This window comes from Salinicola sp. MIT1003, assembly GCF_001858555.1.
GTDB classification, from domain to species: Bacteria; Pseudomonadota; Gammaproteobacteria; order Pseudomonadales; family Halomonadaceae; genus Salinicola; species Salinicola salarius.
The window spans coordinates 57,672-115,342 of record NZ_MCAP01000059.1; the positions used below are offsets into that span (position 1 = coordinate 57,672).

A 57,671-nucleotide genomic window follows, 5' to 3' on the forward strand; every position below is an offset into this window, starting at 1 on the left:
GCGTCAACGCCTGCTGCTCGGAAGCGATGCGCTTGGCCTGGTTGTCGACGATCGGTGCCAGCTCGGCGTTGTAGCTCTCGAGCCGGTCGGCCTGCTGACTGGCCTGGCGCAGGCGCTGCAGCGCTTCCCGCGTGGCGTCGTCGGCATTGTCGATACGGCTTTGAAGTTCGGCCTGGGTCTGCTGGGCCTGGATGCTGGCCTGGCTGAGCGAGTCCTGGGCCGGCGCCGTGCTGGCAACGCCCAGGCTCATGGCGGCGAGAAAGGACGCCAACAGGCGTGCCCTTCCTCGTTTCCGCGGGGAATCATGCACCACGCTATCTCCTTGCGTATGAGCCGTGACAACAAGCTGGTGACAAGCACCGCTAACCAGCGGTGTAACGAAGCTGAATTCGACGCGATACGCTAATACAAACAAGAACAATTATCAATCCGTATAACTTGGCGCGCCAGTGACAGCCCGCGACATCCGCTGAACGGCGAGGCACAAAAAAACCGGCACCCGCAGGTACCGGCTTTCTGGATCGGGAATCGCGTAGGCGAGTCGTCTACAGCTTCTGCTCCAGCTCGGGCAGAATCTCGAACAGGTCCCCGACGAGGCCGTAATCGGCCACCTGGAAGATCGGCGCTTCGTCGTCCTTGTTGATCGCCACGATCACCTTGGAGTCCTTCATGCCCGCCAGGTGCTGGATCGCGCCGCTGATACCGACGGCAATATAAAGCTCGGGAGCGACGATCTTGCCGGTCTGCCCGACCTGCATGTCGTTGGGCACGAAGCCAGCGTCAACCGCGGCGCGGGAGGCACCGATGGCGGCGCCGAGCTTGTCGGCAATGCCTTCGAGCAGCTTGAAGTTGTCGCCGTTGCCCATGCCACGGCCACCGGAAATGACAACGCGGGCGCCACCCAGCTCCGGGCGCTCGTTTTGCGCGAGCTCTTCGCCGATGAAGCGCGACAGCGCGTTGGAGACGACGGCATCCACGGGCTCGATGGTCGCGGCCCCGCCTTCGCTCACCGGGTCGAACGCCGTCGTGCGCACGGTGATCACCTTGAGCGGATCGCTGGACTGCACCGTGGCGATGGCGTTGCCGGCATAGATCGGACGCTTGAAGGTATCGGCGCTCTCGACGCTCAGGATCTCGGAGATCTGGGAGACGTCCTTGAGTGCCGCGACCCGCGGCAGCACGTTCTTGCCATCGGTCGATGCCGCGGCGAGCACGTGGCTGTAGTCGCCGGCCAGCTGGACCAGCAGATCCGCCAGCGGCTCGGCCAGCTGATGCGCGTACGCCGCGTTATCGGCTACCCGCACGCGGGAAACGCCATCGAGTTTGGCGGCCGCTTCGGCAATGGCCGCCACATTCTCGCCGGCGACCAGGATGTCGATATCGCCACCAATGGCTCGGGCGGCGCCGACGACATGAGCCGTGCCGGCGGAGAGACGCCCCTCATGGTGTTCGGCCAGAACCAGAATACTCATGCGATCAGCTCCTTTCACAGCACTTTGGCTTCGTTCTTGAGTTTGTCGATCAGCTCGTCCACGGAGCCTACCTTGACCCCGCCCTTGCGCTCGGCCGGCGTCTCGACCTTGAGCAGCTCAAGCCCGCTGGAGACGGTTACGCCGAGTGCTTCCGGCGTCCGGCTGTCCAGCGGCTTCTTCTTGGCTTTCATGATGTCCGGCAGCTTGGCGTAGCGCGGTTCGTTCAGGCGCAGGTCGGTGGTCACCACCGCAGGCAGCTTGAGCGCGACGCTCTGCAGACCGCCATCGATCTCGCGGGTGACGCGCACGTAGCCGTCCTCGACGCCATCGCCGAAGGCGACCTCCGAGGCGAAGGTGCCCTGGCCCATACCGCTCAGCGCCGCCAGCATCTGGCCGGTCTGGTTGTTGTCGGTATCGATCGCCTGCTTGCCGAGAATGACCAGGTCGGGCTTCTCTTCATCGACCACGGCCTTGAGCAGCTTGGCGACCGCCAGCGACTCGACGCGTTCGTCGGTCTCGACGTGAATGGCGCGGTCCGCACCCAGCGCTAGCGCCGTGCGCAGCTGTTCCTGGGCGGCCTTGGGGCCGACCGAGACGGCGACGATCTCCGTGGCGACGCCCTTCTCCTTGAGACGAACGGCCTCTTCCACCGCAATTTCACAGAAGGGGTTCATGGCCATCTTGACGTTGGTCAGATCCACGTCGGAGTGATCCGGCTTGACCCGGATCTTGACGTTGTAATCGATGACGCGTTTGACCGCGACGAGTACTTTCATGGGTGTCCTCGCAGACTAGTGACAAACCGACCCCCGCAGGCGTTGGTCGGCATCGACGATCGAACTACGGCGATCGTCAGCGTGACGGAAATGCCGGGCAACAAAAACGTCGGCGGAGACAGAATCACGCCGACGCCAGCTCGGGTCAACTCGGCGCTCCCTCCTGCCCCAGCTTGGTGCGCCATCGGGACAGGAACGAGCGAAAAATGCGATGATAGCGCATCAAAGGGGTGCTGCCGAAGCAGCACCTTCGCATAAGAAAAGCGCCTGTTGGCATAACATCAGGCAGCTGACTCACGTTAGGCTATAAAAAATGGCGGCCATCAGTCGTCGACGAACGGACCGGGCAGGCATGGCGGCACGCATCCTGCCAGCAAGCGAGGAGATCGGGTTTGGAACGTGAATCCATGGATTTCGACGTAGTGATCGTGGGGGCAGGCCCCAGCGGCCTGTCGGCGGCGTGTCGTTTGATGCAGCAGGCGAACGAGGCCGAACGGGAGCTCTCCGTCTGCGTGGTCGAGAAGGGTTCGGAGGTCGGCGCGCACATCCTCTCCGGGGCCGTGTTCGAACCGCGCGCGCTGTCGGAACTGTTCCCGGACTGGGCCGAGCGCGGCGCGCCGTTGAACACGCCGGTACTGCGCGACGAGCTCTATCTGCTGAAGGATGCCGACAAGGTCCAGAAGCTGCCCAACGCGCTGGTACCCAAGTCGATGCACAATGCTGGCCACGCCAGCTCGAACGGCACCGACAATCCGAACTATGTCATCAGCGCCGGCAACCTCTGTCGCTGGCTGGCCGAGCAGGCCGAAGGGCTGGGGGTCGAAATCTTTCCCGGCTTCGCCGCCCAGGAAGCGATCGTCGACGACGAAGGCATCGTGCGGGGCATCATCACCGGCGACATGGGCGTCGCCGCCGACGGCAGCGAGACCGCCAACTACATGCCCGGCATGGAACTGCGTGCCAAGTACACCCTGTTCTGCGAAGGCGCACGGGGCCATATCGGCAAGCAGCTGATCTCGCGCTTCGATCTCGATGCGAACCGCGACCCGCAACATTACGCCATCGGCTTCAAGGAGCTGTGGGACGTGCCCGCCGAGCAGCATGAACCCGGCCTGGTGCTGCACGGCTCCGGCTGGCCCCTGAATGACAAGAACCATGGCGGCGACAGCCATGGCGGCTGGTTTCTCTATCACGGCGACAACCAGCAGGTGATGGTGGGGCTGATCGTCGACCTGGCGTACCGCAACCCTTATCTGTCGCCGTTCGACGAATTCCAGCGCATGAAGCATCACCCGCTGCTGAAACGCCATCTCGAAGGCGGCAAACGTGTTGCCTATGGTGCCCGCGCGATCACCAAGGGGGGCGCCAACTGTCTGCCCAGGATGACGATGCCCGGCGCCCTGCTGCTGGGCTGCGACGCCGGCACGCTCAATTTCGCCAAGATCAAGGGCATTCACACCGCGATGAAATCGGGGCTGGTCGCGGCGGAGAGCGTGTTCGAGGCCATCGCTTCCGGCGACGAGGGCGGTCAGGAGCTTACCGCCTTCACCCAGGCCTGGGAGTCGAGCTGGGCGTGGCAGGAGCTGCAGGCCAGTCGCAGCTTCGGTCCGGCCATCCATCGGTTCGGCACCGTGGGCGGCGGCGCCTTCAATTTCGTCGACCAGCTGCTGGGCGGCAAGCTACCGGTGCAGCATGACACCACGCCGGACCATCAATTGAAGAAGGCGGCGGAGTCGACGCCGATCGATTACCCCAAACCCGATGGCAAGCTATCGTTCGACAAGCCGTCTTCGGTGTTCCTGTCGAACACCAACCACGACGAGAACCAGCCCTGCCATCTGAAGCTGAGCGATCCGGACATTCCCATCGCCAGAAATCTGCCGGAATACGCCGAGCCCGCGCAGCGCTATTGCCCGGTCGGCGTCTACGAAGTGGTCGAGGAAGGAGGAGAACCGCAGTTCCGGATCAACTTCCAGAACTGCATCCACTGCAAGACCTGCGACATCAAGGACCCGTCCCAGAACATCACCTGGGTAGCTCCCGAGGGTGGCGGCGGACCCAACTACCCCAACATGTAAGCTCGAAGCTCGAAGACAACATAAGCAAACCGCCCCACGGCAAGCACCTGGGGCGGTTTTTTTCCAGCTCAAAGCTTATGACTTGCAGCTCCCGAGCGAAGCCCGGGCTTACTCGCCGGTCGCGATCGGCCTCGATGGGTCACGAATCCAGTCGCTCCAGGATCCCGCGTAAAGTCGCGGCAGCGGCAGACCCGCCACGGCATAGGCCAGGATATCGTGGCAAGCGGTCACGCCCGAGCCACAGTACGCTGTCAAGACTTCGCTTCTGGGAAGCTCATCGGCCAACTGGCGCGCGCTCTTGAATCGTCCCGATGGTTCGAGATTTTCCACGCACGGCCGGGATATCGCTCCAGGAATATGTCCGGCAACGGGATCGAGGGGCTCTTCAATGCCCCGAAAGCGTGCAAGGGCTCGGGCGTCGATCAGTTGCCCTCCTTTCTCGTCAAGCTCGTCCACCGCAACCAGCGCATCATCATTGAACGATGGCGACCAATGGCTCCATCCCTCGATCTCGCCAGCCGTCGCGACGAGTTCCCCTTCGGCGGCTTCCCAGGCGGCAACGCCACCATCGAGTACCCGCACATCGGGATGCCCGGCCCAACAAGCGATCATCCACCAAGCCCGCGCAGCCGCCAATTGACCACCATTGTCGTCATAGACCACGACCGAGCACTCCGGCGTTACACCCCTCGCTTGAAGCGTTGCCGTAAAATTTTCCCGAGAAGGCAGCGGATGTCGACCGCCCTGCCCCGGCGTGGCAGACATATCTCGTTCAAGATCCAGAGAAAGGCTCCCTGGAAGGTAGCGACGGTCGCAGGGTTCCCCGCCGCCCCGGAAAACACGACAATCCAGCACCAGCGGCGGTCGATCGCCAGCCAGGCTTTGCCGCAGCTCCTCTGCCGTTACGAGCACGGATTCGTTCATCATTGCCTCCTTGGTGCTTTATCAGCCGAAACGGGTGTCGGTCGAGAAAGGTCGTCGATCGAGCAAAGTCGCTGTTGGCCGAATAAAATCGTGGCCGAGAAAGATCGTCGGTCGAAAGAGTCTGGCCGATCAATGCCGTTTCGTCAGGGGCGCCCGCGCCGCGATCAGGCGACGTCGGCCGGCCGACTCGAAACGCACGTCGATGACCGGATTGGCTTCGTTGCCTTCGACCACCAGTACCTCGCCGTCGCCGAAGCTGGCATGCCGCACTCGATCACCGACCTGCCAGCTCGCTCCGGATCTCGCCCCGCGTTCCGCGACGGGCGCTTCCGTCTCTCTGGCTCGCGGCACGAGGCCCCGTCCGACGTGCTCCAGCCCGACACGCTGCAGGTAGGCGCCGACCATGTCCGGCTCGCGAACCGCCACGGCGGCCTCGCTGCGCGCCTGAATCGCTTGGTCGATCCGACGGCAATCCTCCACCGCCGTCTCGTCGAGAAAGCGGCTCGGCCGGTGATCGCCGCCATCCTGAACCAGCAGCAGCCGTTCTCGCGCCCGCGTGATGGCGACGTAGTACAGCCGCCGCTCTTCTTCCAGGCGATCCGGCGACAGCGGATTGTCGCGGCTGTAATGGGGAAAATCCTCCTCATTGAGCCCCCATACCGCCACCAGCGGCCACTCGAGCCCCTTGGCGCCGTGCACCGTGCTGATCAAGACGCCATCGGGCCGGTTCTCCACCGGGTTGCGCAACAGCTCGATGAAAGCCTCGGGATCGTTGGCCAGCTCGCCGGCCTGCTCGATCAGCACGTCGAGCAGACGCACGTCATCGTCCCCCTTCTCCCGCCGCGCTGCCGAGCGGCGCAGGACTTTCTCCGCATCGATGGCATCGACGACATGCTCGAGCAGCTTCGCCGGCGGCCAGGCGGATAGCTTGGGCAGTTCGCAGAGGAGCTGCCAGCGCCGCTTGAGATGGCGGCGCTGCCCCGGCTTGAGCCCCGCCAGGACCGGGGCCTCGCGCGCCGGCCATTGCTGCGTGCGTGCGAGCTCCTCGACCAGCCGACGCACGCGCTCCTGGGCGACGAATGTCGTCGGCTGCGAGAACAGCAGGACGAGATGGCCGGGATCGTGCAGCCGCTGCGGCTCACGGGCCAGCTGAAGATAGCCCGCCAAGGCCTGCACCAGCGGCAGCCGAAACACGAAGCGCTCTTCCTGTGCCAGCCGAAACGGTACGCCGGCCCGCAATAGCTGGAGCTGTACCGAGACCGACAGCGACCAGCTACGCACCAGGACACAGGCTTCGTCGCTGCGCCGGCCATCGGCGTGCCAGCGCTGCAGCATCTCCAGCAACGCGCCAGCACCGACGCCCGTCCGCAGCCGTGTCAGTGGGTTGCCGGGCGCCGCCAGGCAGAGCTGATCCCAGCGTTGGCGATTGTTGCGAATCGCGTGGTTGGCGGCCAATGCCAGGGCGTGGCCGTGGCGGAAGGTGAAGGAGAGCGGATACTCGCTTGCCTGGCCGAACAGGCCGTCGAAGCGCGCCAACATCGCGTCGGGCCGAGCGCCCCGCCACTCGTAGATACACTGGTTGGCATCACCGACGGCCATGACCTGCGCCTGATGACCGGCTAGGATCTTGAGCAGTCGCAGCTGGGCTTCGTTGATGTCCTGATATTCATCGACGATGACATGGCCCAGAAAGCCCTCGACCCGGCGCCGCGCCTCCGCATGGCGTTCCAGGCACTGCAGCGGCCGATAGAGCAGGTCCGCGTAGGTCATCGAAGCCGAGGCATCGAGCAGCGATTCCGCCACGTCGAAGGCCTCGATGAAGTGGCGCTCGCTGTCGGTATAGCCGAGCCGTTCGAAGAGCTCGGCGGGTGCCACCACTTCGGCCTTGACCAGATCGCAGAACTGGCCGAATGCCTCGAGCCGGTCCGCGTTCAGCGCTGCCTCGCGGGTCTCGCCATCGGCGGATTCCAGGCTCTGCATCACTGCCTGACGCAGCAGCCGCTCACGCTGCCAGTCGGCCTGCAGCAATTGGCGCGGCGGCAGATAGCCCCAGCGGGTCAGGCTCTGGGTCAGGCGGTGACCAATCGAATGGAAGGTACGCACCTCGGGCAAGACGACCTCGGCGGGCGCTTCTCGCACCAGCTTGGCCCGGAAGTCGTCCCGCGCCGCGCGGTTGAACATCAACACCAGGATGCGGCGCGGGTTTTCGCCATTGGCGAGCAGATGCAGCACCCGTCTGACCAGGGTCGTGGTCTTGCCGGCCCCGGCTACCGCCGCGACCCGCGCATGCCCTTCGCGATGACCGACCACGGCGCGCTGCTCGTCGGTCAGGCTGTCGGCGGTAGTATCCAAGGGCAGCGCCGCGTTCAACAGCTCGCTCATCTCGCACCGTCGTCGAGGCGGCCCAGCGGGTGCCATGCCCCGCCACTGTACAGCCCGAGCTCGTTGCCCTGCTGCTCGGCGAGCTCGATCCAGCGGTAGTACAGATTACGATGCAGGCGCGCCTGCAAACCGTGACGAACGGGCAGCGCCGGCAAGAGATCGCCATCCGGCGTCGCCAACAGGGACAGCCGGTGTGACACGTCCAGCGGTACGCGGTCACCGCAGGCAGTCACCGCGACCCAGTCGGCACCGGCCTGATCGGCATCCGTGACCCATAGCGGTAGATCCTCGACGCCGATACGCAGCTTCTCTCCCGGCGTCACCAGGTAATAGTCGCCGTCGGCCTCCCGCCGTAGCACGCGGCTGAGCAAGTTGACCAGCGCCGGCCGCCGGATCGGCGTGCCTTCGTGGACCCACTCGCCGTTGGCCGCGATACGCAGATCCATTTCGCCGCAGAAAGGCGGATCCCACCGTTCGAGCGGCGGAATGGCTTGCGCATCGAGCTGTTGAAACAACGTGTCGAGTTTCATCGTGCCCCCGTATGACGATGCCCTCTCGCAGAGGGGCATCCATGCAGTGAACGTGCCTACACGAATGGATTGTCGGACTGGCCGCCGGGCGCGCAACCGGGAAACAGCTGATAGAAGTTGGCCCGCGTCTGCATCGCCACCTCGTCGACGGTAATGCCTCGCTCGCTCGCGATACATTCGGCGACTTCGACGACCCACTGCGGCTCGTTGGGCTTGCCGCGATGGGGAACGGGGGCGAGAAACGGGCTGTCGGTCTCGATCAGCAACCGGTCCAGCGGCACCTGCCGGGCGACCTCGCGCAGGGCGCCGGCGCTGGCGAAGGTGACGATCCCGGACAACGAAATGTAGAAGCCTGACCTGACCGCCTCCCGCGCCATGGCGAGATCCTCGGTAAAGCAGTGAAGCACGCCGCCCACCTTGGGGTCGACGTGTTCGCGAATCAGGTTCAGCGTTTCGTCGCGCGCCTCACGGGTATGGATCACCACCGGCAGCTCGAGTTCGCGAGCGGCGCGAAGGTGCGCAACGAAACGTTGCCGCTGGATGTCCCGCGGCACGCTGTCGTAGTGAAAATCGAGGCCGGTTTCGCCGATGGCGACCGCCCCGTAACGATCGGCACACGCCTGGATCGCTTCGCTGTCCGGCTCCGCCGACACCTCATGCAAGGGATGCAAGCCGACACTGATATCGACATCGTCATGCTGCCGCGCGATCTCCGCCAGGTTCGGAACCCCTTCCAACGATGTCGCAATCGCCAGGAAACGATGGACACCACGGCCGCGTGCAGCCTCCAGGGCCAGGTTGAGGTCGCCTTCGTAGGGCGACAGGTCGAGGCGATCGAGATGACAGTGAGAATCGACGAACATGCGAATTCCAGGTAGAGAATGACAAACATGGCGCCCGGCATGGCACGAGCATGGCGAGCAGACCACTCATGCCGACAAACCGAAAGCGCCGTCACAGGGTATGACTGAGCGACTCCCCTCGTCCGGGAGAAGATGCCAGCCGCGCCTCGATACGTTCACGCAGCGCCTGATCCTCGGCACTGAAATGAACCCCGATGCCGGCAACGCGTTGCCCGGCGCCGGTCGGCGTCAGCCATACGACCTCTCCGGCGACGGGGAAGCGCTCGCTCTCGCCGGGCAATGTCACCAGCAGATAGACGGACTGGCCAATCCGATAGTCCTGCTCGGTCGGCACGAACAACCCGCCATGCTTGAGCCACGACATATAGGCGCTACGCAGAGTCTCATCGTCGCGGATGGTCAACGACAGGGCCTTCTGGGCATTCATCAGCTTTCACCTTTACCGTTAGTCGCCGCATCAGCGTTCGACTCGTTGCCGGCTCAAGAGCGCAACAGGGCCGCCCAGCGGACCAGCCAGGCCTCGAGCACCAGTTGCGGGTTGGGATTCCCCCCCGCCGCCAGCAACCGTCGCTGTTCGCGAGCGTAGTCGAGCAAGCGGAACCAGTCGCGGACCCGGGCATTCTTGACGGCCTGGCGATACAGCGGCAGCAGGTCGCTGTTGCGCACCCGCTGGGGGTCCCCCGACAAGCCGAGCCGGATCAGATCCTCGAGCCAGGCGATGCCATACCACAGTATGCGATCGAGCGCCTGGGCATCGAGTCTTGCCGCTTCTCCCACGGGTTCGCCGCCGCGCACCAGCGCGTCGAAAAGCTCGCGCAGGTCCTGACGCAGATTCCGGGCATCGGCACCCGCCAGCTCTTCGGCCAGCAGCGGCAGGCCACCGGCGACACGCAGCCAGAATCGCGCCTCTTCTCCTTCTCCCAGACGCTCGCGCAACCACGGCTCGGCTGCCTCCAGCGGCGGCACGGCGAGGTTCCAGTGCTGACAGCGCGAACGAATCGTCGCCAGCAGCCGCGAGGGAACATCGGAAACCAGGATGAACAGGGTGCGCTCGCCCGGCTCTTCCAGGCTCTTCAGCAACGCGTTGGAGGCCGCGACGTTCATCGCCTCGGCCGGTTCGATACGGATGACTCGATAACCGCCCTGCTGCGCGGTCTGGGAGACGAAGCCGTTGACCTGACGAATCGCATCGACACGAATCTGGCGCGACTTTTCGGCCGGCGTCACACTGAGCAGATCGGGATGATAGCCCGACGCCAGCATTCGGCAGCCGTGGCATTCGCCACAGGCGGTGTCTGCCGGCGTGCGACACAGCGTCCGCGCGATCAGCGCATCGGCCAACGGCTGCTTGCCGATCCCGCGCGGGCCGGACAGCAGCAAGGCGTGCGGGAGACGGCCGCCGTCCTGCAGCTCGACCAGCTTGCGCCAGCGATCGAGTTGCCATGGCAACGGGGTCATAACCATGCGGCCAACCTTTCCGTCAGGCACTGCTCGATGGATTTCTGGACCGCTTCCAGCCCGGGCGAGGCGTCGATGACCGCGAATCTGGCTTCCTCGGCGGCACGTGCCAGGTAAGCCTCGCGCACGGCTTCGAAGAACGTTTCACGCTCACGCTCGAATCGATCGAGCTGGGCACCTCGCTGGGTGACGCGCTGCGCAGCCACGCTCACCGGCACGTCGAGCAGCACGGTCAGATCGGGCTGCAGGTCGCCCTGGACCAAGGTCTCCAGCGTGCGAATGCGCTGGAAATCCAGTCCTCGCCCGCCGCCCTGATAGGCAAACGTGGCATCGGTGAAGCGATCGCAGACCACCCAGGCGCCGCGAGCCAGTGCCGGACGAATGCGTTCGGCCAGATGCTGGGCACGCGCAGCGAAGACCAGCAGCAGCTCGGCGTCGTCGCTCCACGCCTCTTCACGGGTCGGGTCCAGCAACAGCTCGCGGATGGCTTCGGCGCCAGGCGTGCCCCCCGGTTCCCGGGTGCGTACGACCTCGACGCCCCGTGACGTGAGCCAGTCGCAGACGAAGCCGACATTGGTCGTCTTGCCCACGCCCTCGCCGCCTTCCAACGTGATGAAGCGGCCGGTCCGCTGTTCCATATCGCCTGCGCGCATGCGGTGTCGTCTCGTCGGTATGGTCGGTTTTGCGGGTGCAAGCCCGCGATTTCAATCGCGATTCAGGATATAGCGGCGGACGGCCGCATTATGCTCTTGCAGCGTTCGTGAAAACTGGTGCGAACCATCGCCCTTGGCGACGAAATAGAGCGTATCGCCATCGGCGGGATGTACCGCAGCCTCGAGCGCGCCCCGGCCAGGCATGGCGATCGGTGTCGGCGGCAATCCCTCGATGACGTAGGTATTGTAGGCGGTCTGCCGCTGGAGATCGGCGCGCGTGATATTGCCGACGTAGCTGTCTCCCATGCCATAGATGACGGTGGGGTCGGTCTGCAGGCGCATGCCCTTCTCCAGGCGTCGCGTGAAGACGCCGGCGATCTCCTTGCGCTCCGCCGGGACGCCGGTCTCCCGCTCGATCAGCGATGCCAGAATCAGCGCCTGGTAGGGCGAGTCGATGGGGAGATCGTCATCGCGCTCGTTCCATACCGCGTTCAGCGTCTGCTGCATGCGATCGAACGCGCGCTGCAGGAGTTCGAGATCGGCAACCCCCTTGTGATAGCGGTAGGTGTCGGGGAAGAACTGCCCCTCGGGATGCGTTCCCTCATGGCCCAGCGCCGTCATGATCTCCTCGTCGCTCATCTCGCTAGTGCGATGCTCGAGCTTCGGTGCCTGATCCAGCAGTCGGCGCATCTGCTTGAAGGTCCACCCCTCCGGCACCGTCAGGCGGTAGGTCACGACCTGGTCGCTCGAGAGATGCGCGATCAGTTGACGGCCGTTCATGCCCGGTTCGATCTCGAACTCCCCGGCCCGAATCCCCTGCGTGGCCTTGGGAGCGACGCGCGCCAGAATCCGGTAGGGCCATGCCGCCTCGATGATGCCCCGACTTTCGAGGTCGTGAACGACCTGGGTGAAAGCCGCACCGGGCGGCACCTCGTAGATCGTCGTCTCGTCGAGCGCGATCGGTGCATCGAGCTGTTTCTGCCAGTAGTGGAAACCGCCGAACACCACGATCGTGGCGACCAGCAACAGCAGGATCAGAATCTTGAGGACACGCATGTTTATCCTTAGTCCCGGAAATCAGTCCCGGATGTCGCTTCATGGCGCATCCGGGCAAAAATACTGAAGTCAGTCATTCGGGTTCAGCGGGTAACCCAGACGCCGGTGAGCCACTTGCTGAAGAGAGGAAGCGAACGTCGCCGGCCATCGTTTGAGGCATTTCCCGGCGGCATCGTCGAGCCGACGAATGGGCCAGACCCCCTGGACGCTGTTGAGCAGCCAGGCAGCATCGGCCTGGCACAACGAATCCAGCCCCGCTCGCACCCAGTGCAGCTCGATATCGTCATTCACGGCGTTCAACAACGTGCCCTTGACGCCGCAGCGATCCAGCAACGGCGTCTCGAGCCGTCCCTGCCGATACCAGATCAGATTCATCGCCGTGGCTTCGACCAGATGGCCCTCGCTATCGCAGAGCAGCCCTTCGACAATGGCGTCGTCCCGCCACTCCTGACGCGCCAGCACGTTCTCCAGCCGCGCCAGATGCTTGACCCCGGCCAGACGCGGCTGAATGCCCAGACGCAGTTCGCAGCACCGCACATCGACACCCTCGAACCAGCGCCGGGACGCAGGCTGGAAAGCCGACGCGGTCCAGCGCCAGCGCAGCTCGGCGGAGTCGGGAGGCCGATAACCGCGTCCACCGCTGCCACGAGTCACCATCAGCTTGAGTACGCGAAGCCCCGGGCCGCATTGTGCCGGCAACCGATCGAATGCCTCGAAGTCCGGCGACGGCAGCGAAAGCCGCTCGACGCCTTGTCGCAACCGCGCCATGTGGTATTCCCACAGCAACGGCTGCCCGTCCCGAACCAGAACGGTTTCGAATAGACCGTCGCCGTAGGCCAGTCCGCGGTCGTCGAACGGGAGCGCCGTGTCGCGCATCTCGATCAGACCTGGGTGAAGATCAGTGAACCATTGGTGCCGCCGAACCCGAAGGAATTGGACAGCGCGGTGCGGATCGGCATGTCCCGTGCCGTGTGAGGCACGTAATCCAGCACGCAATTCTCGTCGGGGTTATCCAGATTGATCGTCGGCGGCGCAACCTGATCCCGGATCGCCAGAACACAGAAGATGGCCTCGACGGCGCCGGCCGCGCCCAGCAGATGGCCGATCATCGATTTGGTCGAGCTGACCGCGACGCGACGAGCCGCATCCCCCATGACCCGCTCGACGGCACGGCTTTCCGCCACGTCCCCGGCCGACGTCGACGTACCGTGGGCGTTGATGTACTGGATATCGGAAGGATCGATGCCGGCATCACGAATCGCATTGGCCATCGAGGCCGCCGCACCACTGCCATCTTCGGGTGGCGAGGTCATGTGGAAGGCATCATCGCTCATGCCGAAACCGGTCAGCTCCGCGTAGATGGTCGCGCCACGGCGCTTGGCATGCTCGTACTCCTCGAGCACCATGACACCGGCGCCGTCGGATAGCACGAAGCCGTCGCGGTCGCGATCCCACGGGCGACTGGCGGCCTGCGGATCGTCATTGCGCGTCGACAGTGCTCTGGCAGCGGAGAACCCGCCGAGCCCCAGCGGCGTGGTCGCCATCTCGGCCCCACCGCAAAACATCACGTCGGCATCACCATAGGCGATCGTGCGGGCACTGTAGCCGATATTGTGCGTGCCCGTGGTGCAGGCAGTGGTAATGGCGATATTCGGGCCTTTGAAACCATGCTGGATCGCCAGGCTGCCGGAGATCATGTTGATGATCGAACCCGGCACGAAGAACGGCGAAATACGACGTGGCCCGCCCTTCTTGAGCGAGTCGTGATTACGCTCGATCATCGGCAACCCGCCGATGCCCGACCCGATCGCGACGCCAATGCGATGCGCGTTCTCTTCGGTACATTCGATGCCCGAATTGCGCATCGCTTGCGTCGCGGCGGCGACACCGTACTGGATGAACAAGTCCATCTTGCGAGCATCCTTCGGATTGAGATACTCGCCGATATCGAAATCCTTGATCGCACCACCGAAGCGCGTGTTGAAACCCGCGATATCGAAACTGTCGATCGGCGCGATGCCACTCTTCCCTGAGAGGAGATTCTTCCAGCTCTCCTCGACCGTGTTACCCACTGGCGTTACCAACCCCAGCCCGGTCACCACCACTCTTCTGCGCGGCATCGAATCTCCTCCGAACTTCCTGATGACCATGGAAGGCATTCCCCGTGAATGTCGGCCTTGGCCATCACATCACGAGATTCCGACCTTCGCCTGGCCCGATTGGCGCAAATTATACCTGAACATCCCGGGAGATGGGCGCCACAAGCAGGGACTTTGGCCTCTCTGTTCGCGCGTCGGCACGATCTCGAGAAAAGACCCTGAAATGCAGAAAGCCGCTCTCATGGAGAGCGGCTTTCCGAACATCGCAATTTCAGCCAGCCAGAACACTCCGCCATGGCGGAGTGTGCAAGGCTTACTGGTGAGCGACGATGTAGTCGATCGCTTCCTGAACGGTCGTGATCTTTTCAGCTTCTTCGTCGGGAATTTCGGTGTCGAATTCCTCTTCGAGCGCCATCACCAGTTCGACGGTATCCAGCGAATCCGCGCCGAGGTCTTCGGTGAAGGACGAGGAGTTCTGAATATCCTCTTCCTTGACGTTCAGGCGTTCGGCAACAACCTTCTTCACGCGCTCTTCGATGGTGCTCATTATGTCGTTACTCCTAGTGGTACGAATCCGCCAGCTAAAAAGCTGCGGGTAGTTTATAGACCGCCCCCAGACGACGCAACCCGCGTCGCGGAAGGATTACCGCATGTTCATGCCGCCGTTGACCTGCAGCGTTTCGCCGGTAATGTACCCGGCAGCATCGCTGGTAAGAAACCCGATGGCGGCAGCGATTTCCGCCGGCTGCCCCAGGCGCGCCAGTGGAATTTGTCCCAGAAGCGCTTCTCGCTGCGCTTCCGGCAAGGACTGGGTCATGTCCGTGTCGATGAAACCGGGCGCCACGGCATTGACCGTGATCGCACGGGAGGCGACCTCTCGAGCCAGGGCACGGGTAAAGCCTTCCATGCCCGCCTTGGCGGCAGCATAGTTGGCCTGCCCCAGATTGCCCATCATCGCGACTACGGAACTGACATTGACGATACGACCGAAGCGCGCCCGCGTCATCCCCCTGAGACTCGCCTTGGAAACACGATAGACCGACTTCAGATTGGTATCGAGCACCTCGTCCCACTCGTTTTCCTTCATGCGCATCAGCAGATTGTCCCGCGTGATGCCGGCATTGTTGACCAGAATGGTCGGCGCCCCGAAGGTGTCGGTGATGCGCTTGAACACGGCATCGATACTGGCCTGACCCGTCACGTCCAGCGCCAGGCCCAACCCTTCGATGCCTTGAGCCTTGAGATCCTCGTCGATCCTCGCAGCGCCACTTTCGCTGGTCGCGGTGGCGACGACGATTCGCCCCTGCCGCCCCAGCTCGTGCGCGACCGCGCGCCCGATACCCCGGCTCGCTCCCGTGACCAGCGCGACTCTACGTTCGGTCATGATGTCATCCATCCTTTAAGGCTCTTGTACATCCAGCGCATCACGCGCCAGCTCCAGCGCCGAAGCCAGGGTGTCAGGGTCGTTGACTGCGAGCCCCTTGGCCTGGCGCTGGATCCGCTTGTTCAGTCCGGTCAGAACCTTGCCCGGCCCGCATTCGATGAAGACGCCGGCGCCATCGTCGAACATGGCATTGACGCATTCGGTCCAGCGCACCGGACGGTAGAGCTGCTCGACCAGACGCTGCTGGAGCATCTCCGTCGTCTGCGGCACTTGTGCATTGACGTTCTGGTAGACGGCGTAACGCGGCAGCTTGAATTCCATCGTCGCCATTGCCTGGGCAACCTGCTCGGCCGCGGGCTGCATCAAGGCACAGTGGGATGGCACGGAAACCGGCAAGGGCAGCGCACGCTTGGCACCCGCCTCCTGGCACAGCGCAATGGCGCGATCGACAGCACCCTGATGCCCCGCGATGACGACCTGGCCCGGCGAATTGTAATTCACCGCCGACACCACCTCCGACTGGGCCGCATCGCGACAGGCCGCTTCCACCGCCGAGTCATCCAGGCCCAGGATTGCGGCCATCGCGCCAACGCCGGCCGGCACCGCCTGCTGCATCGCTTCGCCACGCAGACGCACGAGACGCACCCCCTCGGCAAAGCCCAAGGCGCCGGAGCAGACCATGGCGCTATATTCGCCCAGACTGTGTCCTGCCATCATGTCGGGGCGCGGTCCTTCGAGTTCCTGCCAGACGCGCCAGATCGCCACGCTGGCGGTCAGCAGCGCAGGTTGCGTACAGGCCGTTGCGTTGAGCTTCTCTTCCGGACCTTCCTGAACGACATGCCAGAGATCATAACCCAGCGCTTCCGATGCTTCATCGAATGTCGTGCGCACGACACTATAACGTTCGGCGAGTTCCCGCAGCATGCCGACCTGCTGGGAACCCTGCCCCGGAAAGACCAAAGCCAGTGATTGCGTCATCGCGCTCACCCTTGAAATGATGGACCGTCGGAACTCGTCGTATCGCGAGACCCGCTATCCACTCGGCCGCTCGCAACGGTCGACGAGATAACAGGCGTCGCTACATCCTGAGACCATGCAGCGCGGAAGTGCTCCGGAAGCCCGACTTCGACTTCCCGTATTGCCCGGTCGATGGCAAAAGCAAAAGCCTGGGCGCTGGCGTTACCATGACTCTTGACCACGATGCGGTTCAGGCCAAGCAGGCTGGCGCCGTTATGCCGCACCGGATCCAGCTGCGCCTTGAGCCGCATCAACGCCGGCCTTGCCAGCGCCGTGACCAGCCGCGTCGACCAGTGGGACTCGAAGGTTTCCTGCAGACGCTTGAGCAGCATCTGGGCGACCCCCTCGCTCGCCTTGAGCACGGCGTTTCCCACGAAGCCGTCGCAAACCACCACGTCGGCCTGGCCGGAAAAGATGGCATCGCCCTCAAGGTATCCGATGTACTCGAAGTCGCTGCCACCGCGAGCTCTCAGTAGCGCATCGGCCTCGCGCACGCGGGCCACCCCCTTGCTGGCCTCGACGCCGATGTTCAGCAGCGCCACCCTGGGCACTGCGATGCGGTCCACGACACGCGCCATCAGCGCTCCCATATGGGCAAAGTCGAACAGATGACGAGCATGGACATCGACACTGGCGCCCAGGTCCAGCAGATAGCAGCGCCCGCCCTTTCGGGTCGGCACCGCCGTACTGATGGCAGGTCGCGAAATGCCGGGAACCGTCCCCAGCTCACGCCGCGCCAACGCGACCAGCGCACCGGTATTGCCACAGGTGATACCGGCTTCGGCTTCGTGTTCGCGCACGGCTTCCAGCATGCCGTACAGGCTGGTGGCAGAAGGGTCGTCGAACACATCCATCGGCGGCGTGGACTGGAGCACCACACGCGGCGCATCCACCAGCCTGACGCGTTTGGCGAGGGACGGCTCCCCCGAGGCCTTGGCCAGCTCCGCAACCAAAGCGGAAAGCTCTACCTGCGGGCCAAACACCGACGGTTCGAGATCAGGGTGGCGCGCCAGCGCCAGAAACAGACCACCAATAGTGGCGCGGGGACCGAAGTCCCCGCCCATGGCATCAATGGCGATGCGCATTGCCTAGCGAAACGCTCGAGGTCTCGTTAAACGTCGATGACCTTGCGACCACGATAGTAGCCGTCCGGCGCGACGTGATGACGACGATGCGTGGTGCCGGTTTCCTGATCCTGGGACAGAGCCGGAGAAGTCAGGGCATCGTGTGCACGACGCATGCCACGCTTGGAACGGGTTTTACGGTTTTGTTGAACGGCCATGATACGACTCCAACGTCAATGTCTTTCAGATTCAGAGTTTTCCCTTCAACGACTTCAGGACGTCGAAGGGGTTGTCAGGGCGGGAGACCTCTTCAATCGGGGCATCACCGCTGCTCATTTGCTCACGAGAAACCGCGCAATCCGCTTCATCGTGATAGACCACTTGGGGCAGGCTGAGAATCAGCTCGTCCTCGATCGCCCCCAGCAGGTCAAGCTGTTCGTCGTCGACCAGAACCGGCTCGTAGTCGCTGGGCACCTCCGCCGCCAACGCATCGTCACTGACGATGGCCAGCCTGAAGTGGCTCGCGACGGATACCGCCATGGGCTGCAGGCAACGCCGACACGGCACCATGAGATCCGCTTCCAGATCGCCGTCGATGAGATGACGCCGCTGCGTGTCGACGTCGAACTGCAGCCTCACGCTAGCGCTGCCTTGCTGCGGCCCGATCTCGTCCTGCAGGCGCACCAGTTTCTCGAGGTCGACAAGACCCTCGATCATTTCTTGGTTAGCCGCTGCTCGATAAGGCTCAACGGTCGGGGGAAGTCGTCTGGTCAACATAGGCGCGACATAATAGGGACTCACCGTGCCCCTGTCAAAGCACATGAAGCACGCTATCCTGTTGCCGGAACGCGCCGACTGCGGGTCTCGGGCCAGAAGCCCGGCGCGACAGCCATCCGACTCCAAAGAGGAAGCCCATGTCTCGTCTGGTACTCGCCTCCAGCTCTCGCTATCGCCGCCAGCTACTGGATCGGCTCGATCTCTCCTATCAATGGGCTGCACCGGACATCGACGAAGCCCGTCGCGCCGGCGAGGACGCCGTCACTCTGGCGCACCGCCTGGCGCTGTCCAAGGCGCAGGCGGTCGCGGCCGACTATCCCGATCACCTGATCATCGGCTCCGACCAGTTGGCGCTGTTCGAGGGAGACATTCTGGGAAAGCCCGGCGACTTCGATACGGCTTGCGCCAATTTGCGCCGATTTTCGGGCCACCGGGTCAGCTTCATGACCGGTCTCGCCCTGATCGACACCGGCGCCGGGCGTCATCGTGTCGTGCACGACACCTACCACGTCTGGTTCCGAGACCTGAGTGACGAGGAGATCGAAAGCTACGTATCCCGCGATCAGCCTTACGACAGCTCGGGCAGCTTCCGCATGGAAGGCCTCGGCATTGCACTGTTCCAGCGCTTCGAAGGCAACGACCCCAACACCTTGATCGGCCTGCCCCTCATCAAGCTCTGCGAACTTCTGAGAGAGGCAGGGCTGAACCCCCTCGCGGGTCAGGGCAACTGATAGCGTACGGGCGAGGCGCCGTTGCTCAGCCCCAGCCAGTGAGCGGCAGCGCTGGTCAGCTTGTCGGAGACCAGCGCCCAGGGGTCCAGCGACGGCGTATAGTCCTTCAGACTCACCTCGCCCAGGCGTGCGCGAGACAGTTGCTCGAGATTGCCGATGTCATCGACCAGCCCCAGCGCTTTTGCCTGTTCACCGGTCCATATCAGACCCGAGAAGAGTGCAGGATCGTCGCTCAGGCGGTCGCCACGCCCAGCCTTGACCGCATCGATGAACTGCCGATGCGTGGTGTTCAGCACCGATTGCCAGAAGTCGCGCTGCGGCGGTGAAATCTCGGAGAATGGATCCATGAAGGCCTTGTTTTCACCGGCAGTGAAGACCCGCCGCTCGACGCCCACCTTGTCGATCGCCTCCTGAAGGCCGAACCCGGCACTGATGACGCCGATGGAGCCGACCAGACTGGCTGGCGAAGCGTAGATGCGATCCGCTGCCGAAGCCATGTAGTAGGCACCGCTGGCACCGATATCCTCGATCACCGCCAGAATCGGCTTATCGCCCTGCCCCTGGAGATAGCGAATCTCGTCGTAGACTCGTTGCGACTGGACCGGGCTGCCGCCGGGACTATTGATATGCAGCACGACGGCATCGGCGTCCGAGGCCCGCCAGGCCTGCTGCAAGCCCTCGATGATGCGCTCCGCGCTGGCCTGGCCGTTCGCATCGATGGGCCCGCTGACCTCGACAATACCCAGATGGCGACGGCTGGCAGACGCTCCCTCCCCCTGCGCCAGGAACATGGCATAGGCGCTCAGACAGAGGCTCGCGATCACGATCAGCGCGAACAGCAGGCGAAAGAAGATCTTCCAGCGTCGTGATCGCCGCTGCTCTTTCAGGACGCCGCCGATCCAGCGATCCATCATCTGCACTTCGGCCAATCGCACCGAGTCGGCATTGGCCGACTCGTCACCGCGTGAAGACGCTGCCGCCCGGCGTCGCTCGACTTCCTCCCGGCTCAGCTCAGGCCCCTGCGTCCAGTCATCCCGTCGCTCGTCGCTCATCTATTATCCTCTCCTTGCTGAATGCCACCACGCGGTGGCGACCCGGCATCCGTCATGCCGGCGGGATCAGGTATCGCCTCGATACCGACAACGACGCTCTCAAGCCAGCAGCCACTCGACGACCGATGAAAAGTCGTCGGCAACGAATTGCGGCTCGCTACGCATCAGCCGCTGACGCTCGTGAACGCCGTAGGTCACCGCGACGCGATCCATGCCGATGGCCCTGGCCATCTCCAGATCATATTCGGTATCCCCGACCATGACCGCCTCGGCCACCGGCACGCCACACTCCGCCACCAGCTCTTCCAGCATCAGAGGATGCGGCTTGGAGCGGGTGAGATCGGCGGTGCGGCTGGCAACGAACCAGCTACCGCAGGATTCGTGACCGAAGACACGATCCAGCCCGCGGCGACTTTTCCCGGTCGCGACCGCCAGCCGGCATGCAGCATCATCCCGCAAGCGCCGGATACCCTCGGCTACGCCGGGAAAGAATGGCGTCGGTATCCGATCGACGGCCCGAAACTGGTGACCATAGGCTTCGCGCAACCGATCCTGCTCCGAAAGCGTCACGCCCGGAAACAGTACGGCGACCGCCTCGGGCAGCCCTAGCCCGATAATGTCGCGAACGGCAGCATCATCCGGCACCGGCCATTGCAGTTCACGCGCAGCGGCCTGCATGCAGGCGACGATACGCGCCGCGGAATCCATCAGAGTGCCATCCCAGTCGAAGATGACCAGCGAATAACGGCAGCGCCGGGACGCCTGGCCCGGCAGCATTTCGACCGCGCTCGTTTCAACCGCCATGACGGGCACGCTCCAGCACCTTTTCCAATCCCGGTTCCAGCGGCGCTCTCGCCTGCACCAGACGGCCGGTCTTGGGGTCAGGAAAAGTCAGCGTCAGCGCATGGAGGAACAGCCGATCCAGGCGCAGGGAGCGTGCAAGATAGGCTCCCTCGGCGCTGCCGTACTTGTCGTCGCCTAGCAGCGGGTGACCGGCATGAGCGGCATGAACACGAATCTGATGAGTGCGACCAGTGACCGGCTCCGCCTCGACCAGCGTGACCTTCGGGAACGTTTCCCGCACGGCGAAGCGCGTCCGCGACACCTTGCCGCCATCATCCACCCGCACTCGTCGCTCGCCGTTACCGGCGTCATAGCGTTCCAGCCGCGCACTGACGTAATCGCGACGCGCCGGCCAGCGCCCCTGGACCAGCGCCAGATAGCCCTTCTCCATGCGACGCTCGCGCAGCGCGGTGTTGAGAGACAGCAGCGATTCACGATTCTTCGCCAGCAGCAGACAGCCCGAGGTATCGCGGTCGAGACGATGAACGAGCTCAAGAAAATCCAGGTCTTCCCGCACCTGGCGCAGCGCCTCGATCAGTCCGATCTTGACCCCGCTCCCGCCATGTACCGCCAGCCCGGAAGGCTTGTTGATCACCAGCCAGTCAGGGCCTTCGATGACGACACTGCCGGCCAGCAGGTTACGCAGGCTTTCGCTGGCTTCCTTGACGGCGCTTTCCGGCGCCAGCCGCAACGGCGGCACACGGACGACATCGCCGGCCTGGACGCGATAATCCGCCTTGATGCGCTTCTTGTTGACGCGCACCTCGCCCTTGCGAACGATGCGGTAGATCAACGACTTCGGCGCCCCCTTGAGCCGCGTGCGCAAGAAATTGTCGATTCGCTGCCCATGCTGCGACTCGCTGACCTCGATGAACTGAACTTCCTGGCCTTCGGCCATGCTTGACTCCCCCCGACAGCGCTCCATGGCGACACCCGCGCGCCGCCGGGCGCCATTCTAACGCACCGCACCGGCAGCGCGAGCTCAATTGCCGCTGCCTCGGCATTACTGTTATATTGCGAGCTCACTCGGTGGGCTCTGCCCATTCAGGCGCCAGCCACTGGATACGCTGGCCGAAGTGAAAAAATGTCTCGATCTTCCAGAGAGTTAACGAAGCCTACCGCTCACGGCTGCTGGAATGATCAAAACACGTTTGGAACGCCAGACCCTCGACTCGACGGCGCGACTGACAGTCTCAGCTCGCCAGACTCGCGGGAAAATCCACAGGTACCAGTGGAAGGCGTCGCCGAACCGAACAATGCCAAGTGATATAGACGGCAGTCTGCAGGACCGGATGCGCCAACGAAAAAGCGCACCGTGACATGTCCTGCCACCGTTTCGTACTCGACCCATGTTCGTGTAGCACCCGATAAAAGCAGGTAACGACAGCAAAGATGTAATGGCAATGAGCAGGCACGTTACTGGGCTCGACGAGCGTCGACTCGAACTCGCATCAATGGGCATTTCGTGCCACGTGACAAGCGATTTTCGGACCTCCTCCTCGAGTCCCTGACGCGGGTTTCGCACGTGTTGCACGTTGAACCCGTTCTGACACACGCCGCGCTTGTTTGCCCTGCCGGGTCGCTCCACCCATGTGCGCGAGCACAGCACGACCGCTAGCGGTTCGTCGTCGCCGATTGCAGCACGCCTTCCACCGGCACGCTCAATTAGCGAGACCGTATGAAAAGAATGCTCATCAACGCGACACAGCCCGAAGAGCTGCGCGTCGCACTCGTCGATGGACAACGCCTTTACGACCTGGACATCGAATCCGGTGCCCGGGAGCAGAAGAAAGCCAACATCTATCGAGGCAAGATCACTCGCGTCGAACCCAGCCTGGAAGCGGCCTTCGTCGACTTCGGCGCGGAACGTCACGGTTTCCTGCCGCTCAAGGAGATCTCTCGCGAGTACTTCTCCAAGGAGCCGTCAGGCCGGCCGAACATCAAGGAAGTCCTGAAGGAAGGCCAGGAAGTCATCGTCCAGGTCGACAAGGAAGAACGCGGCAACAAGGGCGCGGCGCTGACGACCTTCGTCAGCCTGGCCGGCCGCTTTCTGGTCCTGATGCCCAACAATCCTCGCGCCGGCGGCATCTCTCGTCGTATCGAGGGTGAAGAGCGCAGCCAGCTCAAGGAGGCCATGGGCCAACTGACGCTTCCCGACAAGATGGGCGTCATCGTGCGCACTGCGGGTATCGGCCGCTCGCCGGAAGAGCTGCAGTGGGACCTCGACTACCTGGCGCAAGTGTGGGACGCCATCACGACCGAAGCGGTCAAGCGGCCGGCCCCCTTCCTGATCTACCGCGAGTCGAACGTCATCATTCGCGCCATGCGCGACTACCTGCGCCAGGATATCGGCGAGGTGCTGATCGACAGCAAGGACGTGCATGAAGAAGCCCTCAGCTTCATTCGCCAGGTCATGCCGTCCTACCAGCAAAAGATCAAGTTCTACACCGACGACGTACCGCTGTTCTCGCGCTTCCAGATCGAATCCCAGATCGAGACGGCCTATCAGCGCGAAGTCAAACTGCCCTCCGGTGGCTCGGTCGTCATCGATCACACCGAAGCGCTGGTTTCCATCGACATCAACTCGGCACGCGCCACCCGCGGCGCCGATATCGAAGAGACCGCCCTGCAGACCAACCTGGAAGCGTCCGACGAGATCGCCCGCCAGCTGCGTCTACGGGATATCGGCGGTCTGGTCGTCATCGACTTCATCGACATGTCGCCCGCGCGCAATCAGCGCGAAGTCGAGAATCGCGTGCGTGATGCACTCAAGCTCGACCGCGCACGCGTCCAGATCGGCCGCATCTCGCGCTTCGGCCTGATGGAAATGTCGCGCCAGCGTCTGCGCCCTTCTCTCGGCGAGACCAGCGGCGTCGTCTGCCCCCGCTGTGATGGTCAGGGCACCATCCGCGACGTACGTTCCATTGCACTGTCGATCCTGCGCCTGATCGAAGAAGAGGCAATGAAGGAGCGCAGCGCCCAGATTCGCGCCATCCTGCCGGTACCCGTGGCGACCTATCTGCTCAACGAGAAGCGCAACGTGCTCTCCGACATCGAGCGCCGCCAGGGCGTCAAGGTTCTGCTGTTGCCGAATCCGGAAATGGATACGCCGCACTACGAAGTCCAGCGTTTCCGCGATGATCACGTTTCCGAAGACGGCGACGACACCAAGTCGAGCTTCGAACTTTCCGTCGACAGCGAACTGCTCAAGGAGCCGGAGACGACGCTCGCCAAGCCGATTCAGCGCACTCAGGCCGCCGTGCAGACCGTTCAGCACACCGCACCTGCCCCGGACTCGCTCCACCAGGAGCCGGAGAAGGCCCCGGAAGTACCGAGTGCACCCAGTGCGCCGACGCCGTCCACCGCGACTTCTCAGCAGGGTCAGAGTTCCGGCGGCCTGCTGCAGCTCTTCCGTGGTCTGTTCGGACGTCACCGTGCCGACGAAGAAGTTTCGAAGCCGAATGGCACAGCCAGCCAGCGAGGCCAAAGCGCCAATAGCGGCGGCCAATCGACGAGCACGCCCCGTGGCGGCGCCAGCGGCAGCAACGGCGCGAGCAATTCACGCCCGTCGCGCTCGCCTTCCCAGAAGAACGATCGTGACGGCGGCGCCAAGCGCAACGACGGCAATGCCAAAACCGCCGACAACGCTCGTAGCGACAGCAGCTCCCGGAATGACGGCAACGGTCGCAACGACAACGGCAATCGGCAAGGCAATAACCGCCGGCGCCGCAGCCAGGACGACCGTCAGGGCCAGCCTCGTCAGCCGCGCCAGGATAATCGGCAGGAGAGCCGGCCGGATAACCGCAGTAGCGACAAGGTCGAAAAAGCCGACAAGGCCGAAAAAGCCGATAAAACAGCTAACGATCGGCGTAACGACACCTCGAAGCCCGACAGCAGCAAGCCGTCCAGCGACGTCAAGCCTTCGCGCACCGAGACCCGCGAGACGGCACCAGCCGCCGCGACGGAAGCCGTCGACAGCAAGCCGAAGCGCACGCGCAACAATCCGCGCAATCGCTCGCGCAAGCATGCGCTGAATCCGGCGGCGGTCGAAGAGCAGCAGCGTCTGCAAGCCGAGGCGCCGACGGATACCAGCGCGGCCGAGGCAGCGACACCGACCGCAGCCGACGACTCGGTCGAAGCCAAGGCCAAGGCAGCCGAAGCCAAGGCAGCCGAAGCCAAGACGGCCGGCGAGGCAAAGACGGCTGCTGAGCCCAAGGCAACCGGTGAAGCCAAGGCGACCGACGAGGCGAAGACGAACGTCGAGACCAAGGCCTCCACGGCACCGCAGCCGTCGGTACAGGACGACAAGCCCACGGCCACGCCCGCGGCTCCCAAGGCAGATACGAATGCGGATACGAAGCCTGTTGAGCAGCCGGCCGGGAAGCCGGTAGCTGCCGAAAAGCCACTGGCCGCCGAGAAGCCCCAGGCTGACCAGACCGACACGGCGCCGAGCAAGACTGCCCAGCGGCAGGAAGCAGACGCCGGCAAGGCGGACGCCACCCCGACCGCCAGCCAGCCGACGAGCGCAGCCGCCGATGTTGCCGAGACGACGGCGGAATCCGCCGAGCGTCCCGCGGAAGCGCCTGCCACGCCGCCAAGCGACGGTAAGCCCGATGTCGCGACCAGGATGACCGCTGACGACGCCAAACCCGAAGGTCCCCGCCAGGAGGCAACGGCGGCACAAGCGAGCGAATCCTCTTCGTCGGAGACGCCAGCCGAGCCCAAGCCGGCGCAATCTCGCGAAGAATCGTCTCGTCAGAAGCGTGATCGTACGCCGCAGCCGGAAAAGGCGGCATCCTCGGCCGCTGGCAGCATATCGAACGCCGACGTACCGGCGGCGGCCGCTGCAGGCATAATTCCTGGCGAGACGAACGAGCCGGTTGCGAAGGCGAAGTCAGCGGCCGAGCGCGAAGCTGGCGTAGAAAAGGCCCAGGAAGCGCCAGCAACGCCGGTTGCAGGCACGACCGTGCTGTCGTCTGTTGTGTCGACTTCATCCAAGGCCCAGGAGCAGGCACCGGCTTCCGAGACCGCCAGCGCCGCAGCACCCGAGCCGGCGACACCGGACACGGCATCCAGCCAGGTCGAAGCCGGCGACCACCAAGCGGCAGATGCGACACCCGACAACGCTGAATCCAGCGAGTCTGCGTCGGCAGCCAAGACGCCGAGTGCCGACGCTTCCGGCGAAGAAGGCAGCAGCGAGCCACGTCGGCCACGTCGTCGTCGGGCCCATAACGACCCGCGTGAAAAGCGTCGTCGCGAGTCCGGCCAGAACGATAGCTGATCGGTCACGACAGCTGCCGTAGAAAGCGAAAAGCCCAGACAATATTGTCTGGGCTTTTTCTTGGCCGCTTGCCAGCGTCTGTCTCGGGAGACTAGCGGCTTGTCTCGAGGGCGTTACCTCTCTCGGCCATTTTGCTCTGTCATCACGCTCGCTACCCGGCCGAGCGCTCCCCGACCCAGCGCGGCTCGCGCTCCAGCGCCACCTCGAACCGGGCATGAACGACCTCAACGATCTGGTCGGCAAAGGCCAATAGCCCTTCCAGCGTCCCGCCGCCGAAGTGGACCAGCACCAAGGCCTGGCGATCATGAACGCCAAAACTGCCTTGCCGGTACCCTTTCAGTCCACACTGATCGATCAGCCAACCTGCGGCCAGCTTCACCCGCCCATCCGGCTGCGGATAGTGCGGCATCGACGGCATCCGTGACAGCAGGCGAGACGCCTGGGCCTCGGAGACGAACGGGTTCTTGAAAAAGCTGCCGGCATTGGGCGTACGTGCAGGATCGGGCAGCTTCTCACGACGTATGGCGCAGACGGCCGTGAAGACATCCCGCGCGCTTGCAGGCGCGGTCACATGCTCACTCAGCGCCCCGTAATCGAGCTTGGGCGCGGGACGCGAGGAGAGCGTCAGACCAAGCCGGGTAATGACGACCTGATTCGCCAGCTCGCGCTTGAACACACTATCGCGATAGCCCAGCTCGCAAGCCTCGCGATCCAGGCGATGCCGCCTGCCGTCCCGCCGGTCCACGAGCTCGACCCAATCCAGCACGTCGGCGATCTCGACACCATACGCGCCGATATTCTGGATCGGCGCAGCGCCGGCCAATCCGGGAATCAAGGCAAGATTCTCGATTCCCCATAGCTCGCGCTCGACACAGGATTCGACCAGCGCGTGCCAGCCGACCCCGGCACCGACTTCGACATGAACCGCATCGCCGCGACCCGACGCGAACGACACGTCTTCGAGATCCGCACGCAGCGTGAGCCCCTCGATACGGCGTGGCAACAGCACATTGCTGCCGCCGCCCAGCACCGTCATCTCCCACCCATGCTCGTTGGCCAATTGCAGCCCCTGCACGACCTCACCTTCGGTCCGGGCGCGCCAGAAACGCGCTGCCCGGCTGGGTAACGCCAGCGTATTGGCATCGGAGAGATCATGATCGACCTCCAGACCGTCAACCTCGGCTTCCCGCATCAGAGGATACCCAGCCGCTGACGCAACGATGCCACGAGCCCTTCCACGGCGTCTTCCAATTGGTCCAATACCTGCTGAAACCCGGCTTCGCCGCCGAAATAGGGGTCCGGCACATCCTCATCGGGCTGCCCGGCGTAATGCAGCAAGCGCGATACGCGAGCCCGGCTGCCAGCCGGCTGCAGCGCGAGCGCGCCCTCGAGATTGTCGCTGTCCATCACCAGGACCTCGTCGAACCGCTCGAAGTCCTCGGCGGTCAGCTGGCGCCCGCGCAATTCACGAAGGTCGATGCCCCGGTCGGTGGCGGCCCGGAGCGCGCGCGGGTCCGGCGGCTGGCCCACGTGCCAGGCGCCGGTACCACAGGAGTCCACCGCCACGCGGTCAGCGATACCTTCATCTTCCAGTCGCTTCCTCAGCATGCCTTCGGCCGTCGGCGAACGGCAGATATTGCCCATGCAGACGAACAGGATTCGCCATTCGGGACGCGAATCGCTCATGCCTCGCTCCGCTTCTCGTCACTTAGTCGCGCAAAATGCTGACGCACGCGCTCCAGGTCCTCCAGCGTGTCGACACCGCCAGGCAGCGACGACGTGACCGTTGCCACCTGAATGAGATGACCGTGCTGCAGCGCTCTCAACTGTTCGAGCTGTTCGAGCTGCTCCAGCGGTGCCGGCTGCCAATTGACATACTCGGCCAGGAATCCGGCGCGATAGGCGTAGAGACCGATATGGCGCAACCAGGCATCCGTCTCCAGCAGCGTCGGCGGCTGCGTCTTCCAGGCGTTGCGATCCCAGGGAATCGGCGCCCTCGAGAAATAGAGCGCCCGCCCCGTCAGGTCGGTGACGACCTTGACCACGTTCGGGTTGAACAGCGTATCCACGTCATGGATCGGCTCGGCCAGCGTCGATACTGACGCCCGGCCGTCCGCCGCGAGCCGCGCGGCGACACGGTCGATCGCGCTGGCCGGCAGCAGCGGCTCGTCACCCTGCACGTTGACGACAATGGTCTCGTCAGGCAATTGCAGCCTGGCGGCCACTTCGGCCAGCCGATCGGTGCCCGAAGGGTGATCATCGCGAGTCATCACCACCTCGGCGCCGAATGCCCGGGCGGCCTGCTCGATGCGGGCATCGTCGGTCGCGATCACGACGCGCGAGGCGCCGCTGTCATTGGCTCTCATCCACACGTGCTGGACCATGGGCAAGCCATCGATGTCCATCAGCGGCTTGCCCGGGAGGCGGCTGGACCCATACCGAGCCGGAATCACCACCACGAAATCATTCATGGTGCCGGCGCTGCCTTGCCGAGCTTCTCCTCGGTCGACATCACACGGGCTTCGTTTTCCAGCATCACCGGGATCCCATCCCGAATCGGATAGGCCAGCCCGCTGACCGAACTCTTGAGCTCCTGACGCTCGCGATCGTAGGTCAGTTCACTGTGGCTGACCGGACAGATCAGCATTGCCATCAATTCCTTATCCATGATTCTTCCTTATCAACGATGCCTGTGTACGCCACCACGAGCCAGACGAAAACGACCCGCGGAAATCTGCGACCATGATCGCGCCATCGACGCCTGCATGCCAGAGGGGCTTTCATTCAAGAAGGACTTCCATGCCAGAGGGGCTTCCATTCAAGAAGGACTTCCATGCCAGTGAGGCTTACATGGCAGAGAAGAGAGGATATCTAGGCACTGTCTGAAAAGTACTGCGCGCGCCCATGCGGCGTTAAAAATCGGCTGGAGCGCCAGCCCGGTCAAAATGCTCATTTACACCCCGCAAACTCCGCGCTTTCGCCGATTTTTGCCTTGCCTGGCCTTCGCTCGTCGACTTTTCAGACAGCACCTAGGATCGCGCCCAACCCTCGACTCGCTCGGCCCACCACTCGGCGAAGGCCGGTTCGGGTGCTGCCTCGACATCCAGCACCCAGCAACGGTCGTCGGCGAAGCCGGTACATTTGACCGCATCCTTCGCGGTCATGACCACGACTCTCGGGGCAGCGGGCAAATCGGCGACGGAAAACTGATGATGATCGCCGAACGCGATCCCTTCATGAGGCACGCCCAGCGCCTCGAGCGTGTCGAAGAATCGTTGCGGATGCCCGATTCCCGCCAGTGCCGCAACGGGGCGATCGAGCCCGAACGGCGGCTGCTCGACCGAGTAGCGCTCGCCGCTGATCAGGTGGCGCCACGCCGTCGGCACGAGGGTCATCGAAAAGCGCGGGACGCCTTCACCGTCGGTGCTGGCAAGCGATGCCGTACCGCCGTTGCCGATCAGCGCGTCGGCGTCGGCCAGGCGCTGCAACGGTTCCCGCAAGGGGCCTCGCGGCAGGCAGTGGCGATTGCCGAATCCTCGCACGCCGTCGACGACGACCAGTTCCAGCGATCGCCCCAGGGCGTAGTGCTGCAGACCGTCGTCGGCGATCAGAATGTTGCAACGGGAATGTTCGGTGAGCCAGCGTGCCGCCCGCGGCCGATCGGGATCGACGGCCAGCGGCGCGCCGGTCTGCTGTGCCAGCATCAACGGTTCGTCACCGCTCAGCGCCACGGGCGTCTGGCTCGTCACCGCCAGCGGATAGGATGGGGCCTTGCCGCCGTACCCCCGAGAGACGATGCCCGGCCGCCAGCCATTGTCCGTCAGCCAGCGCACCAGCCAGGCAACCAGCGGCGATTTGCCGGTGCCACCCACCGACAGATTGCCCACGACGACCACCGGGACCGGCGGCTGCCAGACCTCGCGACGACCTTCGCGGTAGGCCTCTTGGCGACGCACGACGATCTGTCGGTAAAGCGCTTCCAGCGGCGCCAGCAGCGTCAGCCATCGCGATCCGCGATACCAGGCGCGCTCGATCGGCGTCACGCCTCCTCCTGGAACTGCAGCTGGTAAAGGGAGGCGTAGGCGCCACCCTTTTCCAGCAGCTCGGCGTGGGTGCCGCTCTCGATGAGATTGCCCTGATCCATCACCGCAATGCGATCGGCGCGCTCGATGGTCGACAGGCGGTGGGCGATGACAAACGTGGTGCGGTCACGACAGACGACTTCCAGCGCCCGCTGGATGTAGCGCTCGGATTCGGTATCCAGCGCCGAGGTCGCCTCGTCCAGAATCAGTACCGGCGCATCCTTGAAGATGGCTCGCGCGATCGCCAGACGCTGGCGCTGGCCACCGGAAAGCATGACCCCGTTGTCGCCGACCAGCGTGTCGTACCCTTTCGGCAGTTGTTCGATGAACTCGTGCGCGTAGGCGGCCCGCGCCGCGGATTCGACCTGCTCGCGACTGGCATCGGGCACGCCGTAGGCGATGTTGTCGGCGATCGTGGTGTTGAACAACGTCACCTGCTGGGAGACCAGCCCGATCTGCTGGCGCAGCGGCGACAGCTGGTACTCCTGGATATCGATATCGTCGATCAGAATGCGTCCGGCGGTTGGTTGGTAGAACCGCGGCAGCAATCCCATCAGGGTCGACTTGCCGCTTCCCGAACGCCCCACGATCGCGACCATCTGGCCTGCGGGCACGTCCAGATCGATGCCCTTGAGCACTTCCGGCTGATCTTCGTCATAGGCAAACCGCACGCCTTCGAAACGTACGCGCCCTTCCAGGCGAGTCGGCAGGTACTCGCCCTCGTCCTTCTCGGTCGGCCGACTCAGCAGACCAAAGAGCTCCTGCGAGGCCGAGAGCCCTTTCTGGATGATGCTGTTGACGTCGGTCAGCGACCGGATGGGCTTGGCCATCAGGGACGCGGCGGTGATGAAGGCGACGAACTCCCCGGGCGTCATCGCATTCATCAGCTCCGGCGCCATCGCCAGCCACACGAGCCCCGCCAGCGCCAGCGCCACCAGCAGCTGAATGACCGGCGTGCTGGTCGCCTTGGTCATCGCCTCCTTGATGCTCTGCTCACGGTTGTAGTTGCTCGCGGCTTCGAAGCGGCGTTTCTCGTACTCTTCCGCCCCGTGTGTGCGCACCACCCGATAACCGGTCAGCGCCTCGGAGGCGACGTGCGTCACGTCACCCATGGAATTCTGGATGCGCCGCGAGATCTTGCGGAAACGCTTGCTGGTGTAGCGCACCACGAGCCCGATCAGCGGCGTGACGCCCATGAAAATCAGCGTCAGCAACCAGTTGGTCCAGAACAGATAGCCGATCAGACCGATCACGAACAGGCCTTCCCGCAGGATGATCGTGATCGCGTTGGTGGCCGCCCCCGTCACCTGCTCGACGTGATAGGTCACTCGCGAAATGAGATGACCGCTGGAGTGCATGTCGAAGAAGCGACCGGGCAGGTGCAGCATGTGGTTGAAGACGTTGCAGCGCAATTTGTGCACCACGTTACGCGCCACGTTGCTCATGAAGTAGGTGCCCAGGAAGGTACCGATGCCGCGAGCCGCGAACATGCCGATCACGAACAGTGGCAGAAAGTAGCGAAAGGCGGCATCCGGCTGCTGAATCCCGTCGATCAGCCGCTTCATCATCTCCGCCAGTGCCGTGCTCGAGGCGGCATAGATGGCATAGCCGACCACGGCGAGGGCGAAGGAACGCCATTCCACGCGGACGTATTCTAGGAGACGTCGATAGAGCGCCAGACTGGAAGCTTGTGACACGGTAACTCCGTTCGACTGGAAAAGGGTCTGGCTCCCGGCGCTGCGCCTGCCGCGCGGGCGAGGCGTCGAGCAAGCGGTATCGATGCCGGCTCGTCATCGTGCAGCGCGGGCGCTTTCAGGGGCTGGATTCTACCCCAACATCCCCGCCATCGACAGCCAGCCGACGCTCCCAACCGGGATGACGCTGTGCGTGAACGTCCCGCGTGGACGGGGTCAGCGTGACCCGGACAGCGCCATCATAGGCAGTATTCCAGACCCGGCTGCCGGCGTCGATGAACCGCTGGACGACAGAGGGCGCCGGGTGACCGAACGGGTTGCCGCGGCCGCTGCTGAAGATGACCTCGGCGGGCCGCGTCGCCGCCACCAGCGCCTGGGACGAACTGGTGGCACTGCCGTGATGACCGGCCACCAGCACGTCGAGCCGGCGATGTTCGAGCGGCCCGCTCGCGAGTGTCTCGACGAACTCGCGCTCCCGATTCACCCCGGCATCACCGGTAATCAGAACATGGCGCTTGCCCTGAGTGACCAGCAATACGCAGGAACGGTCATTGGCATTCGCGGCAATATCGCCGACAGGCGGGGACAGGAACCGCCAGGAGACGCCTTCGTCCCGCCAGCCGCCGCCTGCCTCGCAAGGCCGCGATGGCAACTGCAGATCGTTGCCGCGGGGCGCCCACCAGCGCTCGACCCGATGATCCTGGCGCAGCGCGGCGATACCGCCCGAATGGTCGGTGTCGCTATGCGTGACGATGACATCGTCGAATCGCTGCCCGGCGGGCCACAGCAGGCTGGCCGGCATGAAGCCCGATCCGAAGCGCGGCCCGGTGTCGACCAGCACGCGTCGGTCACGTGTCTGAAGTTCGACCAGTTGCCCCTGCCCGACATCATAGACCGTGATGACCAATTCCCCCCGGTCCAGGCTGGGCGGCCGAAGCAGCAGCACCAGAACCAGCAGCGACGGGCAGGCCCACGCTCGCGTCAGTCGTGTCACGCCCGGCAGCAGCCAGAGCAGCCCCCACAGCAGCAGCGCGACAGCGGTCGGCCAGCGCCACCAGGGGCTTGGCGTCCAGAGCGGCAGACTGTCGGCGGCCTGCGCGAGGACACCAGCCAACCCATTGGCCAACTGATCGAAGGGCCACCAGGCCCAACCGGCCAACGTCGGCCAGATCGCGAACAGCCAGCCGACGAATCCCAGCGGCACCATCAGGCTGCTCACGAGCGGAACCGCGACCAGGTTGATCAACGGCGCCAGCGGCGACAACCGTCCGAAGGCGAGCAATACCGCCGCTGCCATGATCGGGGCCAGCAGCCACTGACTGCGCAGCAGCGCGAGACACCACCCCCGCCCTCCCGAAGGTCGGGGCCGGCCCGACCAGGCGAGGATCAACACGGCAACCGCCGCGAACGACAGCCAGAGCCCGGGACGCCACGGCGCCAGCGGGTCGGCAACCACCACGAGCCCCAGCGCCAGCCACCAGGCCTGCCACCAGCCGGGCGCATGACGACCGCTCGCCGCCCACAGGCCGATTGCAGCCATGATCGCTGCCCGTACCGCCGGTGGCTCGAAGCCCGCCAATCCCGCGTAGGCGAAGGCCGCCAGCCCGGCTCCCAGCCACGGCCAGGATGTCATCCGCCAGGACAACGGCTGCACCCGACGCGCCACGCGCCTCAACAGCCACAGGCAGAGCGCTGCCACGAGACCGATGTGGAGCCCCGAGATGACCATCAGGTGGGTCGTGCCGGTCGCGTTCAGCAAGTCCCAGTCACCGTCGTCGAGACGCTCGCCGGCGCCCAGCGTCAAGGCCGCCAGCCAGCGTTTGCCCAGCGGCGAGATGTCGGCGTCGTCCAGTCGATCCAGGGCGGCCTGCCGTAGAGAAAAAAGAGCAGTGGCCATCCGCTTCGGCGAGTCGTCGCGGACGTAACCCAGCGCCTGTATCCCTTCGCGCCAGAGCCAACCGCCGTAATCGAAGGTATCCGGATTGGCGAATCCCAGCGGCTGACGCAGACGGGCGGTCAGTTGCCAGCGCTCTCCCTCGTGGAGCGCAGGCGCGTTATACCAGGACAGCCGCAGTTGGGTGCTGGCAGGACAGACGTCGCCGGAAGCCCTGGGGCGACAGGAATCCACCTCGAAGCGAAAGCGCGTCCGACGCGGATCGACATCCAGCGCATGGATTCGGCCCGTCAGCCTGAAGTCGTGGCCGGCGAGCGATGCCGGAAATTCTCCCGCACGCTGCTGGCCAACCTGATGCGCGCAGCTCAGGAAAGCCAGAACCGTCAGCGCGCCCCACAGCGAGCGTCGCCACAGCGCAACCGCCAGCAGCGAGGCGGCGGTCGTGACAGACAGGATTCCGAACAGCGACTCCCCACCCCCGCTTCGATACCCGACGAACGAGCCGGCTAGCGCCGCCAGTGCCAGTGGCATCGCCCAGCCGGGGCGTCTCGCCAGCACGGCGACCCGACTCGCGGCATCAGTCGCTATCAACGTCGGCATTCCCGATAAGCGGACTTAACATGGCGGGGCCTTGAAGTTGTATGGATAATGGGCCTTCTTCGTTCAGCGAGCGGCCTCATGTCTCGTCGATGGTTACAACGCTACATTCCCAGCCAGGAGAGGCTGCAGCGCACTCGCTCTTTGCGTTTCATGCACCATATGCTGGGCGATCCGGCGATGTGGGTGCTATCTCGTCATAGCGTTGCCAACGCCTGCATGGTCGGCCTGTTCGCCGCCATGCTGCCGATCCCGTGCCAGATGCTGCTGGCCGCCTTTGGCGCCTACTGCTTTCGCGGCAACCTGCCGCTATCCGTCAGCCTGGTCTGGCTGACCAATCCGCTGACGATGCCGGTAGTCTTCTATTTCAACTACCGCGTGGGGGCATGGGTGCTGGACTACCCGGCCCGCAAGGTGCCGGATCACATCACCACGATGTGGATCGCCGAACAGATGGCGCACATCGTTCTGCCGCTGGCGGTCGGCTCGGTGCTCGTTGGCCTGGTGCTGGCCCTCGTCAGCAACGTTCTGGTACGGCTCATCTGGCGCTTCCAGATCTACCGCAGCTGGCGGCGACGCGCGAAACGCCGCCAGCGCCGGCAACAACATTAAACTCGCCATCGACTGACCCGACTGCCCCAACCGACGGCCGGCTCGACTGTCGTTTCCGACCGTTTCGGCCTCCGGCCCCTCTGGCGATTTCGCACTGACGCAAAAAAACGCCGCCCTGGACTGTTGATCGTCCAGAGCGGCGTCAGCTTTAGGCCATGCGACAACTCGCTGCGTCAGCTCATACGGCGGTCAGTCGGCCTTTGTCCAGACGCATGGTGCGATCCTGGTGCGCCGCCAGCGACATGTCGTGGGTCACCACCACGAACGCACAGTCGGTGGTCGCCGCCAGCTCGTCCATCATCGCGAGGATGTTGGCCGCGGTAGTCTGATCCAGATTTCCCGTCGGCTCGTCCATCAATACCAGACTGGGATCGGTGACCAGCGCCCTGGCGATGGCCACGCGCTGGCGCTCCCCGCCCGACAGTTCACCGGGCTTGTGGGCACCACGTGGCGCCATGCCGACCCGGTCCAGCAGCTTCTGGGCCTTCTCCACGGCGACCTTCCGGCTCTGCCCGCGAATGATCAGCGGCAGAGCGACGTTTTCCGCCGCGGTGAACTCCGCCAGCAGATGGTGGAACTGATAGACGAAACCGATATAACGGTTACGAAAGCTGCCCAGCGCCGACTCATTCAGCCCCGCCAGCGATTGCCCGCCGATGACGACCTCGCCTCCATTGGGCCGATCCAGGCCGCCCAGCAAGTTGAGCAGCGTGGTCTTACCGGAGCCGGAACTCCCGACGACGGCCACTCTCTCTCCGGCTCTTACCTGCAGGTCCAGGTGATCCAGCACGGTGAGATCCTGCGGGCCTTCGCTGTAGGTTCGCGTGAGTTGGCGGCAGTCGAGCATGATGTTGCCTCCGCTGGCAGACGATGACCGGAAATTGGCTTCACTCATAACGCAGTACCTCTGCCGGCTGGATACGTGCCGCTCGCCAGGCCGGATAGAGCGTCGACAGGAAGGTCAGTCCGAAAGCGCTGGAGACGATCACGCCCAGGTCGCTCATCTCGAGCCGCGACGGCAGGTAGCTAATGAAATAGACGTTGGGATCGAGGAACTGGATACCGGTGACGGCCTGGAACCAGGCAATGATGTCGGACACCGTCAGCGCCAGGATCACGCCGGCAATCACCCCGATCACGATACCGATGATGCCGATCGCCAGCCCCTGCACGACGAAGATTCCCATGATCGACTTCGGCTTGGCGCCGATGGTGCGCAGGATGGCGATGTCCGCATGCTTGTCGGTAACCACCATGACCAGCGTCGAGACGATGTTGAACGCCGCCACCGCGACGATCACCATCAGCAACAGACCGATCATGTGCTTCTCCATCTGGATCGCCTGGAACAGGTTGCCATGGGTATAGGTCCAGTCCATGCCTCGATAACCGGCACCCAGATTCGAGACGATGTCCCGTGTCACCGGCCCGGCCTTGAACAGGTCATCCAGCTCCAGACGCAATCCATCGACCTTGTCGCCGAGGCGGGCGAGTGTCTGCATGTCCTCGATATTGGCATAGGCGAGATTGGCATCCAGGTCGGCACCGACCTTGAAGATCCCGCTGACGGTGAAGCGCTTCAGACGCGGAAACACGCCACCCGGTGTGATCGATGCCTCCGGCACCAGCAGCGTCACCCGGTCACCCACGCCGACCCCGAGATTGCGCGCCAGCAGCGAGCCGAGCACGACATGCCAGCTGCCGGCCGAGAGATCGTCGAGCGAGCCGGTCTGCATGTGCTGATCGATGATCGAGACGTCACGCTCGTATTCCGGCTGAACCCCGGTGACCATGGCGCCCTGGGTGCGTCCGCTGGCCGAGAACATGCCCTGCTGCTGCACGTAGGGGGCCGAGGCGACGACATTCCGATGCTGGTCGACCTTCTCGGCCAGCGCTTTCCAGTCCTGCATGCCGCCCTGCTGTTCGATGCGGGTATGCGGCACCATGCCGAGTACGCGGGTACGCAGTTCGTGATCGAAGCCGTTCATGACCGACAGCACCAGGATAAGGACAGCGACCCCCAGGGCCAGGCCAAGCATCGAGGTGAGCGATATGAAGGAAATGAAGTGGTTACGTCGTTTGGCCCGGACGTATCTCAGGCCCACCAGAAAGGGTAAACGGTCGAGCATCAGGTTGGATTCCTTGTCAGCAGCGGCTCATGTTACGGGTTTTGTCGGTTCCCGAAAACGCCAGTTTGTCGGGCGACCTTCGGCTTGCCAGCGGCGTCGCCCACGCTACACTGGCGCTCACCGGAAAGCGGTAGCGAGCGCCGTCGTCGCCGCGTCGAGACGACGCGCGACTCCTGCTTGCATCGCCGCGATCAGGCTCTACAATGCCGCGTCCTCTACATCGGCTCTGACGCACATCGGCCCTTATGCGCAATGGAGACACCATGACCCTGCGTCTGTTCCCCGAGTGGCACCCCCAGGATGCCATTCAACTGACCTGGCCGACCCCGACCAGCGATTGGGCACCGTTGCTCGAGCATATCGAGGCAACGCTGGAAGCGATGGTCGTAGCCATCACTCGCTATCAGCCGGTGCTGGTCGTCGTGCACGACGAGCCTCAGCGCGAACGCCTGGCGGCGCGTTTCACCGCGCTGGGCATCGACGCCCGGCGCTGGCATCTCGTGGAGGCTCCGAGCGACGACACCTGGGCCCGGGATCACGGCCCGATCGCCGTCGAACGCGATGGTCGCCTGACGTTGCTCGATTACGTCTTCACCGGCTGGGGTGGCAAGTTCGCCGCCGAACGGGACGATGCCTTGACTCGGGCGCTGGCATCCCGACAGGTATTCGCGGCACCGGTCGAATCGCAGACGCTGGTACTCGAAGGCGGCGGCATCGACACCGATGGCGAGGGCACGCTACTCACCACCAGCGCCTGCCTGCTCAATCCCAATCGCAACCCGGACCTCGACCGCGACGCCATCGAGACCTGCCTGGGCGAGCAGCTCGGCGTCTCCCGCGTGCTATGGCTCGAGAACGGGCATCTCGAAGGCGACGATACCGATAGCCATATCGACACCCTGGCGCGCTTCTGCGACCCGGCGACGATCGCCTACGTGCGTTGCGACGATCCCCGGGATCCGCATTACGAGGCCTTGGCGGCGATGGAGAACGAACTCAAGGCGCTCCGCCGCGAGGACGGCTCGCCCTATCGCCTGCTGGCACTCCCCTGGCCCAAGCCCTGCTTCGATCCGGACGACGGCCACCGCTTGCCGGCAACGTACGCCAACTTCCTGATCATCAACGGCGCCGTCCTGGTTCCGACCTATGGCGATGCCGCGGATTTCCAGGCACTCAAGGTCATCGACGGCGCCTTCCCCGGCCGCGACGTGATACCGATCGACTGTCGCGCCGTCATCCGTCAGCATGGCAGCCTTCACTGCCTGACCATGCAGTTGCCGCGCGGATCGCTCGATCCCTCGCTATCCTTGGGCTGAGTGGAAACCTGAGGCGAGAAGCCGAGTCAAAGAGCCGGTTCGAAATACAGGTTAAGGAGAGATCATGTCCAGAACGCTAAAGGTCGGCCTGGTCCAGCAGCAAGCCTGGCCAGACAAGCAGCGCAGTCTCGAAGCGAGCGAAGCCGGTATCCGCGAGCTCGCCGCCCAAGGTGCCGAACTGGTACTGCTGCAGGAACTGCACGCGACGCACTACTTCTGCCAGTGCGAAGATACCGAACTGTTCGACCTGGCCGAGCCCCTGGATGGCCCGACCGGCCAACGGCTCGCGACCCTGGCCCGCGAGCTGGATATCGTCATCGTCGGCTCGATCTTCGAACGCCGCGCCGCGGGGCTCTACCACAACACCGCCATCGTGCTGGACCGCGCCCGGGGCCGCGTCGGTCATTATCGCAAGATGCACATCCCCGACGATCCCGGCTTCTACGAGAAGTTCTACTTCACGCCTGGCGACGAAGACGCCAAGCAGGGTTTCGAGCCGATCGACACCTCCGTCGGCCGCCTCGGCGTGCTGGTCTGCTGGGATCAGTGGTATCCGGAAGCGGCTCGATTGATGGCATTGGCAGGCGCGGATCTTCTGCTTTACCCCACCGCCATCGGCTGGACGCCTTCCGACGACACGGCGGAAAAGCAGCGCCAGAAGGATGCCTGGACCCTGATCCAGCGCTCGCATGGCGTCGCCAACGGCTTGCCGGTCATTGTCGCCAACCGGGTCGGCCACGAGCCCGATCTCTCCGGCGTCGGCAAAGGCATCGACTTCTGGGGCGGCAGTTTCGTCTGCGGCCCCCAGGGCGAGCTGCTGGCTCACGGTGGCGAGGAAAGCCAGAACCTGCTGGTGGAGGTCGACCTGCTTCGCAGCGAAGATGTTCGCCGCATCTGGCCCTACCTGCGTGACCGACGGATCGACGCCTATGGCGACCTGACCCGCCGCTATCGCGATCGCTGATAGCGTTCGTCGCTGCTGCCATCGTTCCGGCGATGGCAGCGGCGCAAGATGGTCGATTTTCTAGACGATCATTCCCTCTAAATGCTCGTCCTCTCTAATGACGTTCTTTCTGGACGACCTTCTCTCTGCATGCCCCTTCTTTTCCTTGCTTGCGAAAGAAAACATCGCCAATGGGTAGACGCACCAAGAAAGATAACGGTATAAATCGATATCTGTCTTCAGGAGACGCTCCATGGAACTGCAGTATCGCTTGCTGGCCGAGCTGGAATCCGATTTCGATCGTCTGATCGAGGCGGTCGAACAGCTGGCAACGCTCTATGCCAACAATCCGACACCCGCCTGGGCATTGGGCGAGACGACGGTCGATGCGCAATGGCTACGCCGCGCACTGACCGACTTCTGGTATCAGGACGGACAGGACGGCCGCGAAACGCGCAATTACATTGGTGTGGTCGTCGCAACGCCGGCGATCATGGAAGCCGTCCAGACGGTCAACCTCGGCAAGGCGCGATTCGCCGCAACGCTGAAACGCATTCGCCAATCCGCCCCTCGACTCATCACCGAGGCCAAGGCTGTGCTGCCTTTCCGGCACCCGGTGCTGCATGATCATCTGCGTGGCCAAGGGCTCGCCCGCCTCCATCTCAAGCAGTGCTGGCGTCAGGTGCCCATTGCCGACGCGCCGCTATCGCGGATCAGGCTGGCGTGGTATACCAGCGGCCGCTCGATCAAGCGCATGAGCGTGGCCGACGCGGAAGCCAGATTGAAGCAGATGGACCTGTCGGCATCCCACATTCAGATCCAGCTGCGCAAGCTCGCCGATATACCAGATGGCGAGCCACTGGCGCAGATCCAGCAGCAGGCACCGGTGATGCGGGCCAATCTCTTCTTCCGCGAAGCGCTGGCGGATGGTCGAATGCGACGCGCCATGAACCTGCCCTTGCCGCTGTTCATTCCGGACCCGGCGCTGAAGATGCCACATCTCAACGATCCACCGGTACGGCCGCCAGCAACGCGAACCCGTGCACGCCGTTCCGATCAGCGACTGGAGGACGATGTCTTCCTGAAAAGCTTGCGCGTCTACCGCTATCGCAACCCGGCGCTGCAGATCGCGCTCGACAAGCAGCGCGAGCAGGACACTGACAGCGGCAGCAACGATCCGCAAGCCTGACCGCTACCCAGCCCCAGGTGGCGCAACGCGGATTGTCAGCGTTCCCCTACCCTGCAGGAAACGAGCCACCAGAAACGCCGTCGCCCCTGACTCGCGAAGCCTCGATGACAAGGCTGCAATTCAGGAGCGAACGACGATCAGGCCGGCCACTCAGAAAAGTCGGTTCAAACCGTTCTGGGCAGCGATTCGGTAGGCTTCAGCCATGGTGGGATAATTGAATGTGGTATTGATGAAGTAGCGTAGCGTATTGGCTTCGCCCTTCTGCTGCATGATCGCCTGGCCGATATGGACGATCTCGGAGGCCTGGTCGCCGAAGCAGTGAATCCCCAGGATTTCCAGCGTTTCGCGATGGAACAGGATCTTGAGCATGCCCGCCGTGTCGCCGGTAATCTGCGCGCGTGCGGTATCCTTGAAAAAGGCCTGGGCGACCTCGTAAGGCACCTTGGCTTCGGTCAGCTCCCGCTCGGTCTTGCCCACGGAACTGATCTCGGGAATGGTGTAGATCCCGGTGGGAATATCATCGACGAAGCGGAAATCCTCGCCGAGAAATTCATCGCTGGCGCTACGCCCCTGATCGTAGGCCGCACTCGCCAGGCTCGGCCAGCCGATCACGTCGCCCACCGCGTAGATGTGCGGGATCTGGGTGCGGTAGTGGCCGTCGACCTGCAACTGACCGCGGCCGTTGGGCTCGAGACCGATGTTCTCGAGACCCAGATCGTCGGTATTGCCGGTACGACCGTTGGCCCAGAGGAAGGCGTCGGCACGAAGCCGCTTGCCGGATTCCAGGTTGACCACCACGCCGGCCTCGTCGCCCTCGACGCTACGGTACTCTTCGTTGTGACGAATCAGCACGCCGTTGTTGCGCAGCTCATAGGAGAGCGCATCGCTGATTTCGTCATCGAGGAAGGAGAGCAAGCGCTCGCGGGTGTCGATAAGATCGACCTTGACGCCCAGGCCGGAGAAGATGGAAGCATACTCCGAGCCGATTACCCCGGCGCCATAGATGATCAGCGTCCGCGGGGTATGCGACAGGCCGAGAATGGTGTCCGAGCAGTAAATGCGCGGGTGACGAAAGTTGACGTCGGCCGGACGATAAGGCCGTGATCCGGTGGCGATCACGAATTGAGGAGCGCTGAGCTCTTCCGCACCTTCATGATTGTCCCGCACGACGACGGTATGTTCGTCGCGAAAGCGTGCCACGCCGAAAAACAGATCGATGCGATTACGCGAGTAAAACTTGGTACGCAGTTCGACCTGCTGGTCGATCGTCACGCGAGAACGCTCGAGCACCTTGGGGAACGAAAACCAGCGCGGCTCACCGATATCACGGAACATGCGGTTGGTATTGAACTGCATGATCTGCTTGACCTGATGCCGCAGCGCCTTGGAAGGAATCGTTCCCCAGTGCGTGCAGTTGCCACCGACGGACGACTGCCGCTCGACAATGGCAACCCGCTTGCCATGTTTCGCCGCATTGATCGCGGCACTCTCGCCTGCGGGCCCCGAGCCGATGACCACGACGTCATAGTTGTGAACTGCCATTTGCTTCGCCTACTCCTTACATGATGGCTGGTACGACCTGATCGGATCGTGGCGACCGACAAACGAACCCAATACTGCCGCTACTCAGCGCTTGACGGCGTTGTAGCCCAGATCCGCGCCGCGATTTTCATCGCTGCGCCGGCGCGCACCAGCGACATTCTTGCGACTCTCTTCTTCACAGACCTCGTCGTTGCCGCCGCAGATCTCGCATCCATTCTTGAGACCGAGGGTATTGAGGCCACCGCAGGAACCGGCAATGGGCTTGCGTCCGAGGATGACGCCAATCGCCATGCCACCTACCAACAGCAGCATGATGGCGAAGGCCAGAATCCAGATCGTCATGACTGATTCTCCTCTTCCGAATCTTTGAGATAGTTTTGAAACGCCGTGGATACACGCGTTTCGAAGCCTTCCGGCGTTTTGACAACGAGATAGACCGCCAGGTTTTCACGCTCGGCCATGGCATAACCAGCGTCTGGGCCCAACACATCGATAGCTGTCGCCAAGGCGTCGGCGGTCATGCAGTCAGCCGTGATCACTGTCACGGAAACCAGATGGTGGGTGATCGGGCGACCAGTCCGCGGATCGATGGTGTGCGAATAACGCTTGCCATCGCTTTCGAAATAGTTGCGATAGTCACCCGATGTCGCCACTGCCGAATCATCCAGCTCAATGATACGCTGCACGCTACGTTCGTTCGAGACCGGCTTTTCCACCGCGATCCGCCAAGGCTGGTCGCCGGGCTTGTCGCCTCGTGTACGAATTTCGCCGCCCACCTCGACCAGGTATCGGCTCACCCCCAGGTCGTCCAGCGCCCGGGCGACCGCGTCGACACCGTAGCCTTTGGCAATACCGGAAAGATCCACGTAGACCGGCTTGGTCTTGGTCAGCGTATCGCCATCGAGCTGGAGAGCCCGATAATCGACTTCCTTCAGCGCTGCCGCGATCTCGTCGTCACTGGGCACGCGATCCGGGTGCTTATCCGGGCCAAAGCCCCAGAGGTTGACGGCCGATCCGACCGTGACATCGAAAGCGCCGCTGGACATGTCACCCACGCGGATCGCTTCCCGAATCACTTCGGCCGTCTCCGGGGAGAGCTCGAACGGCTCGCCCACTGCTGCCTGGTTGAAGCGTGACAGCTCGGAATCGGGCTTGTAGGTCGACATCAGGCGGTCGACGCGATGCAGTGCATCCTTGACCGAATGCTCGATCCTGTCGAGCTGTTCGTCGTCGTAGTCACCGTAGAAGGTCACGTGAAATCCGGTGCCGAAAATCGGCCCTTCCAGCCGGTAGGATTGAGGTTCGCGCTCGCACCCGGCCAGCAGTGCGAATAGCAACAGGGCCAACCCCAGAAGGATCGGCCCCGTCACTCGGCGCTCAAGCCGTTGGATCATCCGCCGAAATCATCCAGCATGATGTTTTCGGGCTCGACGCCCATATCGGTCAGCATCTTGATCACCGAGGCATTCATCATCGGCGGCCCACACATGTAGTACTCGCAGTCTTCGGGCGCCGGGTGATCCTTGAGATAGTTCTCGTAGAGCACATTGTGAATGAACCCGGTCGGCCCTTCCCAATTGTCCTCCGGCTGCGGATCGGAGAGCGCCAGATGCCATTCGAAGTTGTCGAACTCTTCGGCCAGCTGATCGTACTCTTCGTTATAGAACGTCTCGCGCCAGGAGCGTGCGCCGTACCAGAACGACATCTTGCGCGTGGATTTCAGTCGCTTGAGCTGATCGAAGATGTGGCTGCGCATCGGCGCCATGCCCGCACCGCCGCCGATGAACACCATCTCCGCGTCGGTATCCTTGGCGAAGAATTCACCGAACGGCCCCATGACGGTCACCTTGTCGCCCGGCTTCAGGCTGAAGACGTAGGTCGACATCAGCCCCGGCGGATGGCTGGATTTCGGGGGCGGCGTCGCGATACGGATGTTGAACTTGAGGATCCCTTTCTCTTCGGGATAGTTCGCCATCGAGTAGGCGCGAATCACCTCTTCGTCGTTCTTGTGCGTGAGGTTGAACAGCCCGAAGTTCTCCCAATCGCCGCGATACTGCTCCTCGATATCGAAATCGGAGAACTTCACGTCGTAGGGCGGCGCCACCAACTGCACGTAGCCACCGGCACGGAAGGCCACTTCTTCGCCTTCCGGCAGCTTCAGGTTCAGCTCCTTGATGAAGGTCGCGACGTTGGGATTCTCGATGACCTCGCATTCCCACTTCTTGACGCCGAAGACCTCATCCGGGACACGGATCTTCATGTCCTGCTTGACCGGCACCTGGCAGGAAAGGCGCCAGCCTTCCTTCTTCTCGCGCAGAGTGAAGTGAGACTCTTCGGTCGGCAGGATGGAGCCGCCGCCTTCGCTCACCTGGCACTTGCACTGCGCGCAGGAGCCGCCGCCGCCGCAGGCCGACGACAGAAAGATGCCGTTGGCGGCCAGCGTCTGAAGCAGCTTGCCCCCGGCCTGTGTCGTCACGGTGTTGTCAGGGTCGCCATTGATCTCGATCGCCACGTCACCGCTGCTGACCAGCCGGCTGCGCGCGGCCAGGATGACCGCCACCAGCCCCAGCACGATCACGGTGAACATGACGACGCCGAGCACGATGATGGATGTATCAACCATGTCGGGTTCCTATTTCCTTGTTGCGTTGATGTCGTTGCCTGGACGCCACGGGTCTTGCTGGCGTCAAAGCTGGATGCCGGAGAAGGACATGAAGCCCAACGACATCAGACCGGCCGTGATGAACGTGATCCCCAGTCCCTGCAGACTGCCGGGCACATCACTGTACTTGAGCTTTTCGCGGATACCCGCGAGCGCCATGATCGCCAGCGCCCAGCCAGCACCCGCGCCGGCACCATAGATCACCGACTCGCCGAAGGTGTAGTCACGCTGAACCATGAACAGCGAGGCACCCATGATGGCGCAGTTGACGGTGATCAGCGGCAGGAAAACGCCCAGTGCGTTGTAGAGCGCCGGCACGAACTTGTCGAGGAACATCTCGAGGATCTGGACGATCGCCGCGATGACGCCGATATAGCTCAAAAGGCCCAGGAAGCTGAGGTCGATGTTCTCGGCACCTTCGAGGCCGGTCCAGCTCAATGCCCCCGCCTTGAGCAGGTAATTGAGAATCAGGTTATTGACCGGCACCGTGATGGTCAGGACGACGACGACGGCGATGCCCAGACCGATGGCGGAAGAAATCTTCTTGGAGACGGCCAGGAACGTACACATGCCCAGGAAGAATGCCAAGGCCATGTTCTCGACGAAGACCGCCTTCACGAACAGGCTGAGATAGTGTTCAAACATTGGCAGTCTCCTTGATCTTGGCCTTGCTGTTGGCAACGATACGGTATTCCGTCTTCTCGACCTGCTCCGGATTGAGTGTACGCAGCACCCAGATCAGCAGGCCGATGACGAAGAATGCCGAAGGCGGCAGCAGCATCAAGCCGTTGGGCACGTACCAGCCACCGTTCTGAACCGTCGGCAGGATGGTCAGGCCAAACACGCTGCCCGACCCCAGCAACTCGCGAACGAAGCCGACGATCAGCAGGATGACGGCATAGCCGAGTCCGTTGCCGACGCCGTCGAGAAAGCTCATGACCGGGCCGTTCTGCATGGCGTAGGCTTCCGCGCGCCCCATGACGATACAGTTGGTGATGATCAGGCCGACGAACACCGACAGCTGCTTGGACATGTCATAGGCATAGGCACGCAGCACCTGATCGACCACGATGACCAGCGACGCGATGATCGTCATCTGCACGATGATGCGGATCGACGACGGAATGTGATTGCGGATCAGCGAGACGAACATGCTGGAGAAGGCCGTCACGGCAATGACCGCGAGCCCCATGACCAGCGATACGCTCATGGAGTTGGTCACCGCCAGCGCAGAACAGATCCCCAGTACCTGCAGGGCGATCGGGTTGTTCTTGAAGACTGGTGACAGAACGACGTCTTTTACGGAGTCCGTAGCCATCTTCACGCTCCTCCTTGGGAATCGTCATGGAATCGGGCGAGGTACGGGGCATAGCCCTCGTTACTCAGCCAGAACCGCAACATGTTGGTGACGCCTCGGCTGGTAAGCGAGGCTCCCGACAGCGCATCGACTTCGTACTCGCCGCTGGCACCGCCTTTCACGAGTTGGATCTGAGGATCCTGGTAGTCGCCATCCTCGTAGATCTTTTTGCCATCCCACTTCGCCTTCCAGCGCGGGTTGTCGACCTCGCCGCCCAGGCCCGGGGTTTCGGACTGGTCGTAGTAGGAAAGCCCCACGATGGTATTGCCATCGCCGCGCACGGACAAGAAGCCTTCCATCAGCCCCCACAGTCCCTGGCCGCGAATCGGCATGACGATCTGATCTGGGTCGTCGGGATCACCGACCAGATAGACGGTGGAGAACTTCTCCTGGCGCCCGATACCCGCGATATCGTCATCGCCCGACAGCGTGCGCGACGTTGCCGGATCTCTGGCGGCGTCGAACTGATCGTAGGTATTCGGATCCAGATCGTCGGAATACTCGCCGGTTTCGAGGTTGACCACGCGTGGCGTGATCAGCTCGGCGTACTTCTCTTCGACATCATCGCCCGGCTTGTAGAGTTCGGTCACCTGCAGGATGTTGCTCTTGCGGTCCAGCGCCTGGTTCTGCAACTGCTTCGGCTTCAACACCACGGCCGCGGACGAGACGACCACCGAGCAGATGACGCAGAGGGAAAATGCGACGATCAGCGTCTTCTTGATCGAGTTGTTGCTCGCCATCAGACAGCCTCCTTCTCGGTGGACGCCAGCGCTGAAAGCCGCTTTTGGCGCCGCTTGATATTCGCCTGTACGAAAATGTGATCGATCAATGGCGCGAACAGGTTGGCAAACAGGATTGCCAGCATGATGCCCTCGGGGAAGGCCGGGTTGACCACACGGATCAGCACGGTCATCACACCGATCAGCGCGCCGAAGATCAGCTTGCCGTTATTGGTCATCGACGCCGATACGGGATCGGTTGCCATGAACACCATGCCGAAGGCGAAGCCACCCAGTACCAGATGCCAGTACCACGGCATCGCGAACATCGGGTTGCTGTCGGAACCGATAGCGTTGAACAGCGATGCGGTCAGGATCATGCCGATCATGACACCCGCCATGATGCGCCAGGAAGCGATGCGCGTCAGCAGCAGTATCGCCGCACCGATCAGGATCGCCAGCGTCGAGGTTTCCCCCACGGACCCCTGGATGAAGCCGAAGAAGGCATCCCACCAGCTGTACTGCTGATGCAGGCCTTCCATGCCGTTGAGCGCGGCGTTGGACAGCGCCGTGGCACCGGTATAGCCATCGGCCGGGACCCATACGCTATCACCGGAGATCTGGGCCGGATACGCGAAATAGAGGAAAGCACGGCCGGTCAGTGCCGGGTTGAGGAAATTCTTGCCGGTTCCGCCGAAGATTTCCTTGCCGATCACCACGCCGAAGGTAATGCCGAGCGCCACCTGCCACAGCGGGATGGTCGCCGGCAGCGTCAGCGCGAACAGCACCGACGTCACGAAGAAGCCTTCGTTGACTTCATGGCCACGCTTGACCGCGAACAGGACTTCCCAGAAGCCGCCCACGACGAACGTCACCAGATAGATCGGCAGGAAGTAGGTCGCCCCCAGCACGAAATTGGCCCAGATGCTGCCCGGGTCATGACTCCCCGCCAGCGCCATGGTCACCGCTTCACGCCAGCCAGCGATCGCACCGAAGCCATCGGCAATCGCCAGGTTGGCCTGAAGGCCTGCGTTGTACATGCCGAAGAACATGGCCGGGAACGTACAGGCCCAGACCGTGATCATGATGCGCTTCAGGTCGATCCCGTCGCGCACGTGAGTCATGCTTTTGGTGACGCTGGGGGGCGAATAGAAGATCGTATCGACCGCCTCGTAGAGCGCGTAGAACTTCTCGTACTTGCCGCCCTTCTCGAAATGAGGCTCCAGCTTGTCGAGCGTATTGCGAATCCCCATCATCAGGCCTCTTTCTCGATCATGGTCAGGTTGTCGCGCAGGATGGGACCGTACTCGTACTTGCCGGGGCACACGTAGGTGCACAGCGAGAGGTCTTCTTCATCCAGCTCCAGGCAGCCGAGCTGCATGGCCGATTCGATGTCGCCGACGATCAACGAGCGCAGCAGCTGGGTCGGCATGATATCCAGCGGCATGACCTTCTCGTAGGCGCCGATCGGCACCATGGCACGCTCGGATCCGTTGGTCGACGTATTGGGTGCGTAGTTGGGCAGTCCCAGGAACTGGGAGACGTAGATACCCATGACCGAATGACGGTTGCGACCGGGCGACAGCCAGCCCATGAAGGCGCGCTTGTTGCCCTCTTCCAGCAGCGAGAACTGACGGTGGAAACGCCCCAGGAACTGGCGACTTCCCTCGCACTGCGTACCGCCGAAGATGGATCCGGAGATGACGCGGGTATCTTCCGGTTTCTCGATCTCGCCTTCGAGCAGCTCTTCGCTGCTGGCCCCCAGACGGGTGCGGACCAGGCGCGGATTCTTGGCTCGCGGCCCGCCGATGGCGACCACGCGGGTCGGATCGAAGCGCCCCTCGGCGAACAGCTTGCCGATGGCGATCACGTCCTGACAGTCGAGATGCCATACCTGACGCTGCAGCCCGACCGGCGAGAGATAGTGGATATGCGTACCCACCAGGCCTGCCGGATGGAGCCCCTCGAAGCCCTCGGCCTGAACGCCCTCCAGATCATCGCCCGGTAGCGTCGCGTTGCCACGGCGAGTCACGAAGACCCGGCCGGGCGTCAGGTGACGGATGACCTGCAGCCCCTGGCGGAAGGCGTCGCTATCGGCGTCGATGATCACCTTGGGATCGGCCGACAGCGGATGCGTGTCGATGGCCGTCACGAAGATGTCGGCCGGCACCGCGCCGAGTTCCGGCACGCGGGAAAAGGGCCGCGTTCTCAGCGCCGTCCACAAGCCGGACTCGACCAGTTGATCGACCACCTGCGACCGTGAAAGCGACGCCAACCCATCCACGCCATGGGCCGTGAAGGTTTCGCTCTGCTCTTCCTCGTCGAGCTTGATGACCACCGACAGCAGGCGACGCTTCTCGCCCCGGTTGATCGCGACCACCTCGCCGGCGCCGGGAGCTGTATAGCGAACCCCGGCCACTTTCTTGTCGGTGAACAACACCTGGCCCCGCTTCACGCGATCGCCTTCACGGACCTCCATGGTCGGCTTCATGCCGACATAGTCGGACCCGAGCAGCGCGACATGGCGCACGGCGCGCCCGTCGTCGATACGCTGCTCCGGCGCCCCGGCAACGGGAAGGTCCAGGCCTCGTTTGACTTCGATCATAGTCTCGCCCAGTTGTCGAATCTGATGTCGATAAGGAAAAAGGTTCGACGGACGCCAGGCATGTCCGACTCCCGCAGCAAGGCTCAGGAAGAACAGGAAGGTGACGTCACGGAATCCGAATGCTTTTCTTATCAGAAAGGGTGACTTCCATGGCCCATGACTTCGATGGACCACGCCGAAAAACGCGCACCATTATAATGATGCCGGCCCCCGAAGACTACTCGCCGGCACGCCGACCCGGCCGCCGGACAACGAAAAAGTCTCGGCAGCGCCGAGACTTTTTAGACTAAAGTTCAATGGACGAATCAGGGCGTGGCCGGCAAGTACCGGTGACAGACGCGGGACATGTACTGCAGGATTCTCACCACCTGACAGCTATACCCGAACTCGTTGTCGTACCAGACGTAGAGCACCGCCTGCTTGCCGTCGGCGATGGTTGCCTTGGCATCCAGGATCCCTGCATGGCGGTTGCCGACGAAGTCCGACGACACCACTTCCGGCGAATCGACATAGTCGATCTGCTTGTGCATCGGTGAATGCAGCGCCATCTGGCGCAGATACTCGTTGAGCGCCGTGCGGTCTGTCTCTTTCTCCAGCGACAGGTTGAGGATCGCCATCGAGACATTGGGCGTCGGCACGCGGATCGCATTGCCGGTCAATTTGCCGGAAAGCGCCGGCAGCGCCTTGGCTACCGCCTTGGCCGCGCCGGTTTCCGTCAACACCATGTTGAGCGGCGCACTGCGTCCGCGGCGATCGCCCTTGTGGTAGTTGTCGATCAGGTTCTGATCGTTGGTGTAGGAGTGGACGGTCTCGACATGGCCATGGACGATCCCGTATTCGTCGTCGATGGCCTTGAGCACCGGCACGATGGCATTGGTGGTGCATGAAGCCGCAGAGACGATACGGTCTTCCTCGCCGATGGTCTGATGATTGATACCGTGGACGATATTCTTGAGATCGCCCTTGCCCGGCGCCGTCAGCAACACCTTGGCAACCCCCTTGGATTGCAGGTGCTGAGCCAGCCCCTCGCGATCGCGCCATTTGCCGGTGTTGTCGACGACGATGGCGTTGTCGATGCCGTAGACGGTGTAATCGATCTCGGCCGGCGAATCGGCATAGATCATGCGGATGTAGTGACCGTTGGCGATCAGCGCATGGTTTTCGTGATCGATGTCGATCGAGCCGGAGAACGGCCCATGGACGGAATCGCGACGCAGCAGGCTGGCCCGCTTCTCGAGATCGTCACCACTGCCGCGAACGACGATGGCACGCAGCCGAAGCAGGTTACCGCCACCGGCCTTCTCGATCAGGATGCGCGCCAGAATGCGCCCGATGCGACCGAAGCCGTAGAGCACGACATCCTGAGGCTCCCCGCCCATGCCGCTGCCGTCGTGAGCACCCACGATGTCGGCCAGCTCGCGCTCGAGAAACGCCACGACATCGCTTTCGCCGGAGTGCTTGAACGCCACGCCCAGTCGGCCGATATCGATATGCGCCGGCCCCAGATTCAGTTCAGTCATGGCTCGCACCATCGGCAGCGTGTCGGCGACCGAAAGCTCGGTTCCCTCGACCTTGCGAACATAACGATGGTTCTTGAGAATCCGCGTCACGGAACGATTGATCAACGACCGCCCGAACAGCGAAGGGATCACGTTGTACTGACGATAGAGCTTGCCCAGAAGCGGAATCATCTCTTCCGCGCGAGCCTCGTTGTCCTGCCACTCCTGGAAGACGGTATCGAGCTGTTCCTGACTCACAAGCGGGCCTCTCTCTGATCGAATTGGGGGGTCGAATTGGCGCATCGACAGCGTCGGTCAAACGGATCGCTGGCGCTGTCCGCACAGTGGTCGCCAACACCGCTTCAGAGCGTCCGCCTGACCAAAAACCCGAGTATTATCTGCATCCTACGAAACGCCCCGCAATCGCCGCGTAGTCGCAAATGTTGTAGTTTCACTACACGGGCCACCGCCGATGCCTGACGTTCGACAACGGCACTCGAGGCAAGAAATGCGGCTCGACACCCCCGCCATTGCGACAGCCTGCTATCATCCCTGCACGTAAATTCGTTCTCCGAAAGGCTCATGTCGCATTTCACACCGCTCGCCCCGCCTCTGCCGACCGGCACGCGCGAAACTACCTATTGCCAACTGCCCCAGGGAAGCGCTACCGCGCTGACGCTGGCGCGCCTGGCCGACGATGCACCACTGCTGGTGGTGACGCCGGACACGGCAAGCGCGCAGCGCCTCGAGAGCACGCTGCGCTTCTATGCCGACGTGCCGGTGATGCCGTTTCCCGACTGGGAAACGCTGCCCTACGACAGCTTCTCGCCACACCAGGACATCGTCTCGGCACGGCTGAGAACGCTGCGGGAACTGCAGGAAGGCACCCAGGGGATCGTGCTGGCATCGATCAATACCCTGATGCAGCGACTGCCGCCACGCGACTACGTGGCCGGGCGCGTGCTGACGCTGGTGACCGGTGATCGGCTCGATCGGGAAAGTTTTCGCGAGCGCCTGTCGCGGGCCGGCTATCGCGCGGTTGAAACCGTCTACGAGCCGGGCGAATACGCCATGCGCGGCTCGCTGATCGACCTGTTCCCCATGGGCACTGACGCCCCGCTGCGCATCGACCTGTTCGACGACGAGATCGACACGCTGCGGCGCTTCGATCCGGATACCCAGCGCACGCAGGACAAGATCGAGCGCATCGACCTGTTGCCGGCGCACGAGTACTCGTTGTCGCGCTCGGCGATCGCCTGTTTCCGGGAAGGGTTCGAAACCCTCTTCGACGTCGATCCGCGGCAGTGCCCGCTCTATGTGGATGCGATCAAGGGCATTCCCTCTCCCGGCCTCGAACAGTACCTGCCGCTGTTCTTCGAGGAGACCGCCACGCTGTTCGAACATCTGGCGGAACAGACGCGCATTGCGCTGCTGCCCGACGTTTTCGAAGCTGCCGAACATCACTGGCTCTCGATCGAAGGTCGCTACGAGAATCTCGGCGTCGACCCGACTCGCCCGCTGCTGCCCCCGGCGAAGGCGTTCGTACCCGCGGCCGAAGTCTTCGCCGCGATCAAACAGCACCCCCGTCTCGAATTCGTGACCGACTCGGCCTCACGCCACGCCATCGCCAGCGCGACCCAATCACCGCCGGCAGTCGCGATCAATGCCCGCGCCCAGCACCCGCTGGCGACGCTGGAGGCGTTTCTCGATGCTCATCGTGATCTGCGCATTCTGTTCGTCGCCGAGTCCCGCGGGCGCCGCGAAGCGCTGGATGAGGCACTCGCGCCGCTGCATCGGGATATCCCCCATATCGATGGCTGGCAGAACTTCCTGGATGGCAACCAGCCGCTCGCGATTGCCGAGGGGGCGCTGGACGAAGGTCTCTGGCTGGGCGATCCCGCTATCGCGGTCATCACCGAAACCGAGCTCTACGGCGAAGTCGTGCGCCAGACGCGCCGCCGCGCCAAGGCAACCGACGACAACGAGCTGGCCGTGCGCCACCTCTCCGAGCTGCGCCCCGGTGCGCCCGTGGTGCATCAGCATCACGGCGTGGGGCGTTACCTGGGCCTGGAGATGCTTACCGCCGGCGGTCAGGCAGCCGAATTCCTGGCGCTGGAGTATGCCGGCGGCGCCAAGCTCTACGTGCCGGTCGACAATCTTCAGCTCATCTCGCGCTACGCCGGCGCTACCGACGAACTCGCCCCCTTGCACAAGCTGGGCTCGGACACCTGGGACAAAGCCAAGCGCAAGGCGGCCGAGAAAGTCCGCGACACCGCTGCCGAGCTGCTCGACATCTATGCGCGGCGCGAGGCCAGGGAAGGTTTCGTCAGCGACATGCCCGGCGAGGAATATCTGCGCTTCGCGGCGAGCTTCCCGTTCGAGGAAACCCCTGACCAGCACGCCGCCATCGAGGCGGTGATCGCCGACATGACCGCGCCGCGGCCAATGGATCGCGTCGTCTGCGGCGATGTCGGTTTCGGCAAGACCGAAGTCGCCATGCGCGCCGCGTTCCTGGCCGTCAGTTCCGGCCGCCAGGTAGTGGTACTCGTGCCTACCACGCTGCTGGCCCAGCAGCACTACGACAACTTCCGCGACCGCTTCGCCGATACTGCCGCGCAGATCGAGATGCTCTCGCGCTTCACTGGCGGCAAGGGGGAAGGCGATGCCCTGAAGCGCATCGAAGAAGGCCGCGCCGACATCGTCATCGGCACCCACAAGCTGCTCTCCAAGTCGGTCAAATTCTCCAACCTGGGCCTGATGATCATCGACGAGGAGCATCGGTTCGGCGTCGCTCAGAAAGAGCGCCTCAAGCAGATGCGCGCCGAGGTGGATATTCTCACGCTGACCGCGACACCCATTCCGCGCACGCTCAACATGGCCATGAACGGCATTCGCGATCTGTCGATCATCGCCACGCCCCCGGCACGACGCCTCTCGGTCAAGACGTTCGTGCAGCAGCGCAACGAGCCGGTGGTCAAGGAGGCGATCCTGCGCGAGGTGCTTCGCGGCGGCCAGGTCTACTTCCTTCACAACGAGGTCAAGACGATCGAAGCCAGTGCCGAAAAGATCCGCGAGCTGGTGCCGGAAGCCCGCGTCGGCGTGGCTCACGGCCAGTTGCCGGAGCGCGCCCTCGAACGGGTAATGTCGGACTTCTACCACAAGCGCTTCAACGTGCTGGTCTGCTCGACCATCATCGAGACCGGCATCGACGTGCCCAGCGCCAACACCATCATCATCGAGCGCGCCGACAAGTTCGGCCTGGCCCAGCTGCATCAGCTGCGCGGCCGGGTCGGACGCAGCCACCATCAGGCCTATGCCTACCTGCTGACGCCGCCGCCCAAGGCGATGACCAAGGATGCGATCAAGCGGCTCGAGGCAATCAGCCAAAGCGACGATCTCGGCGCCGGCTTCACGCTCGCCAGCCACGACATGGAAATCCGCGGCGCGGGCGAACTGCTCGGCGACGAGCAGAGCGGCCAGATGGAAACCATCGGCTACAGCCTCTACATGCAGATGCTCGATCGTGCGGTCAAGGCGATTCGCGCCGGCAAGACGCCCAATATCGAAGCCCCGCTCGATGAGGGCACGGAAATCAGCCTCAACCTGCCGGCGCTGATTCCCAACGACTACCTGCCCGACGTTCAGCAGCGCCTGATCATGTACAAGCGCATCAGCAGCGCAGCCGACGAGGGAGCGCTGAAGGAACTGCAGGTAGAGATGATCGACCGCTTCGGCCTGCTACCGGCGCCGCTCAAGACACTGTTCCGCCAGACGAGGCTGCGCCAGCGTGCCGAGCGCCTCGGTATCGCCAAGCTGGAAGCCGGAGCCGAACGCGGCCGGGTGATCTTCGGCCCCGACCCGCAGGTCGACCCGATGACGCTGGTCGAACTGATCCAGCGCCAGCCGGCGGAGTACAAGCTCGACGGCGCCGACACGCTGCGCTTCCACGGCGACATGGAAAAGGAAGAAGATCGCTTCCAGCGCATCGACACGCTGCTGGATATCCTCAACCGCAAAGCCAAGGCGGCCTGAGCTGCGAAAAAATTAGACTGCGGCTACTTCACGAAAACGTCAGCGACATCGTCGCTGGCGTTCTTTTTTACAGCGGCCCGACGCCGCCGTGGCTCGTGGCTCGTGGCTCGTGGCTCGTGGCTCGTGGCTCGTGGCTCTTCAGTCTGCCCGGCGCAGCCAAATCCGGGTGATCTCGGCGGGCGCGCCAAAACGCATCGGCGGCCCCCAGTAGCCAGTACCCCGGCTGGTATAGACCCACATCCGCCCCTCCTTGCCCAGCCCGGCCAGAAAGCGGTTGGCACGACGCGCCAGTAGGCTCCAGGGCCATATCTGCCCGCCGTGAGTATGGCCGGAAAGCTGCAGGTCGAACCCGGCCTCTGCCGCCACGGGCGCGGAATTGGGCTGATGCGCGAGCAGCAGGCGCGTCGCTCCCGGCGGTATGTCACGGGCAGCCAGCACCGGGTCGCTGCGATGCGCCGGGACGTAGTACCCCGCCGACAGATCGGTAATGCCGGCAACGGCCAGTACCGCCCCGTCATGCTCGACAGGGTCGCACTCGTTGATCAGCACGCGCATGCCCAGACGTTCAAAGGCGGCGACCCACGCCTCGGCCTCGCTGTAGTACTCGTGATTGCCGGTCACGCAGAATGCGCCATGGCGAGCTCTCAAGTTCGCCAACGGCGCCAGGTCTTCTTCCAGCTCCGCGACGCGGCCATCGGTCAGATCACCGGTTATCGCGACCAGATCCGGGGTCAGCGAATTGACCCGTTCGACGATGCGCTGCAAGTGCTGGCGCTTGATCGTCGGGCCGATATGCAAGTCGCTCAACTGAACGGTCCTCAGCCCCTCCAGCGCAGCCGGCAGCCCGACCAGCGGCACCGACACGTCGACGACCCGTGGCACTCTTCTCGCCTGCCACACCGCATAGATCGACAGCACGGACGATGCGATCAGCACGCCCCAGGCGCTACCGGTGACCAGCAAGGCCGTCGGCGCAGTCGCCACGTGCCATGTCGCGAGCAGAATGTCCCGGGCCAACGTGAACAGCAGCAGAAAGGAGAACACCCCCGTCATAACGGCGACCGGCCAGGCGAACCAGCGACCGTTGAGCCAGGTTACCCGGATCACCCAGGGCATCAGCAGCGCACTGGTCAGCAGGTAACCGGCCCCGACGACGTTGCTCCAGATGCCCAGCGAAAGTTCGGGCAGCAGGCGCCAGCCGACATAGCCATGCAGCACGAGCAGGACCAGTCGCAGACGTAAAAACGATCGATGATGTCGCAAGTTCAAGCATTCCTTGCATTGAATGAGCGAAAAACCGGCATGCCGGCACGCGGCGACTCGACATCCACTCCCGTTCTCCCGGCGCGAGACATGGACGCAACTGCCTCAACGTAGTGACGATGCCTCAACGTAGTCCCGCGTGACATTGGCCGCAACGCAAGGCGTTGCGCTATCCTTGGCGGTCGCGGCAGCCCCAGCCCGCCGCGATTTCACCTTTCTGGAGCCGATGTTTGCATGAGCTACGCTACTGGCCTTTCTCGTCTACCGTCACGTAATGCCGTTTTCATCGCCAGCCTTTGCCTGCTGGCCGTTTCCCTCGTCGGGCTTGCCTCATCCTCATACTGGTGGTGGGGCGTGGTCATCTTCGGCGGCCTGTCCTGGCTCGGGATTCACGATATCCGTCAAAAGCACCGCACCGTCAGCCGCAACTATCCCATTCTGGCGCACTGTCGCTATATCCTCGAGTCGATCGGGCCGGAGATTCGTCAATACTTCATCCAGTCCGACCTCGACGAGCGTCCGTTCTCCCGGGAACAGCGCGCCGTCGTCTACCAGCGGGCCAAGAACGAGAGCGACAAGAAACCCTTCGGTTCCTTGATCGACATGTATGCGCCCGGCCACGAGTGGATCAACCATTCACTGCAACCGACCCATATCGACGACAGCGGCTTCCGGGTCCAGATCGGCGGTAGTCTCTGCAGCCAACCTTACTCCGCCAGCGTGTTCAATGTGTCGGCCATGAGTTTCGGCTCGTTGTCCGGCAATGCCATCGAAGCGCTCAACGCCGGCGCTCGCAAAGGCAAGTTCTATCACGACACCGGCGAAGGCTCGATTTCTCGCTATCACCGGATTCACGGTGGAGATCTGGTCTGGGAGATCGGCTCCGGCTACTTCGGTTGTCGCCACGACGACGGCAGCTTCAATGAAGAGCGTTTCGCCGCCAACGCGCGCGACGAACAGGTCAAGATGATAGAGATCAAGCTGTCGCAGGGCGCCAAGCCGGGCCACGGCGGCATCCTTCCCGCAGCCAAGGTCACCGCCGAGATCGCCGAGGCGCGCGAGGTGCCCATGGGCGAGGACGTGGTCTCCCCTGCCG

The 57,671-nt window shown here is 63.4% G+C and carries 51 protein-coding genes (2 of these 51 cut by a window edge); 9 read left to right on the forward strand and 42 right to left on the reverse strand.

Going from position 1 to position 57,671, the window contains the following annotated elements:
* From BC443_RS16930 to BC443_RS16940, 3 genes are all read right to left on the reverse strand, one after another.
* Positions 1 to 271, reverse strand: the start of a protein-coding gene (locus tag BC443_RS16930) for a DUF3450 domain-containing protein (RefSeq protein ID WP_247643320.1). 527 nt of this gene lie to the left of the window's left edge; the window shows 271 of its 798 coding nt (coding positions 1-271); the start codon lies at positions 269 to 271; the stop codon falls past the left edge of the window.
* Between the two features lie 274 nt (positions 272 to 545).
* On the reverse strand, positions 546 to 1,472 hold the full coding sequence (locus BC443_RS16935) for an FAD-binding protein (protein WP_071233039.1): 927 nt from the start codon (positions 1,470 to 1,472) through the stop codon (positions 546 to 548).
* Between the two features lie 14 nt (positions 1,473 to 1,486).
* Positions 1,487 to 2,248 (reverse strand): electron transfer flavoprotein subunit beta/FixA family protein, encoded by a 762-nt coding sequence (locus BC443_RS16940; protein WP_071233041.1) that lies wholly within the window; start codon positions 2,246 to 2,248, stop codon positions 1,487 to 1,489.
* A gap of 407 nt (positions 2,249 to 2,655) precedes the next feature.
* On the opposite strand from BC443_RS16940, the gene BC443_RS16945 reads away from it, so the two are divergent.
* Positions 2,656 to 4,326: an electron transfer flavoprotein-ubiquinone oxidoreductase gene (locus BC443_RS16945; RefSeq protein WP_071233158.1), complete on the forward strand. Its 1,671-nt coding sequence runs from the start codon at positions 2,656 to 2,658 to the stop codon at positions 4,324 to 4,326.
* 108 nt (positions 4,327 to 4,434) lie between these two features.
* Here BC443_RS16945 and BC443_RS16950 read toward each other — a convergent pair whose 3' ends face one another.
* From BC443_RS16950 to BC443_RS17025, 16 genes are all read right to left on the reverse strand, one after another.
* The gene (locus BC443_RS16950; RefSeq protein ID WP_071233042.1) at positions 4,435 to 5,250 is read right to left on the reverse strand and encodes a sulfurtransferase; all 816 of its coding nucleotides are present in this window, start codon (positions 5,248 to 5,250) and stop codon (positions 4,435 to 4,437) included.
* 129 nt (positions 5,251 to 5,379) lie between these two features.
* A complete protein-coding gene (locus tag BC443_RS16955; RefSeq protein WP_071233044.1) occupies positions 5,380 to 7,632 on the reverse strand; it encodes an ATP-dependent helicase in 2,253 nt (750 codons plus the stop codon).
* Entirely contained in the window at positions 7,629 to 8,162 is a 534-nt protein-coding gene (locus tag BC443_RS16960; protein ID WP_071233045.1) for a DUF1285 domain-containing protein, read from the reverse strand. Before BC443_RS16960 ends, BC443_RS16955 begins: the two co-directional genes overlap by 4 nt.
* A gap of 56 nt (positions 8,163 to 8,218) precedes the next feature.
* A complete protein-coding gene (locus BC443_RS16965) occupies positions 8,219 to 9,025 on the reverse strand; it encodes a TatD family hydrolase (RefSeq protein ID WP_071233046.1) in 807 nt (268 codons plus the stop codon).
* Between the two features lie 91 nt (positions 9,026 to 9,116).
* On the reverse strand, positions 9,117 to 9,452 hold the full coding sequence (locus BC443_RS16970; RefSeq protein WP_071233048.1) for a PilZ domain-containing protein: 336 nt from the start codon (positions 9,450 to 9,452) through the stop codon (positions 9,117 to 9,119).
* Between the two features lie 53 nt (positions 9,453 to 9,505).
* A complete protein-coding gene (locus BC443_RS16975; RefSeq protein ID WP_071233050.1) occupies positions 9,506 to 10,489 on the reverse strand; it encodes a DNA polymerase III subunit delta' in 984 nt (327 codons plus the stop codon).
* Complete coding sequence (tmk, locus tag BC443_RS16980) at positions 10,480 to 11,121, reverse strand: dTMP kinase (RefSeq protein ID WP_071233159.1); 642 nt, start codon at positions 11,119 to 11,121, stop codon at positions 10,480 to 10,482. Before tmk ends, BC443_RS16975 begins: the two co-directional genes overlap by 10 nt.
* Positions 11,122 to 11,187: 66 nt before the next feature.
* Positions 11,188 to 12,192, reverse strand: coding sequence for an endolytic transglycosylase MltG (gene mltG / locus BC443_RS16985; protein ID WP_071233052.1), 1,005 nt, complete (start codon positions 12,190 to 12,192; stop codon positions 11,188 to 11,190).
* Between the two features lie 69 nt (positions 12,193 to 12,261).
* Positions 12,262 to 13,068: an aminodeoxychorismate lyase gene (gene pabC, locus BC443_RS16990; protein ID WP_071233054.1), complete on the reverse strand. Its 807-nt coding sequence runs from the start codon at positions 13,066 to 13,068 to the stop codon at positions 12,262 to 12,264.
* 5 nt (positions 13,069 to 13,073) lie between these two features.
* A complete protein-coding gene (gene fabF / locus BC443_RS16995; protein ID WP_071233056.1) occupies positions 13,074 to 14,312 on the reverse strand; it encodes a beta-ketoacyl-ACP synthase II in 1,239 nt (412 codons plus the stop codon).
* A gap of 292 nt (positions 14,313 to 14,604) precedes the next feature.
* Positions 14,605 to 14,838 (reverse strand): acyl carrier protein, encoded by a 234-nt coding sequence (gene acpP, locus BC443_RS17000; protein ID WP_071233058.1) that lies wholly within the window; start codon positions 14,836 to 14,838, stop codon positions 14,605 to 14,607.
* A 96-nt stretch (positions 14,839 to 14,934) separates the two neighbouring features.
* On the reverse strand, positions 14,935 to 15,678 hold the full coding sequence (gene fabG / locus BC443_RS17005) for a 3-oxoacyl-ACP reductase FabG (RefSeq protein ID WP_139284368.1): 744 nt from the start codon (positions 15,676 to 15,678) through the stop codon (positions 14,935 to 14,937).
* A 12-nt stretch (positions 15,679 to 15,690) separates the two neighbouring features.
* Positions 15,691 to 16,653, reverse strand: coding sequence for an ACP S-malonyltransferase (gene fabD / locus BC443_RS17010; protein WP_071233059.1), 963 nt, complete (start codon positions 16,651 to 16,653; stop codon positions 15,691 to 15,693).
* 5 nt (positions 16,654 to 16,658) lie between these two features.
* The gene (gene plsX, locus BC443_RS17015) at positions 16,659 to 17,777 is read right to left on the reverse strand and encodes a phosphate acyltransferase PlsX (protein ID WP_083387493.1); all 1,119 of its coding nucleotides are present in this window, start codon (positions 17,775 to 17,777) and stop codon (positions 16,659 to 16,661) included.
* Positions 17,778 to 17,803: 26 nt separating this feature from the next.
* Positions 17,804 to 17,974: a 50S ribosomal protein L32 gene (gene rpmF, locus BC443_RS17020; protein ID WP_071233061.1), complete on the reverse strand. Its 171-nt coding sequence runs from the start codon at positions 17,972 to 17,974 to the stop codon at positions 17,804 to 17,806.
* Between the two features lie 31 nt (positions 17,975 to 18,005).
* A complete protein-coding gene (locus tag BC443_RS17025) occupies positions 18,006 to 18,473 on the reverse strand; it encodes a YceD family protein (RefSeq protein ID WP_338095101.1) in 468 nt (155 codons plus the stop codon).
* A gap of 197 nt (positions 18,474 to 18,670) precedes the next feature.
* Here BC443_RS17025 and BC443_RS17030 point away from each other — a divergent pair, with 197 nt between their 5' ends.
* The gene (locus BC443_RS17030; RefSeq protein ID WP_071233063.1) at positions 18,671 to 19,264 is read left to right on the forward strand and encodes a Maf family protein; all 594 of its coding nucleotides are present in this window, start codon (positions 18,671 to 18,673) and stop codon (positions 19,262 to 19,264) included.
* Here BC443_RS17030 and sppA read toward each other — a convergent pair.
* The 3 genes from sppA to BC443_RS17045 all read right to left on the reverse strand — a co-directional run bounded on the left by sppA (position 19,252) and on the right by BC443_RS17045 (position 22,057).
* Complete coding sequence (sppA, locus tag BC443_RS17035; RefSeq protein WP_071233065.1) at positions 19,252 to 20,316, reverse strand: signal peptide peptidase SppA; 1,065 nt, start codon at positions 20,314 to 20,316, stop codon at positions 19,252 to 19,254. The genes BC443_RS17030 and sppA overlap by 13 nt on opposite strands.
* A gap of 99 nt (positions 20,317 to 20,415) precedes the next feature.
* Positions 20,416 to 21,120: an HAD-IA family hydrolase gene (locus BC443_RS17040; RefSeq protein WP_247643321.1), complete on the reverse strand. Its 705-nt coding sequence runs from the start codon at positions 21,118 to 21,120 to the stop codon at positions 20,416 to 20,418.
* Entirely contained in the window at positions 21,110 to 22,057 is a 948-nt protein-coding gene (locus tag BC443_RS17045) for an RluA family pseudouridine synthase (protein ID WP_071233066.1), read from the reverse strand. The genes BC443_RS17040 and BC443_RS17045 overlap by 11 nt, the downstream gene beginning before the upstream one ends.
* A gap of 780 nt (positions 22,058 to 22,837) precedes the next feature.
* Between BC443_RS17045 and rne the strand changes: the two genes are divergently transcribed.
* Positions 22,838 to 26,440, forward strand: a complete 3,603-nt coding sequence (gene rne / locus BC443_RS17050) for a ribonuclease E (RefSeq protein ID WP_071233067.1) — start codon at positions 22,838 to 22,840, stop codon at positions 26,438 to 26,440.
* Positions 26,441 to 26,591: 151 nt separating this feature from the next.
* Here rne and murB read toward each other — a convergent pair whose 3' ends face one another.
* From murB to BC443_RS17085, 7 genes are all read right to left on the reverse strand, one after another.
* The gene (gene murB, locus BC443_RS17055; protein WP_071233068.1) at positions 26,592 to 27,632 is read right to left on the reverse strand and encodes a UDP-N-acetylmuramate dehydrogenase; all 1,041 of its coding nucleotides are present in this window, start codon (positions 27,630 to 27,632) and stop codon (positions 26,592 to 26,594) included.
* Positions 27,632 to 28,126: a low molecular weight protein-tyrosine-phosphatase gene (locus BC443_RS17060; RefSeq protein WP_071233069.1), complete on the reverse strand. Its 495-nt coding sequence runs from the start codon at positions 28,124 to 28,126 to the stop codon at positions 27,632 to 27,634. Before BC443_RS17060 ends, murB begins: the two co-directional genes overlap by 1 nt.
* Positions 28,123 to 28,911, reverse strand: coding sequence for a 3-deoxy-manno-octulosonate cytidylyltransferase (kdsB, locus tag BC443_RS17065; RefSeq protein WP_071233071.1), 789 nt, complete (start codon positions 28,909 to 28,911; stop codon positions 28,123 to 28,125). The genes BC443_RS17060 and kdsB overlap by 4 nt, the downstream gene beginning before the upstream one ends.
* On the reverse strand, positions 28,908 to 29,108 hold the full coding sequence (locus tag BC443_RS17070; RefSeq protein WP_170835899.1) for a Trm112 family protein: 201 nt from the start codon (positions 29,106 to 29,108) through the stop codon (positions 28,908 to 28,910). The genes kdsB and BC443_RS17070 overlap by 4 nt, the downstream gene beginning before the upstream one ends.
* A gap of 361 nt (positions 29,109 to 29,469) precedes the next feature.
* A complete protein-coding gene (lpxK, locus tag BC443_RS17075) occupies positions 29,470 to 30,483 on the reverse strand; it encodes a tetraacyldisaccharide 4'-kinase (protein ID WP_071233075.1) in 1,014 nt (337 codons plus the stop codon).
* Positions 30,480 to 32,219: a lipid A export permease/ATP-binding protein MsbA gene (gene msbA, locus BC443_RS17080; protein ID WP_071233077.1), complete on the reverse strand. Its 1,740-nt coding sequence runs from the start codon at positions 32,217 to 32,219 to the stop codon at positions 30,480 to 30,482. The genes lpxK and msbA overlap by 4 nt, the downstream gene beginning before the upstream one ends.
* A gap of 115 nt (positions 32,220 to 32,334) precedes the next feature.
* On the reverse strand, positions 32,335 to 34,701 hold the full coding sequence (locus BC443_RS17085) for a DNA internalization-related competence protein ComEC/Rec2 (RefSeq protein ID WP_247643322.1): 2,367 nt from the start codon (positions 34,699 to 34,701) through the stop codon (positions 32,335 to 32,337).
* Between the two features lie 87 nt (positions 34,702 to 34,788).
* On the opposite strand from BC443_RS17085, the gene BC443_RS17090 reads away from it, so the two are divergent.
* Positions 34,789 to 35,319 (forward strand): DUF2062 domain-containing protein, encoded by a 531-nt coding sequence (locus tag BC443_RS17090; protein WP_071233080.1) that lies wholly within the window; start codon positions 34,789 to 34,791, stop codon positions 35,317 to 35,319.
* A gap of 178 nt (positions 35,320 to 35,497) precedes the next feature.
* Here the strand turns inward: BC443_RS17090 and BC443_RS17095 are convergent, their stop codons facing one another.
* Positions 35,498 to 36,214: an ATP-binding cassette domain-containing protein gene (locus tag BC443_RS17095; protein WP_071233082.1), complete on the reverse strand. Its 717-nt coding sequence runs from the start codon at positions 36,212 to 36,214 to the stop codon at positions 35,498 to 35,500.
* On the reverse strand, positions 36,207 to 37,448 hold the full coding sequence (locus BC443_RS17100; RefSeq protein WP_071233084.1) for a lipoprotein-releasing ABC transporter permease subunit: 1,242 nt from the start codon (positions 37,446 to 37,448) through the stop codon (positions 36,207 to 36,209). The genes BC443_RS17095 and BC443_RS17100 overlap by 8 nt, the downstream gene beginning before the upstream one ends.
* A 263-nt stretch (positions 37,449 to 37,711) precedes the next feature.
* Here BC443_RS17100 and BC443_RS17105 point away from each other — a divergent pair, with 263 nt between their 5' ends.
* From BC443_RS17105 to BC443_RS17115, 3 genes are all read left to right on the forward strand, one after another.
* A complete protein-coding gene (locus tag BC443_RS17105) occupies positions 37,712 to 38,764 on the forward strand; it encodes an agmatine deiminase family protein (RefSeq protein WP_071233085.1) in 1,053 nt (350 codons plus the stop codon).
* Positions 38,765 to 38,828: 64 nt separating this feature from the next.
* Positions 38,829 to 39,728: a carbon-nitrogen hydrolase gene (locus tag BC443_RS17110; protein WP_071233087.1), complete on the forward strand. Its 900-nt coding sequence runs from the start codon at positions 38,829 to 38,831 to the stop codon at positions 39,726 to 39,728.
* A 232-nt stretch (positions 39,729 to 39,960) separates the two neighbouring features.
* A complete protein-coding gene (locus BC443_RS17115) occupies positions 39,961 to 40,896 on the forward strand; it encodes a DNA replication terminus site-binding protein (RefSeq protein WP_071233089.1) in 936 nt (311 codons plus the stop codon).
* A gap of 150 nt (positions 40,897 to 41,046) precedes the next feature.
* Here the strand turns inward: BC443_RS17115 and sthA are convergent, their stop codons facing one another.
* From sthA to BC443_RS17165, 10 genes are all read right to left on the reverse strand, one after another.
* Positions 41,047 to 42,438, reverse strand: a complete 1,392-nt coding sequence (sthA, locus tag BC443_RS17120; RefSeq protein ID WP_071233091.1) for a Si-specific NAD(P)(+) transhydrogenase — start codon at positions 42,436 to 42,438, stop codon at positions 41,047 to 41,049.
* Positions 42,439 to 42,522: 84 nt separating this feature from the next.
* On the reverse strand, positions 42,523 to 42,780 hold the full coding sequence (gene nqrM / locus BC443_RS17125) for a (Na+)-NQR maturation NqrM (protein WP_071233093.1): 258 nt from the start codon (positions 42,778 to 42,780) through the stop codon (positions 42,523 to 42,525).
* A complete protein-coding gene (locus BC443_RS17130) occupies positions 42,777 to 43,832 on the reverse strand; it encodes an FAD:protein FMN transferase (RefSeq protein ID WP_071233095.1) in 1,056 nt (351 codons plus the stop codon). The genes nqrM and BC443_RS17130 overlap by 4 nt, the downstream gene beginning before the upstream one ends.
* On the reverse strand, positions 43,829 to 45,061 hold the full coding sequence (gene nqrF, locus BC443_RS17135; protein WP_071233097.1) for an NADH:ubiquinone reductase (Na(+)-transporting) subunit F: 1,233 nt from the start codon (positions 45,059 to 45,061) through the stop codon (positions 43,829 to 43,831). The genes BC443_RS17130 and nqrF overlap by 4 nt, the downstream gene beginning before the upstream one ends.
* 63 nt (positions 45,062 to 45,124) lie before the next feature.
* Positions 45,125 to 45,745 carry an NADH:ubiquinone reductase (Na(+)-transporting) subunit E gene (gene nqrE / locus BC443_RS17140; RefSeq protein ID WP_071233099.1) on the reverse strand — a complete coding sequence of 207 codons (621 nt, stop codon included), beginning with the start codon at positions 45,743 to 45,745 and terminating at the stop codon, positions 45,125 to 45,127.
* The gene (locus tag BC443_RS17145; protein WP_071233101.1) at positions 45,738 to 46,418 is read right to left on the reverse strand and encodes an NADH:ubiquinone reductase (Na(+)-transporting) subunit D; all 681 of its coding nucleotides are present in this window, start codon (positions 46,416 to 46,418) and stop codon (positions 45,738 to 45,740) included. Before BC443_RS17145 ends, nqrE begins: the two co-directional genes overlap by 8 nt.
* A gap of 2 nt (positions 46,419 to 46,420) precedes the next feature.
* A complete protein-coding gene (locus tag BC443_RS17150) occupies positions 46,421 to 47,200 on the reverse strand; it encodes a Na(+)-translocating NADH-quinone reductase subunit C (protein ID WP_110630792.1) in 780 nt (259 codons plus the stop codon).
* Positions 47,197 to 48,432, reverse strand: a complete 1,236-nt coding sequence (locus BC443_RS17155) for an NADH:ubiquinone reductase (Na(+)-transporting) subunit B (RefSeq protein WP_071233103.1) — start codon at positions 48,430 to 48,432, stop codon at positions 47,197 to 47,199. The genes BC443_RS17150 and BC443_RS17155 overlap by 4 nt, the downstream gene beginning before the upstream one ends.
* On the reverse strand, positions 48,432 to 49,781 hold the full coding sequence (locus BC443_RS17160; RefSeq protein ID WP_071233104.1) for a Na(+)-translocating NADH-quinone reductase subunit A: 1,350 nt from the start codon (positions 49,779 to 49,781) through the stop codon (positions 48,432 to 48,434). Before BC443_RS17160 ends, BC443_RS17155 begins: the two co-directional genes overlap by 1 nt.
* A gap of 305 nt (positions 49,782 to 50,086) precedes the next feature.
* On the reverse strand, positions 50,087 to 51,538 hold the full coding sequence (locus tag BC443_RS17165) for a glyceraldehyde-3-phosphate dehydrogenase (RefSeq protein ID WP_071233105.1): 1,452 nt from the start codon (positions 51,536 to 51,538) through the stop codon (positions 50,087 to 50,089).
* Between the two features lie 324 nt (positions 51,539 to 51,862).
* Between BC443_RS17165 and mfd the strand changes: the two genes are divergently transcribed.
* Entirely contained in the window at positions 51,863 to 55,312 is a 3,450-nt protein-coding gene (mfd, locus tag BC443_RS17170) for a transcription-repair coupling factor (protein ID WP_071233106.1), read from the forward strand.
* A 138-nt stretch (positions 55,313 to 55,450) separates the two neighbouring features.
* Here the strand turns inward: mfd and BC443_RS17175 are convergent, their stop codons facing one another.
* Complete coding sequence (locus BC443_RS17175) at positions 55,451 to 56,575, reverse strand: metallophosphoesterase (protein WP_083387494.1); 1,125 nt, start codon at positions 56,573 to 56,575, stop codon at positions 55,451 to 55,453.
* Between the two features lie 234 nt (positions 56,576 to 56,809).
* Between BC443_RS17175 and BC443_RS17180 the strand changes: the two genes are divergently transcribed.
* Positions 56,810 to 57,671, forward strand: partial view of an FMN-binding glutamate synthase family protein gene (locus BC443_RS17180; RefSeq protein ID WP_071233108.1) — the 5' portion only. Its footprint extends 794 nt past the window's final position; 862 of the gene's 1,656 nt are visible here — the first part of the coding sequence; its start codon is at positions 56,810 to 56,812; its stop codon lies off the right edge, out of view.

Excerpts from the sequence above, each read along its gene's own strand:
- BC443_RS17155 (WP_071233103.1), bottom strand. The coding sequence starts at position 48,432 with ATGATGGGGATTCGCAATACGCTCGACAAGCTGGAGCCTCATTTCGAG.
- BC443_RS17105 (WP_071233085.1), top strand. The coding sequence starts at position 37,712 with ATGACCCTGCGTCTGTTCCCCGAGTGGCACCCCCAGGATGCCATTCAA.
- BC443_RS17160 (WP_071233104.1), bottom strand. The coding sequence starts at position 49,781 with ATGATCGAAGTCAAACGAGGCCTGGACCTTCCCGTTGCCGGGGCGCCG.
- BC443_RS17130 (WP_071233095.1), bottom strand. The coding sequence starts at position 43,832 with ATGATCCAACGGCTTGAGCGCCGAGTGACGGGGCCGATCCTTCTGGGG.
- BC443_RS16940 (WP_071233041.1), bottom strand. The coding sequence starts at position 2,248 with ATGAAAGTACTCGTCGCGGTCAAACGCGTCATCGATTACAACGTCAAG.
- BC443_RS17100 (WP_071233084.1), bottom strand. The coding sequence starts at position 37,448 with ATGCTCGACCGTTTACCCTTTCTGGTGGGCCTGAGATACGTCCGGGCC.
- mltG (WP_071233052.1), bottom strand. The coding sequence starts at position 12,192 with ATGCGTGTCCTCAAGATTCTGATCCTGCTGTTGCTGGTCGCCACGATC.
- pabC (WP_071233054.1), bottom strand. The coding sequence starts at position 13,068 with ATGCGCGACACGGCGCTCCCGTTCGACGACCGCGGACTGGCCTACGGC.
- fabD (WP_071233059.1), bottom strand. The coding sequence starts at position 16,653 with ATGACGCAATCACTGGCTTTGGTCTTTCCGGGGCAGGGTTCCCAGCAG.
- tmk (WP_071233159.1), bottom strand. The coding sequence starts at position 11,121 with ATGGAACAGCGGACCGGCCGCTTCATCACGTTGGAAGGCGGCGAGGGC.
- BC443_RS16955 (WP_071233044.1), bottom strand. The coding sequence starts at position 7,632 with ATGAGCGAGCTGTTGAACGCGGCGCTGCCCTTGGATACTACCGCCGAC.
- mfd (WP_071233106.1), top strand. The coding sequence starts at position 51,863 with ATGTCGCATTTCACACCGCTCGCCCCGCCTCTGCCGACCGGCACGCGC.
- BC443_RS17145 (WP_071233101.1), bottom strand. The coding sequence starts at position 46,418 with ATGGCTACGGACTCCGTAAAAGACGTCGTTCTGTCACCAGTCTTCAAG.
- BC443_RS17045 (WP_071233066.1), bottom strand. The coding sequence starts at position 22,057 with ATGGCCGAAGGCCAGGAAGTTCAGTTCATCGAGGTCAGCGAGTCGCAG.
- plsX (WP_083387493.1), bottom strand. The coding sequence starts at position 17,777 with ATGCGCATCGCCATTGATGCCATGGGCGGGGACTTCGGTCCCCGCGCC.
- rpmF (WP_071233061.1), bottom strand. The coding sequence starts at position 17,974 with ATGGCCGTTCAACAAAACCGTAAAACCCGTTCCAAGCGTGGCATGCGT.
- BC443_RS17070 (WP_170835899.1), bottom strand. The coding sequence starts at position 29,108 with ATGGATAAGGAATTGATGGCAATGCTGATCTGTCCGGTCAGCCACAGT.
- BC443_RS16970 (WP_071233048.1), bottom strand. The coding sequence starts at position 9,452 with ATGAATGCCCAGAAGGCCCTGTCGTTGACCATCCGCGACGATGAGACT.
- BC443_RS16975 (WP_071233050.1), bottom strand. The coding sequence starts at position 10,489 with ATGGTTATGACCCCGTTGCCATGGCAACTCGATCGCTGGCGCAAGCTG.
- nqrE (WP_071233099.1), bottom strand. The coding sequence starts at position 45,745 with ATGTTTGAACACTATCTCAGCCTGTTCGTGAAGGCGGTCTTCGTCGAG.
- BC443_RS17060 (WP_071233069.1), bottom strand. The coding sequence starts at position 28,126 with ATGAGCGATTCGCGTCCCGAATGGCGAATCCTGTTCGTCTGCATGGGC.
- murB (WP_071233068.1), bottom strand. The coding sequence starts at position 27,632 with ATGCGGGAAGCCGAGGTTGACGGTCTGGAGGTCGATCATGATCTCTCC.
- fabF (WP_071233056.1), bottom strand. The coding sequence starts at position 14,312 with ATGCCGCGCAGAAGAGTGGTGGTGACCGGGCTGGGGTTGGTAACGCCA.
- BC443_RS17030 (WP_071233063.1), top strand. The coding sequence starts at position 18,671 with ATGTCTCGTCTGGTACTCGCCTCCAGCTCTCGCTATCGCCGCCAGCTA.
- acpP (WP_071233058.1), bottom strand. The coding sequence starts at position 14,838 with ATGAGCACCATCGAAGAGCGCGTGAAGAAGGTTGTTGCCGAACGCCTG.
- sthA (WP_071233091.1), bottom strand. The coding sequence starts at position 42,438 with ATGGCAGTTCACAACTATGACGTCGTGGTCATCGGCTCGGGGCCCGCA.
- kdsB (WP_071233071.1), bottom strand. The coding sequence starts at position 28,911 with ATGAATGATTTCGTGGTGGTGATTCCGGCTCGGTATGGGTCCAGCCGC.
- BC443_RS16965 (WP_071233046.1), bottom strand. The coding sequence starts at position 9,025 with ATGTTCGTCGATTCTCACTGTCATCTCGATCGCCTCGACCTGTCGCCC.
- BC443_RS17090 (WP_071233080.1), top strand. The coding sequence starts at position 34,789 with ATGTCTCGTCGATGGTTACAACGCTACATTCCCAGCCAGGAGAGGCTG.
- BC443_RS16960 (WP_071233045.1), bottom strand. The coding sequence starts at position 8,162 with ATGAAACTCGACACGTTGTTTCAACAGCTCGATGCGCAAGCCATTCCG.
- BC443_RS17110 (WP_071233087.1), top strand. The coding sequence starts at position 38,829 with ATGTCCAGAACGCTAAAGGTCGGCCTGGTCCAGCAGCAAGCCTGGCCA.
- BC443_RS17025 (WP_338095101.1), bottom strand. The coding sequence starts at position 18,473 with ATGATCGAGGGTCTTGTCGACCTCGAGAAACTGGTGCGCCTGCAGGAC.
- sppA (WP_071233065.1), bottom strand. The coding sequence starts at position 20,316 with ATGAGCGACGAGCGACGGGATGACTGGACGCAGGGGCCTGAGCTGAGC.
- BC443_RS17115 (WP_071233089.1), top strand. The coding sequence starts at position 39,961 with ATGGAACTGCAGTATCGCTTGCTGGCCGAGCTGGAATCCGATTTCGAT.
- BC443_RS16935 (WP_071233039.1), bottom strand. The coding sequence starts at position 1,472 with ATGAGTATTCTGGTTCTGGCCGAACACCATGAGGGGCGTCTCTCCGCC.
- BC443_RS17095 (WP_071233082.1), bottom strand. The coding sequence starts at position 36,214 with ATGAGTGAAGCCAATTTCCGGTCATCGTCTGCCAGCGGAGGCAACATC.
- BC443_RS16945 (WP_071233158.1), top strand. The coding sequence starts at position 2,656 with ATGGATTTCGACGTAGTGATCGTGGGGGCAGGCCCCAGCGGCCTGTCG.
- nqrF (WP_071233097.1), bottom strand. The coding sequence starts at position 45,061 with ATGGTTGATACATCCATCATCGTGCTCGGCGTCGTCATGTTCACCGTG.
- BC443_RS17040 (WP_247643321.1), bottom strand. The coding sequence starts at position 21,120 with ATGGCGGTTGAAACGAGCGCGGTCGAAATGCTGCCGGGCCAGGCGTCC.
- BC443_RS16950 (WP_071233042.1), bottom strand. The coding sequence starts at position 5,250 with ATGAACGAATCCGTGCTCGTAACGGCAGAGGAGCTGCGGCAAAGCCTG.
- nqrM (WP_071233093.1), bottom strand. The coding sequence starts at position 42,780 with ATGACGATCTGGATTCTGGCCTTCGCCATCATGCTGCTGTTGGTAGGT.
- rne (WP_071233067.1), top strand. The coding sequence starts at position 22,838 with ATGAAAAGAATGCTCATCAACGCGACACAGCCCGAAGAGCTGCGCGTC.